General features: G+C 70.5%; 49 protein-coding genes (2 of these 49 cut by a window edge). 21 read left to right on the top strand and 28 right to left on the bottom strand.

Annotated features, from left to right (window positions below; translation table 11 throughout):
* The 15 genes from E5671_RS37300 to E5671_RS37235 all read right to left on the bottom strand — a co-directional run.
* Positions 1-96: the start of a sugar phosphate isomerase/epimerase family protein gene (locus E5671_RS37300; protein ID WP_160508426.1), read on the bottom strand. 897 nt of this gene lie to the left of the window's left edge; the window shows 96 of its 993 coding nt (coding positions 1-96); the start codon lies at positions 94-96; its stop codon lies off the left edge, out of view.
* Positions 93-1,196, bottom strand: coding sequence for an SCO3242 family prenyltransferase (locus E5671_RS37295; protein ID WP_237330884.1), 1,104 nt, complete (start codon positions 1,194-1,196; stop codon positions 93-95). Before E5671_RS37295 ends, E5671_RS37300 begins: the two co-directional genes overlap by 4 nt.
* An 86-nt stretch (positions 1,197-1,282) precedes the next feature.
* Positions 1,283-2,470: an inositol-3-phosphate synthase gene (locus E5671_RS37290; RefSeq protein WP_160508423.1), complete on the bottom strand. Its 1,188-nt coding sequence runs from the start codon at positions 2,468-2,470 to the stop codon at positions 1,283-1,285.
* 98 nt (positions 2,471-2,568) lie between these two features.
* Positions 2,569-3,948, bottom strand: coding sequence for a ThuA domain-containing protein (locus tag E5671_RS37285; RefSeq protein ID WP_160508421.1), 1,380 nt, complete (start codon positions 3,946-3,948; stop codon positions 2,569-2,571).
* Positions 3,949-3,961: 13 nt separating this feature from the next.
* Entirely contained in the window at positions 3,962-6,451 is a 2,490-nt protein-coding gene (locus tag E5671_RS37280; RefSeq protein ID WP_160508419.1) for a PQQ-dependent sugar dehydrogenase, read from the bottom strand.
* Positions 6,452-6,667: 216 nt separating this feature from the next.
* Positions 6,668-7,669 carry a sugar phosphate isomerase/epimerase family protein gene (locus E5671_RS37275; RefSeq protein WP_160508417.1) on the bottom strand — a complete coding sequence of 334 codons (1,002 nt, stop codon included), beginning with the start codon at positions 7,667-7,669 and terminating at the stop codon, positions 6,668-6,670.
* 12 nt (positions 7,670-7,681) lie between these two features.
* Positions 7,682-8,899, bottom strand: a complete 1,218-nt coding sequence (locus E5671_RS37270; protein WP_160508415.1) for a Gfo/Idh/MocA family protein — start codon at positions 8,897-8,899, stop codon at positions 7,682-7,684.
* Between the two features lie 48 nt (positions 8,900-8,947).
* On the bottom strand, positions 8,948-9,997 hold the full coding sequence (locus E5671_RS37265) for a substrate-binding domain-containing protein (protein WP_160508413.1): 1,050 nt from the start codon (positions 9,995-9,997) through the stop codon (positions 8,948-8,950).
* Positions 9,998-10,026: 29 nt separating this feature from the next.
* Positions 10,027-11,046, bottom strand: coding sequence for an ABC transporter permease (locus tag E5671_RS37260; protein WP_160508411.1), 1,020 nt, complete (start codon positions 11,044-11,046; stop codon positions 10,027-10,029).
* The gene (locus E5671_RS37255) at positions 11,043-12,560 is read right to left on the bottom strand and encodes a sugar ABC transporter ATP-binding protein (protein ID WP_160508410.1); all 1,518 of its coding nucleotides are present in this window, start codon (positions 12,558-12,560) and stop codon (positions 11,043-11,045) included. Before E5671_RS37255 ends, E5671_RS37260 begins: the two co-directional genes overlap by 4 nt.
* Positions 12,561-12,691: 131 nt before the next feature.
* A complete protein-coding gene (locus E5671_RS37250) occupies positions 12,692-13,873 on the bottom strand; it encodes an ROK family transcriptional regulator (RefSeq protein ID WP_160508408.1) in 1,182 nt (393 codons plus the stop codon).
* Positions 13,874-14,077: 204 nt separating this feature from the next.
* Positions 14,078-14,758, bottom strand: coding sequence for a GntR family transcriptional regulator (locus E5671_RS37245; protein ID WP_160508406.1), 681 nt, complete (start codon positions 14,756-14,758; stop codon positions 14,078-14,080).
* Positions 14,759-14,869: 111 nt separating this feature from the next.
* Positions 14,870-15,817, bottom strand: a complete 948-nt coding sequence (locus tag E5671_RS37240) for a beta-ketoacyl-ACP synthase III (RefSeq protein WP_160508405.1) — start codon at positions 15,815-15,817, stop codon at positions 14,870-14,872.
* Positions 15,818-15,939: 122 nt separating this feature from the next.
* On the bottom strand, positions 15,940-16,083 hold the full coding sequence (locus E5671_RS45585; protein WP_202121416.1) for an MFS transporter small subunit: 144 nt from the start codon (positions 16,081-16,083) through the stop codon (positions 15,940-15,942).
* On the bottom strand, positions 16,052-17,386 hold the full coding sequence (locus E5671_RS37235; protein WP_160508403.1) for an OFA family MFS transporter: 1,335 nt from the start codon (positions 17,384-17,386) through the stop codon (positions 16,052-16,054). The genes E5671_RS45585 and E5671_RS37235 overlap by 32 nt, the downstream gene beginning before the upstream one ends.
* Before the next feature lie 225 nt (positions 17,387-17,611).
* Between E5671_RS37235 and E5671_RS37230 the strand changes: the two genes are divergently transcribed.
* From E5671_RS37230 to E5671_RS37200, 7 genes are all read left to right on the top strand, one after another.
* A complete protein-coding gene (locus tag E5671_RS37230) occupies positions 17,612-18,589 on the top strand; it encodes a 2-dehydropantoate 2-reductase (RefSeq protein WP_160508401.1) in 978 nt (325 codons plus the stop codon).
* Positions 18,590-18,611: 22 nt separating this feature from the next.
* The gene (locus tag E5671_RS37225; protein WP_160508399.1) at positions 18,612-20,540 is read left to right on the top strand and encodes a molybdopterin oxidoreductase family protein; all 1,929 of its coding nucleotides are present in this window, start codon (positions 18,612-18,614) and stop codon (positions 20,538-20,540) included.
* Between the two features lie 13 nt (positions 20,541-20,553).
* Entirely contained in the window at positions 20,554-22,614 is a 2,061-nt protein-coding gene (locus E5671_RS37220; protein WP_160508397.1) for an NADH-ubiquinone oxidoreductase-F iron-sulfur binding region domain-containing protein, read from the top strand.
* Positions 22,611-23,471 (top strand): 2Fe-2S iron-sulfur cluster-binding protein, encoded by an 861-nt coding sequence (locus tag E5671_RS37215; RefSeq protein ID WP_160508395.1) that lies wholly within the window; start codon positions 22,611-22,613, stop codon positions 23,469-23,471. Before E5671_RS37220 ends, E5671_RS37215 begins: the two co-directional genes overlap by 4 nt.
* A 5-nt stretch (positions 23,472-23,476) precedes the next feature.
* A complete protein-coding gene (gene fdhD, locus E5671_RS37210) occupies positions 23,477-24,325 on the top strand; it encodes a formate dehydrogenase accessory sulfurtransferase FdhD (RefSeq protein WP_160508393.1) in 849 nt (282 codons plus the stop codon).
* Between the two features lie 241 nt (positions 24,326-24,566).
* Positions 24,567-26,465 (top strand): sialidase family protein, encoded by a 1,899-nt coding sequence (locus E5671_RS37205; RefSeq protein WP_160508391.1) that lies wholly within the window; start codon positions 24,567-24,569, stop codon positions 26,463-26,465.
* A gap of 10 nt (positions 26,466-26,475) precedes the next feature.
* Positions 26,476-27,735, top strand: coding sequence for a hypothetical protein (locus tag E5671_RS37200; RefSeq protein WP_336605958.1), 1,260 nt, complete (start codon positions 26,476-26,478; stop codon positions 27,733-27,735).
* Here the strand turns inward: E5671_RS37200 and E5671_RS37195 are convergent.
* Positions 27,671-28,684 (bottom strand): bile acid:sodium symporter family protein, encoded by a 1,014-nt coding sequence (locus tag E5671_RS37195; RefSeq protein WP_160510656.1) that lies wholly within the window; start codon positions 28,682-28,684, stop codon positions 27,671-27,673. The genes E5671_RS37200 and E5671_RS37195 overlap by 65 nt on opposite strands.
* A 143-nt stretch (positions 28,685-28,827) precedes the next feature.
* Between E5671_RS37195 and E5671_RS37190 the strand changes: the two genes are divergently transcribed.
* Positions 28,828-29,703, top strand: coding sequence for a LysR substrate-binding domain-containing protein (locus E5671_RS37190; protein WP_160508389.1), 876 nt, complete (start codon positions 28,828-28,830; stop codon positions 29,701-29,703).
* A gap of 6 nt (positions 29,704-29,709) precedes the next feature.
* Here E5671_RS37190 and E5671_RS37185 read toward each other — a convergent pair whose 3' ends face one another.
* A complete protein-coding gene (locus E5671_RS37185) occupies positions 29,710-30,717 on the bottom strand; it encodes an Lrp/AsnC family transcriptional regulator (RefSeq protein ID WP_237330318.1) in 1,008 nt (335 codons plus the stop codon).
* Positions 30,718-30,837: 120 nt separating this feature from the next.
* Between E5671_RS37185 and E5671_RS37180 the strand changes: the two genes are divergently transcribed.
* From E5671_RS37180 to E5671_RS37160, 5 genes are all read left to right on the top strand, one after another.
* Positions 30,838-32,340: an MFS transporter gene (locus tag E5671_RS37180; RefSeq protein WP_160508388.1), complete on the top strand. Its 1,503-nt coding sequence runs from the start codon at positions 30,838-30,840 to the stop codon at positions 32,338-32,340.
* A gap of 204 nt (positions 32,341-32,544) precedes the next feature.
* Positions 32,545-34,368, top strand: a complete 1,824-nt coding sequence (locus tag E5671_RS37175; RefSeq protein WP_160508386.1) for an AMP-dependent synthetase/ligase — start codon at positions 32,545-32,547, stop codon at positions 34,366-34,368.
* Between the two features lie 111 nt (positions 34,369-34,479).
* On the top strand, positions 34,480-35,748 hold the full coding sequence (locus E5671_RS37170) for an ABC transporter substrate-binding protein (protein WP_160508385.1): 1,269 nt from the start codon (positions 34,480-34,482) through the stop codon (positions 35,746-35,748).
* Positions 35,749-35,763: 15 nt separating this feature from the next.
* A complete protein-coding gene (locus tag E5671_RS37165; RefSeq protein ID WP_160508383.1) occupies positions 35,764-38,505 on the top strand; it encodes an ABC transporter permease subunit in 2,742 nt (913 codons plus the stop codon).
* Positions 38,502-39,278, top strand: coding sequence for an ABC transporter ATP-binding protein (locus E5671_RS37160; RefSeq protein WP_160508381.1), 777 nt, complete (start codon positions 38,502-38,504; stop codon positions 39,276-39,278). The genes E5671_RS37165 and E5671_RS37160 overlap by 4 nt, the downstream gene beginning before the upstream one ends.
* A 59-nt stretch (positions 39,279-39,337) precedes the next feature.
* On the opposite strand, the gene pqqE is transcribed toward E5671_RS37160, so the two are convergent.
* The 5 genes from pqqE to pqqA are packed head-to-tail and all read right to left on the bottom strand — an operon-like array spanning position 39,338 to position 42,452.
* The gene (gene pqqE, locus E5671_RS37155) at positions 39,338-40,456 is read right to left on the bottom strand and encodes a pyrroloquinoline quinone biosynthesis protein PqqE (RefSeq protein WP_160508379.1); all 1,119 of its coding nucleotides are present in this window, start codon (positions 40,454-40,456) and stop codon (positions 39,338-39,340) included.
* On the bottom strand, positions 40,453-40,725 hold the full coding sequence (gene pqqD, locus E5671_RS37150; RefSeq protein ID WP_160508377.1) for a pyrroloquinoline quinone biosynthesis peptide chaperone PqqD: 273 nt from the start codon (positions 40,723-40,725) through the stop codon (positions 40,453-40,455). The genes pqqE and pqqD overlap by 4 nt, the downstream gene beginning before the upstream one ends.
* Positions 40,725-41,417 (bottom strand): pyrroloquinoline-quinone synthase PqqC, encoded by a 693-nt coding sequence (gene pqqC / locus E5671_RS37145; protein ID WP_160508375.1) that lies wholly within the window; start codon positions 41,415-41,417, stop codon positions 40,725-40,727. The genes pqqD and pqqC overlap by 1 nt, the downstream gene beginning before the upstream one ends.
* The gene (pqqB, locus tag E5671_RS37140; protein ID WP_160508373.1) at positions 41,414-42,316 is read right to left on the bottom strand and encodes a pyrroloquinoline quinone biosynthesis protein PqqB; all 903 of its coding nucleotides are present in this window, start codon (positions 42,314-42,316) and stop codon (positions 41,414-41,416) included. Before pqqB ends, pqqC begins: the two co-directional genes overlap by 4 nt.
* Positions 42,317-42,326: 10 nt before the next feature.
* Positions 42,327-42,452, bottom strand: coding sequence for a pyrroloquinoline quinone precursor peptide PqqA (gene pqqA / locus E5671_RS37135; protein ID WP_160508371.1), 126 nt, complete (start codon positions 42,450-42,452; stop codon positions 42,327-42,329).
* A gap of 282 nt (positions 42,453-42,734) precedes the next feature.
* Between pqqA and E5671_RS37130 the strand changes: the two genes are divergently transcribed.
* On the top strand, positions 42,735-43,526 hold the full coding sequence (locus E5671_RS37130) for an aldo/keto reductase (protein WP_160510654.1): 792 nt from the start codon (positions 42,735-42,737) through the stop codon (positions 43,524-43,526).
* 119 nt (positions 43,527-43,645) lie between these two features.
* Here E5671_RS37130 and E5671_RS37125 read toward each other — a convergent pair whose 3' ends face one another.
* Together E5671_RS37125 and E5671_RS37120 are read right to left on the bottom strand one after the other, a co-directional pair.
* Positions 43,646-44,539, bottom strand: a complete 894-nt coding sequence (locus E5671_RS37125; protein WP_160508369.1) for a class I SAM-dependent methyltransferase — start codon at positions 44,537-44,539, stop codon at positions 43,646-43,648.
* Between the two features lie 118 nt (positions 44,540-44,657).
* On the bottom strand, positions 44,658-45,623 hold the full coding sequence (locus E5671_RS37120) for a helix-turn-helix transcriptional regulator (protein ID WP_160508367.1): 966 nt from the start codon (positions 45,621-45,623) through the stop codon (positions 44,658-44,660).
* Positions 45,624-45,722: 99 nt separating this feature from the next.
* On the opposite strand from E5671_RS37120, the gene E5671_RS37115 reads away from it, so the two are divergent.
* The gene (locus E5671_RS37115) at positions 45,723-46,226 is read left to right on the top strand and encodes a hypothetical protein (protein WP_160508365.1); all 504 of its coding nucleotides are present in this window, start codon (positions 45,723-45,725) and stop codon (positions 46,224-46,226) included.
* A 56-nt stretch (positions 46,227-46,282) separates the two neighbouring features.
* On the opposite strand, the gene E5671_RS37110 is transcribed toward E5671_RS37115, so the two are convergent.
* Positions 46,283-47,026 (bottom strand): class I SAM-dependent methyltransferase, encoded by a 744-nt coding sequence (locus E5671_RS37110; RefSeq protein WP_160508363.1) that lies wholly within the window; start codon positions 47,024-47,026, stop codon positions 46,283-46,285.
* A gap of 6 nt (positions 47,027-47,032) precedes the next feature.
* Positions 47,033-47,338 (bottom strand): 4a-hydroxytetrahydrobiopterin dehydratase, encoded by a 306-nt coding sequence (locus E5671_RS37105; protein WP_160508361.1) that lies wholly within the window; start codon positions 47,336-47,338, stop codon positions 47,033-47,035.
* Positions 47,339-47,482: 144 nt separating this feature from the next.
* Here E5671_RS37105 and E5671_RS37100 point away from each other — a divergent pair, with 144 nt between their 5' ends.
* Both E5671_RS37100 and E5671_RS37095 read left to right on the top strand, forming a co-directional pair.
* Positions 47,483-48,301, top strand: a complete 819-nt coding sequence (locus tag E5671_RS37100; RefSeq protein ID WP_160508359.1) for a helix-turn-helix domain-containing protein — start codon at positions 47,483-47,485, stop codon at positions 48,299-48,301.
* A 15-nt stretch (positions 48,302-48,316) separates the two neighbouring features.
* Complete coding sequence (locus E5671_RS37095; protein WP_160508358.1) at positions 48,317-48,703, top strand: winged helix-turn-helix transcriptional regulator; 387 nt, start codon at positions 48,317-48,319, stop codon at positions 48,701-48,703.
* On the opposite strand, the gene E5671_RS37090 is transcribed toward E5671_RS37095, so the two are convergent.
* The gene (locus tag E5671_RS37090; RefSeq protein WP_160508356.1) at positions 48,700-49,125 is read right to left on the bottom strand and encodes a hypothetical protein; all 426 of its coding nucleotides are present in this window, start codon (positions 49,123-49,125) and stop codon (positions 48,700-48,702) included. The two genes, E5671_RS37095 and E5671_RS37090, sit on opposite strands and share 4 nt — an antisense overlap.
* Positions 49,126-49,370: 245 nt before the next feature.
* Between E5671_RS37090 and E5671_RS37085 the strand changes: the two genes are divergently transcribed.
* From E5671_RS37085 to narI, 4 genes are read left to right on the top strand one after another with little or no spacing between them, the layout of a single operon-like run.
* Positions 49,371-53,063, top strand: coding sequence for a nitrate reductase subunit alpha (locus E5671_RS37085; protein ID WP_160508354.1), 3,693 nt, complete (start codon positions 49,371-49,373; stop codon positions 53,061-53,063).
* Between the two features lie 3 nt (positions 53,064-53,066).
* Positions 53,067-54,680: a nitrate reductase subunit beta gene (narH, locus tag E5671_RS37080; RefSeq protein WP_160508352.1), complete on the top strand. Its 1,614-nt coding sequence runs from the start codon at positions 53,067-53,069 to the stop codon at positions 54,678-54,680.
* Positions 54,677-55,246 (top strand): nitrate reductase molybdenum cofactor assembly chaperone, encoded by a 570-nt coding sequence (gene narJ, locus E5671_RS37075; protein ID WP_160508350.1) that lies wholly within the window; start codon positions 54,677-54,679, stop codon positions 55,244-55,246. The genes narH and narJ overlap by 4 nt, the downstream gene beginning before the upstream one ends.
* A complete protein-coding gene (gene narI, locus E5671_RS37070; RefSeq protein ID WP_160508348.1) occupies positions 55,246-55,968 on the top strand; it encodes a respiratory nitrate reductase subunit gamma in 723 nt (240 codons plus the stop codon). Before narJ ends, narI begins: the two co-directional genes overlap by 1 nt.
* A 73-nt stretch (positions 55,969-56,041) precedes the next feature.
* Here the strand turns inward: narI and dnaK are convergent, their stop codons facing one another.
* Positions 56,042-56,886: the final stretch of a molecular chaperone DnaK gene (gene dnaK, locus E5671_RS37065; protein ID WP_160508345.1), read on the bottom strand. It continues 1,027 nt past the right edge of the window; only the last 845 of its 1,872 coding nucleotides appear in the window; its start codon lies off the right edge, out of view; the stop codon is at positions 56,042-56,044.

The following is a 56,886-nucleotide window of genomic DNA, read 5'->3' as shown; positions in this document are numbered from 1 at the left end:
CGAAGCTCCCGCTCCGGCGGGGCCCGCGCTCCGTACCGCTGCATGAGCCTGCGGCTGCGCCTGCCGGGTGCTCGTCCCCTCTGTCGTCTCCGTCATGTGACGCTCACCTTCCGGCCGAACTTGCGGGCCGCCGGGGCCAGAGCGGCGGTCAGGAGAGCGGGCCCCAGGGCTCCCGCACGGGCGGAGAGCGCGGCCTGGAGCGGGATCATGGCGCGGATGCCGCCGCCCACGGCCCGCTGGGTGAGCTGGGGCGACGGATTGAGCGCGGCGTGGAAAAGGGGGCGCGCGGCGGTAGCTGCGTAGGTCGCGGCGAGCGCGGCCTGGACGGCACCGCGGGCTCCGCTGCGCCATGCGCTGCCGGGCCGCCCCGAGGCGAACCCGCCCGGCACCCCGCCGGTACGCAAGCGGCCCACCGCCCGACCCACCAGTCGGGCCCCCGTCTGCTCCGCCGAAGTGAAGCCCGGCAGACCACGGGTGGCTGCTTCGCCGCGGCCTGCCGGGAGTTGAGGGGCGGCGGCGCCGACGCCACCGCTTCGGGCAAGCAGTTGCGCGAGTCCGGCTGTCGCGACTAGTGCGGCCAGAGGGGCCGTCGTGGAGCCGCCCTGTGCCTCGCGGCGCGAGACCGCGGTCACCGCGAGGGTGTGGGCGCCCAGGACGAGGGCGGTGGGTACCGCCGCGCGGAGGCCGGGGCCGGTGAAGGGGCGGCGAGTGGTCGCGAGCTTCGCGGAGGCCGAGGAGCTGGAGTCCGCCGCCGTGGCCGCCGCTCCCAGGAGCAGGTCGAGGGCGCGGGCCGTGGCCATGGCTGCCGGGCCCGCCGGAGTGTGTTTCAGGCCCAGGTCATACGCCCACACCGTGGCCGCCAGCCCGGTCGCCACCGTCAGCGCGGGGCGGCCCGCGGCCGCGGCCAGAGCCAGGCCCCCTGCCGTCAGGGCCGCCGCCGCGCCCAGTGCGGCCGCCGGGGCGATGCGGCCGGAAGGCAACGGGCGGTGAGGCCGTTCGACCGCGTCCTCCTCCCGGTCCGCCCAGTCGTTGAGGGCCATGCCCGCTTCGTAGAGGGAGAGTGATGCGGCGATGGCCAGGAGGGTGCGGCGGTTGGGCCGAAGCCCTGCCGCCGCAGCGCCCGCGATGGCGTCGCCGGGGACGGTGAACAGGGCGGAGACACGCAGGAGTTCAGCCCAGTCGCGCCCAGTGCCCAGAGAAACATCACCCCGAGCGGCTGCACCCCCGCCACCCGCCCCCAAGCCACCCCGAGGGGTACCGCCGCCATCACGACTCCCGCCCCTCACACCCCCACCCCCCGCAACCGCACCCCAAACCCCACCAGCGCCTCGTACTGCTCGGCCAAGGCCGATGAAGCGCCGTCGTCCGGGTCCTTGAAGTAGAAGCCCAGCTCCCCCAGCGGCCCCGTAAGGCCCCTCTCGTGGGCGCGGGCCAGCAAGCGGGCCAGGTCCAGGATCAGAGGTGCCGCCAGGGCCGAGTCGCAGCCCTGCCAGGTTGTCTGCAGGACCATCCGCGCGCCGAGGAAGCCGTCGAACGCGATGTGGTCCCAGGCGGTCTTCCAGTCGCCGAGCGAGGGGACGTCGTCGATGTGGACCTCGCCCTCCGGGGCGGAGCCCAGCGTGTCGGCGAGCACCCGTTCCTTGCCCGCGTTCTTCGCCGCGGCCGCGGCCGGGTCCGCGAGGGCCGCGCCGTCGCCGCCGCCCAGGAGGTTCGTGCCGGACCAGGCGCGGACGGCCAGCGCACGCTGGGCGAACATCGGGCCGAGGACGGAGCGCAGGAGGGTCTGGCCAGTCTTGCCGTCCCGGCCCGCGTGAGGGAGCCCCGACGAAGCCGCCAGAGAAGCGAGCGCCGGGTGGTGCAGGCCCGCCGACGGGGTGAAGTTCACGTACGGGCAGTCCGCCCGCAGCGCCGCCGCCGCGTAGAGGGAGCTGGCGGGCAGCCTTTCCTCGCCCTCCGCCGGCAGCGGTTCCGTCGAAGCCACGTTCACCACCACCGCACGGGCGAGCCCCCGGCGGCGTACGAAATCGCGGAGGTCTGCGGCGAAGGACGCGATCAGTTCCTCGTCCGTCCTGGTGTCGGAGTCCCCGCGGCGCGGTCCGCCCATGCGGATCTCCGCGTCGGCCGCCGCCAGTTCCGCGTGCACCGCCGACGGGACGCCGTGCGGGAGCACGCCCCCGGCCGCCAGCTGCTCCGCCCGCTTGGGCAGCGGGCACTCCATCACGTCGTGGCCGCCGAAGACCAGCGAGGACAACGTTGGCAGACCACTGTCCGCGAAGGGCGGTGTCTCCGTGACCATGCCGGTCGGCGGGTGCAGACCGGCCGTCACCGCCGCGCACCCCGCGACAGCCGTCGTGGCGACCGAACCGCGCGCCCCGATGAGCCACACCCCGGTCAGCCCGCCACCCGAAGAACCGGATGAACGAGAAGAACCCGACGAACCCGAAGAACCCGACGAAGAAGAGTTGGACATGGCTGCCTCCTGTCGTGCACGCGCCGAACCCGCGGGAGTTGGGACGGCGAACGGAAAAGACGGCGGGCGGAGGTCCGGCGTCCTCCGCCCGCCGCCGTCTAGCGGCCCGCGCCGGACGCGGTGCGGGCCGGCAGGTCCTTCACCCGGATGTCGCGGAAGGAGACCTGGTCATCGGCACCGTGGTTCTGGATGCCGATGTGACCGTCCTTCAGGCTCCTCGCCGGATCCGTGTTGGTGAAGTCGTTGATCTTCACTCCGTTGAGATAGATCCGAAGGCGTTCGCCCTCGACCCGGAGCTCGTAGGTGTTCCACTCCCCCACCGGATTCAGCGCCTTGTCGCGCTTCTTCAGGTCGGCGGACTTGAAGCCGTAGACGGAGCCCGTGGTCTTCTCCGGGACGTCGGTGGCGTCGATCTGGATCTCGTAGCCGTTGTTCACGGCCGACCAGGGGTCGTCGGAGGCCGGGAAACCCACGAAGATCCCGGAGTTGTCGTCGCCGTCCATGCGCCAGTCCAGCTTCAGGGAGTAGGAGCCGAGCTCCTTCGCCCCGTCGTACCAGAGCATGCCCATGCCGCCGACGGTCGTCAGGGTTCCGTCGCCCTCGTTCAGCTCGAACGAGCCGGGGCCCGCCTGCTTCCAGGCGTCGAGCGACTTCGCCGTACCGTCGAAGATCGGCGTGTAGCCCTTCTCCGGACGGCAGTCGGCCTGCGCCGCTCCCGTCGCCCAGCGGATCCCGCCGAGCAGATGGGTGCGGTAGGCGGGGTCGGCGAACGACTCCTTGGTGTGGCCGCTGCCCGTGTAGAAGGAGCGGCCGCCCTGGTACTCCTGGCACCAGGCGATGGGATGGTCGCCCGACATGGAGCCGCCCGAGTAGGACGACTCGTCGAGCGAGGCGAGGACGTGGGCGCGGTCCCGGGGATTGGAGCGGTAGTTGTACCACTCGTCGGTCCGGTCCCAGATCCCCGGCAGATGCGCCGTGGACGGGTGCCCGTGGTCCTCGACCTGCACCTTCGCGGGCTGGATCGCGGGGTGCGACTGGAAGTACGCGCCCGCGAGCCCGCCGTAGAAGGGCCAGTCGTACTCGGTGTCGGCGGCGGCGTGCACGCCCACGTACCCGCCGCCCTTCTTGATGTAGCCCTCGAACGCCGCCTGTTGCTTGCCGTCGAGGACGTCACCCGTCGTCGAGAGCCAGATCACGGCGTCGTACCGCGCGAGGTTCTTGGCCGTGAAGGCTCCGGCGTCCTCGGTGGCGTCGACGGCGAAGCCGCCCGCCGCGCCGAGCTCCTTGATGGCCGCGATGCCGTCGGGGATCGAGTCGTGTCGGAAACCCGCGGTCTTGGAGAAGACAAGGACCTTCTCCCCCGCTGCCGAACCGGAAGACTCCGAAGACTCCGGCTCGGAGGCCGCGGGGCCCGACACACAGCCGATGAGCAGTGCGGCCGCGGCGCTCGCGGTGGCGATCCGTGCGGATGCGCGCATGGTGACCCCTTCCTCAGCTCGTGGTGAAGGTGAAGTCGTCGACGTCGTACAGGGCTCCGGTGCCCGTGCCCTTGAAGACCAGGAAGAGCGTCGTCGTCCTCTTGGGTGCCTTGCTGATGGCGGTGCTCACGTCCTTGTACGTCTCCCAGCCACCGGTCGGCGCGACCTTGGCCTTGCCCAGGAGGTTTCCGGTGGCCGATCCGCTGCGGACCTCCAGCGTGCCGCCGGCGCCGCCCGACGCGACGCGCGCGGTCAGCTTGGTGGCGTTGCCGAGGATGTAGGGCTTGAAGGCGATCCAGTCGCCGTTGTTGATGTCGCCGACCGTCTTTCCGCCGTGCGCCGGGGTGTGGTTCACCACGGAGACACCCTTGGAGTCGTTGTAGTGCTCGCCCTGGCGGTGCTTGGGCTGGACGACGTTCTGGTCGTGGGTGGTCAGCGCGGGCTGGCCGTTCGCGCCCTTGTCGGTGTATTCGGCGTCGAAGACCCCGAAGATGTTGGCGTTCGGGTCGTGCTCGCCGTCCGCGGACGTCTGGAGGGTGCCTTCGCAGCCGTTGGCCGAGGTCACCGGGTGGCCGTGGCTGTCATGGCCGAGGATGTGGGTGACCTTGACCTTCGTGCAGTCGATCGGTCCGTCTTCCCTGTCGGTCACCTTCACCTTGAAGGGAATCTTGTCGCCGAAGGTGAACAGCTGCCCGTCACCGGGGAGTTCAAGGGTCACCTTGGGCGCGGTGTTGCCGACGGTGACGTGCGCGCTGGCCGAACCGGTTCGCCCGGTGGAGTCCTTGACGGTCACGGTCGCGGTGTAGACGCCGTTCTTCTTGTACGTGTACGTGGGGTTCTGCTGGGTCGACTTGCCGCCGTCACCGAAGTCCCACGCGTAGGTCAGCGTGCCGCCGTCGGCGTCCGTGGCCTTCGCGGTGAACTTGGTCCTGAGCGGGGCCTGGCCGCTGGTCACGGAGGCGCTCGCCTCGACGACCGGTGAGTGGCCGTCGGTGGCGTTCTCGATGCGGAAGAGTCCGGAGTTCTCGTCGCCGCCGAACCAGGCCGTGCCGTAGTCGAGGACGTAGAGCGCGCCGTCGGGGCCGAACTCCATGTCCATGATCTGCGTGCCCGTCCACGGGAACGGGTTGATGGACTGGACCGTGCCGTCCGCCCCGTGTTCGATGCGCTTGATCCAGCGCCGTCCGAACTCACCGGCGAAGAAGTCGCCGTCGTACGCCTCCGGGAACTTCACCGGGGAGGTGTTCGCCGCGTCATAGCGGTAGACGGGGCCCGCCATCGGGGACTCGGATCCTGAGCCGAACTCGGGGACGGATCCGCCGTCGTACGGAATCCAGGCTTCCTGCGCGGCCGGCAGATCGGTCAGGCCGGTGTTGTGCCTGGAGTCGTTCTTGGGTGCGGCGCAGTCGAAGGCGGCGCCTGAGGTCTGCGTCGCGAAGTCGTAGTCCATGTAGGCGTCGTTCTTGCCGGTGCAGTACGGCCAGCCGAAGTTGCCCGGCTTGGTCACGCGGGCGAACTCGACCTGGCCGGCGGGGCCGCGCTTGGGGTCGGCGGCGCCCGCGTCGGGGCCGTAGTCGCCGACGTACACCGTGCCGGTGGGCTTGTCGACGCTCATGCGGAAGGGGTTGCGGAAGCCCATCGCGTAGATCTCGGGGCGGGTCTTCTCGGTGCCCGGCGCGAAGAGGTTGCCGGCCGGGACGGTGTACGAGCCGTCGTCGGCGACCTTGATGCGCAGGATCTTGCCGCGCAGGTCGTTGCTGTTGCCGGCGCTGCGGCGGGCGTCGAAGGCGGGGTTGCGGTCCGCGCGCTCGTCGATGGGCGTGAAGCCGTCCGAGGCGAAGGGGTTGGAGTCGTCGCCCGTCGAGAGGTAGAGGTTGCCGTCCTTGTCGAAGTCGATGTCGCCGCCGACGTGGCAGCAGATGCCGCGGCTGGCGGGGACGTCGAGGACCTTCTTCTCGCTGGCGTTGTCGAGAGTGCCGTCGGTCTTCAGGACAAAGCGGGAGAGGCGGTTGACGCCGTCGAACTTCTTGAAGTCCTCGGCCGTGCCGGTCTCCGGGGCGTCGCCGGCCGGGGTGTCGAGCGGGGGCGCGTAGTAGAGGTAGATCGCGCGGTTCTCGCTGAACTTTGGGTCGAGACCGATGCCTTGGAGGCCCTCTTCGTCGTGCGTGTAGACCGGTATCTTGCCCGCGATCTTGGTGTTGCCCGCGGCGTCCGTGAGGCGCAGCGTGCCGTCGCGGGAAGTGTGCAGGACCGAGCGGTCGGGCAGGACGGCGAGTGTCATGGGCTCGCCGGTCTCGGGCTCGCCCTTGGCGAGGGTGACTTGCTGGAAGTCCTCGGCCACCGGGGCCGCCGCGGCCTTGGCGGCCTGTTCCTGGGCGGCGCGGACGGCCTCCGGGTCGGCGGCGTTCGCGGTCGGGGCGGCGAGGGTCAGGGTGGCGCCGGCCAGCAGGGTGCCGGTGAAGAGCGCGAGGGTCTTGCGGAGTCTCAGGCGTTTCCTGTGCACGGGGTTCCTCCGGAAGGGGGACGGTCGTACGCGGGTGTGGTGCGAAGAGGGCGCTGGGCGCCGGGGTGCGCCGTCACCCCGGAAGGTTCATGTCCTGTACACATCAGGGACGGTAGCCACGTTTGTCCGGGACGGAAAGCCCTTGCACAGCAGTAGAGTTCAGCTTTTTCCTTGGGCAGGACAAAGTGGCTCCGCCCGACTGCCTGTCGTGGCTGCTCAGTTCCCGCCGAACGCCGCGTCGAACGACGCCGTAGGCGGCTCGAAGTCGTACGCCTTCAGGCGCTTCAGCGCCTCCGGCGCCCCCTGGAGGCGGTCCATTCCCGCGTCCTCCCACTCCACCGAGATCGGGCCTTCGTACGCGATCGAGCCGAGCATCCGGAACACGTCCTCCCAGGGGACGTCCCCGTGGCCCGCCGATACGAAGTCCCAGCCGCGGCGCGGGTCGCCCCACGGAAGGTGCGAGCCCAGGCGGCCGTTGCGGCCGTCCAGGCGGCGCCTCGCCTCCTTGCAGTCGACGTGGTAGATCCGGTCCCGGAAGTCGTAGAGGAAACCGACCGGGTCCAGGTCCTGCCACACGAAGTGCGAGGGGTCGAAGTTCAGGCCGAAGGCGGTGCGGTGGTCAACTGCCTCCAAGGCGCGGTGCGTTGTCCAGTAGTCGTACGCGATCTCCGAGGGATGCACCTCATGCGCGAAGCGCACGCCCTGTACGTCGAAGACGTCGAGGATCGGGTTCCACCGCTCGGCGAAGTCGTCGTAGCCGCGCTCGATCATCGACTCCGGCACGGGCGGGAACATCGCCACCAGATGCCAGATCGCCGAGCCCGTGAAGCCCACGACCGTGTCGACGCCGAATGCGGCCGCCGCGCGTGCCGTGTCCTTCATCTCACGGGCGGCCCGCTGCCGTACGCCCTCCGCGTCCCCGTCGCCCCAGATGCGGGCGGGCAGGATCGCCTGATGCCGCTCGTCGATGATCGCGTCACAGACGGCCTGCCCGACCAGGTGGTTGGAGATGGCCCAGCACTTGAGTCCGTACTTGTCGAGGAGCTGACGGCGCGAGTCCAGGTAGGAACGGTCGTTCAGCGCCTTGTCGACCTCGAAGTGGTCGCCCCAGCAGGCGAGTTCGAGACCGTCGTAGCCGAAGTCGCGGGCGAGGCGGCAGACCTCCTCCAGCGGCAGGTCGGCCCACTGGCCGGTGAACAGCGTGAAGTCGCGGGGCATGAACAGGCCTCCTCAGACCGTGACGGGGGTGGAAGCTATCGGGGTGTAGACCGAGTTCTTCGCCGCGCTCTCCTCCACCGCGGCGAGCACCCGCTGCACCGAGAGGCCCGCCTCGAAGGACGGTTCGGGCTGCTCACCCGTGGCGATGGCGTGCAGCAGATCGCGGGCCTGGTGCACGAACGTGTGCTCGTAACCGAGTCCGTGCCCCGGCGGCCACCAGGCCTCCAGGTACGGATGGCCGGGCTCGGTCACCAGGATGCGGCGGAAGCCCGATGACGTGGCGGGCTCCGTGTGGTCGTGGAAGGAGAGCTCGTTCAGGCGCTCCAGGTCGAAGGCCAACGAGCCGTCGGAGCCATTGAGTTCGAGCTTCAGGGCGTTCTTCCGGCCGGCGGCGAAGCGGGTCGCCTCGAAGGAGGCGAGGGCGCCCGACGGGAAGCGGCCGGTGAAGACCGCCGCGTCGTCCACCGTGACCTGGCCCGTCGCGGTGCCGCCTTCCGCCGTGAGCCCGCTGGACGCCCCGTCGGGCAACGGCCGCTCCCGTACGAACGTCTCCGTCAGCGCCGAGACACCCGCAACCGGCTCCCCCACCAGATACTGCGCGAGGTCCACGATGTGCGCGCCCAGGTCGCCGAGCGCGCCCGAACCCGCGCGGTCCTTGCGCAGCCGCCACGTCAGCGGGAAGCCGGGGTCGACCAGCCAGTCCTGGAGGTACGTGAGCCGGACGTGCCGCAGGCTGCCGATGCGGCCCTCGGCGACCATCTGCCGGGCGAGCGCGAGAGCCGGAACACGGCGGTAGTTGAAGCCGACCATCGCCATCTGCCCCCGGGAGCGGGCCCGTTCGGCGGCCTCGGCCATCGCCTCGGCCTCCTCGACGGTGTTCGCGAGGGGCTTCTCGCACAGCACGTGCTTGCCCGCGTCGAGCGCGGCGATCGCGATCTCCGCATGGCTGTCGCCGGGGGTGCAGATGTCGATGAGGTCGACGTCGTCACGGGCCACGAGAGCGCGCCAGTCGGTCTCCGCGGCGGCCCATCCGAGCCGGTCCGCCGCGGCGCGCACGGCGGCGCCGTCGCGTCCGCAGACCGCCGAGAGGACCGGCTGTACCGGCAGGTCGAAGACGCGTCCGACAGTGCGCCAGCCCTGGGAGTGAGCGGCGCCCATGAAGGCGTAGCCGACCATGCCCACCCCCAGCCGCCGCTTCCCTGTCCCGGCCTCGTGTTCCGTCTCACGCATGCGGTACTCCTCCTCGTAAACGCTCGGTGGGGGGTGCGGACGCGCGCATCACTTGAAGCCGGTGGACATGTACGTGCTGATGTTCTCCTTGTCGACCACGGCCGAGTAGAGCGTGATGAAGGCCGGGATCTCGAACTCCGCCATCCCGCTGACGCCCTTGCTCTGGCCCAGCGCGCGGGCGAGGTCGATGGCCGAGGCGGCCATCGACGGCGGGTAGAGGACGGTGGCCTTGAGCACGCTGTTATCGGACTCGATGGCCTGGAAGGCGGAGAGCGCGCCCGCGCCGCCGACCATCAGGAAGTCGTCGCGGCCCGCCTGCTTGATGGCGCGCAGGGCGCCCACGCCCTGGTCGTCGTCGTGGTTCCACAGGGCGTCGAAGTTCTTCTGGGCCTGGAGGAGCTGGGACATCTTCTGCTGTCCCGACTCGACGGTGAACTCGGCGGCCTGCCGGGCGACCTTCTCGATGTTCGAGTAGTTCTTCAGGGCGTCGTCGAAGCCCTTCGAGCGCTGCTTGGTCAGTTCGAGGTTGTCGAGTCCCGCGAGTTCGACGACCTTGGCGTTCTTCTTGTCCTTGAGCTTCTCGCCGATGTAGTGGCCGGCGCTGAGGCCCATGCCGTAGTTGTCGCCGCCGATCCAGCAGCGGTAGGCCTGCGGCGAGGCGAAGACCCGGTCGAGGTTGACGACGGGTATGCCCGCCCGCATGGCCTTCAGGCCGACCTGGGTGAGGGCCTTGCCGTCGGCCGGCAGGATCACCAGGACGTCGACCTTCTTGTTGATCAGCGTCTCGACCTGGCCGATCTGGGCGGCGGTGTCGTTCGAGCCCTCGGTGGACTCCAGCGTGACGTCCGAGTACTTCTTCGCCCGCTCCTTGGCGTTGTCGTTGATCGCGTTCAGCCAGCCGTGGTCGGCCTGCGGCCCCGCGAAGCCGATGGTGACCTTCTTGCCGGGCTTGTCGTCGGCGACCGGCTGGTCCTTGTCGTCCGAGCCCTCATCCTTGGGCTCGTTGCTGGTGCACCCGGTGATGAGGGCGCCGGTCGACAGGGCGGCGGCTCCGAAGAGCAGCCCTCTGCGGCTCGCGAATGGGGATGTCTCTGGCATGGCGGTGAACCCTTCTCCGGGTCTGCGGGTCAGTGAGTTGAGGACGTACGTCGCTGGACGAGCACCGCGGCGACGATGATCGCCCCCTTGGCGATCTGCTGGACGTCGCTCTGGAGGTTGTTCAGCGCGAAGATGTTCTGGATCGTGATGAAGATCAGTACGCCGAGCACGGAGCCGGTGATGGTGCCCCGGCCGCCGCTGAGCAGGGTGCCGCCGATGATCGCGGCGGCGATGGCGTCGAGCTCGTAGAGGTTGCCGTTGGTGTTCTGGCCCGACCCGGAGAGGATGATCAGCAGGAAGGCCGCGATGCCGCAGCAGAGGCCGGAGAGCAGGTAGAGATAAAGGCGTTGCCTGCGTACGTCGATGCCGGCGAGCCGCGCCGCTTCCGCGTTGCCGCCGACCGCGACCGAGCGCCGCCCGAAGGTGGTGCGGTTCAGGAGCAGCCAGCCGACGACGGTGACGGCCGCGAAGACGAGCACGAGCGGCGGGATGCCAAGAATGTAGGAGTCACGCTCGCCGAGCTTAAGCACCCCGTCCACGGTGACCATCTGCGTCTTGCCGTCGGTGATCTGCAGGGCGAGACCGCGGCCCGCGGCCAGCATCGCGAGCGTCGCGATGAACGGCACCATCCCGCCGTACGCGATGAGTACTCCGTTGACCAGACCGCAGGCCATGCCGACGATCACCGCGGTGAACAGGATGCCCGCGAAGCCGTACTCCTGGGTGGCGACCGTCGTCGCCCACACGGAGGCGAGCGCGACGATCGCGCCGACCGACAGGTCGATGCCGCCGGAGATGATCACGAACGTCATGCCGACCGTGACGACGCCGATAACGGACGCCTGGGTGAGGATCAGCTGGACGTTGTCGGTGTCCAGGAACGAGTCGGGCTGAGTGATGCCGCCGATCAGGACCAGCGCGGCGAGCACACCGAGCAGGGACAGCGTCCGCACGTCGGCTCGTGCGGAGAGTGTCCGCAACGGGCTTGCGCCGTCCGCCGGTTGACTCTTCGATGCGGCGGGCCGTGGCGGCGATGCGGGCTGCGTCATGACGCCGGGCTCCCTTCGAGAACGAGGTCGAGTACGCGGTGTTCGTCGAGGTCACGGGCGGGCGCCGTATGGACGACGCGGCCCTCGCGGAGGACCAGGACACGGTCGGCGAGGCCGAGGACTTCGGGCACTTCGCTGGAGACGAGCAGGACGGCGAGGCCGTCGTCGGCGAGCCTGCGGATCACGGCGTACAGCTCGGCGCGGGCGCCGACGTCCACGCCGCGGGTCGGCTCGTCGAGCAGCAGGACGCGGCAGCCGCGGAGCAGCCAGCGGGCCAGGACGGCCTTCTGCTGGTTGCCGCCGGAGAGCGTGCGCACGGGGGCGCCGGGATTGTCGGGGCGCAGGGACAGCTCGCGGGTCGCGGTCTGCGCGGCCTTCTTCTCGGCGCCCCGGTCGATCCAACCGCCGCGTGAGAAGCGGGACATGGACGAGACCGACACGTTGTTGGTGACGGACTCCAGCATCAGCAGGGCCTGCGCCTTGCGCTCCTCGGGGGCGAGCCCGAGCCCCGCGCGGACGGCGGCGCGGACACTTCCGGGCCTCAGCGGCTTGCCGTCCACGGCGACTTGACCGGAGGTCGGCTTGCGTGCGCCGTAGATGGTCTCCAGGATCTCGGAGCGCCCGGAGCCGACGAGCCCGGCGAGTCCGACGATCTCGCCGGGTCGCAGTTCGAGGTCGAGGGGTTCGAACTCGCCCTCGCGGGCGAGGCCCGTCACCTTCAGCACCGGTTCGGTGAGCGGTGGTTCGACGGGACGGTCGGGGAAGACGTACTCGACGTTGCGGCCCGTCATCAGCGCGACGACCTCGCGGGTCGGGGTCTCCTTCGCGGGGAGTCCGCCCGCCACCGCGCGGCCGTCCTTGAGGACGGTGACGCGGTCGCCGATGCGGCGGATCTCTTCGAGACGGTGGGAGATGTAGACGACGGCGACGCCGTCGGCCGTGAGGTCGCCGACGATGCGGAAGAGGTTGTCGACCTCGTCCGGGTCCAGGGCGGCGGACGGCTCGTCCATGACGATGAGGCGCACTTCGTGGGAGAGCGCGCGGGCCATCGACACGATCTGCTGCTGGGCGGCGGAGAGATCACCGACGAGCGTGCCCGGATCAATCTCACCGTGCCCAAGTCGCTTGAGCAGGGTGGCAGTTGACGCCTTGGCCTCGCGCCCCTTCACGACGAAACCCGCCGCCGTCGGCTCATGCCCGAGGTGGACGTTCTCGGCGACGGACAGGCCCTCCACCAGGTCGAGCTCCTGGTAGATGGTGGCGATGCCGAGGCGCATGGCGGCGATGGGCGACTTGAGCGTGGTGCGCTCGCCGCGCCAGGTGATCTCGCCGTCGTCGGGCTGGTGGGCCCCGGCGAGGACCTTGATGAGCGTGGACTTCCCGGCGCCGTTCTGGCCGAGGAGGCAGTGCACTTCGCCGGCCTGGACCTGGAGGTCGACGCCGTCGAGGGCGCGGACGCCGGGGAACGACTTGGTGATGCCGGACATGGTGAGCAGCGGTGGTTCTGGTGCCATGACGGTTCCCTTGGGCGGGTGCGGCCGACGATTTCGGGCAGGGCAGGGCAGAGCAGGGCGCTGTACTGGGTGAGGTGTGGTGTGGTGCGTGCGTGGCGTCGTACGGGGTCGTACGGGGTCGTACGTGCCGGTCAGGCCGGCGAGAACAGGTGGTCGCTGATGAGCCGGGCGCCGCCGATGACTCCGGCGGTGGGCCCCAACTCGCCCAGAACGATGGGGAGGTTGCCGGTCGCCAGGGGCAGCGACTGGCGGTAGACCTGGGTGCGGATGGCGGCGAGCAGTGTGTGGCCGAGGCCGGTCACCCCGCCGCCGATCACCACGAGGCCCGGGTTGAAGAAGCTGACGAGGCCCGCGATGACCTGGCCGGTGCGGTTGCCGCCCGCACGGATGAGGTCGAGCGCGGTGGAGTCCCCCGCGGCGGCCGCCGCGGAGACGTCGACGGCACTGAGCTTCCCGGCGGCTTCCAGGCGGGCCGCGAGCTCCTGGGAGAGCCCTTGCCCGGCGGCGTCCTCCGCGTCGCGGGCGAGCGCCGCGCCGCTGAAGTACGCCTCCAGGCAGCCTTTGTTGCCGCAGGCGCAGGGCCGCCCGTCCGGTTCGACCTGGATGTGGCCGATGTCGCCCGCGCTGCCGGTCACCCCTCGGTAGACCTCACCGCCGACGACGATCCCGCAGCCGATGCCCGTGCCGATCTTGACGCAGAGGAAGTCGCCCACGGAGCGCGCGACGCCCGCGTGCTGCTCCCCCATCGCCATCAGGTTCACGTCGTTGTCGACCATGACGGGGCAGCCCAGGTCCTGGCTGATGGCCTCCCGTACGGGGAAGCCGTCCCACCCCGGCATGATCGGCGGGGCGACCGGGACGCCTTCAGGGAAGCGGACGGGTCCCGGGACACCGATACCGGCGCCGTCGAACCCTTCCGCGAGCCCGGAGGCCTTCAACTTGGCCGCCATGGCGAGGACTTGCTCGAAGACGGCGACGGGGCCTTCGCGCACGTCCATGGGCTGGTTGATGTGGCCGAGGACCTCCAGCTCGGCATTGGTCACCGCTACGTCGACCGAGGTCGCGCCGATGTCCACGCCGAGGAAACGGAGGGCGGGGGCCAGGCGGATGTTGTGGGAGCGGCGGCCGCCGCGCGAGGCGGCGAGTCCGTCGGCGACCACGAGTCCGGTCTCCAGGAGCCGGTCCACCTCGACGGCCAGCTTCGACCGCGAGAGGTCGACCTGATCGCCCAGCTGGGCACGGGAGTTGGGCCCTCCGTCACGCAGCAGCCGCAGCAGTCGCGCCTGGTGCGCATTGGCGGGTCGAGCCGTCATACGTCTCACGCGCCCCTCCCCGCCTCATCGGGCAACTCACGACATCACGCCCGGCTTTCATTCATCTCGCCGGGCTTTCGAGGGGAACGTAGCAGCGCCTGCCGGGAGTGGGAAGAAGTTGCGCACGAATTACCCATGACTTTCTCCAGTCACAGGACAAAGGGAGGGACAGGTGTGTCCCGCGCATGACCTCAGAGGTGAGCGTCAGGCGTCGCGCTCGCGCCGGTGGTAGGTCTCGCGCGTGTGCTCCGTGTGCGCGCGCATGATCTCCGTGGCCCGGCCCTCGTCGCGATCGGCGATCGCCGCGATCAGCTGACGGTGCTCGATCCAGGACTGTTTGCCGCGCTGGCGGGCCACCGGTGTGTAGTACCAGCGCACGCGGCGGTCCACCTGCCCGGCGAGTTCGGCGAGGACGACATTGCCGGCGAGCTCCATGACCTTGGCGTGGAAGGCCGCGTTCGTGGCCACCACCAGGTCCACCTCGCCGTCCGCGACGGCCTTCTCCCCCTTGGCGCACAGCTCTTCCAGGGCCGTGATTCCGGCGGTACCCGTGTTGGCGGCGGCGAGCCGGGCGGCCTCCGCCTCCAGGAGCGTGCGGACCGTGAGCAGCTGGTCCGCCTCCTCCTCGGTCGGCTCGTGCACGAACGCGCCCTGCGCGGGCCGCAGATCGACCCAGCCCTCGGTGTTCAGCCGCTGCAAGGCCTCACGCACCGGCTGCCTCGACACCCCCAGGTGCCCGGCCAGTTCACTCTCCACGAGGTGCTGGCCCGGCTGCAGCGCGCGGGTCGTGATGAGCTCGAGCAGCGCTTCGTAGACCCGCTCACGGAGCGGTCCGGGCCGTTCGAGCTTGGGCACCGCCCCCTGCGGCAGTCCTGTGGACAACATCGCGGTCCCCTCCTCGACGATTGCCTTTTGTCTACAGTCTACTGAGCACAATGGCCAGCACCAGGGGGAGTCGGTCCCGTCACACCATGCGGGGACGGTGGTGGGGCCGTACTACGGGCAGCGGATGACCTGGCCCGCGTACGACAGGTTCCCGCCGAAGCCGAAGAGCAGCACCGGATCGCCGTGGACGATCTCGCCGCGCTCCACCAGCTTGGACAGGGCGAGCGGGATGCTGCCCGCCGAGGTGTTGCCGGAGTTCACGACATCGCGCGCGACGACGGCGTTGACCGCGCCGATCCGCTCGGCGAGCGGCTCGATGATGCGCAGGTTGGCCTGGTGCAGGACGACAGCGGCCAGGTCCTCCGGCGTGAGACCGGCCCTCTCGCAGGCCTTGCGGGCGAGGGGCGGCAGCTGTGTCGTCGCCCAGCGGTAGACGCTCTGACCCTCCTGCGCGAACCGCGGGGGCGTGCCCTCGATACGGACGGCGTTGCCCATCTCGGGCACCGAGCCCCAGAGCACGGGACCGATGCCGGGCACCTCGCCGGGACCGCACGCCTCGACGACCGCCGCGCCGGCACCGTCCCCGACCAGGACGCACGTGGTGCGGTCCGTCCAGTCGGCCACCTCGGACATCTTGTCCGCGCCGATCACGAGGGCGCGGGTGGCGCCCCCGGCCCGCACGGCGTGGTCGGCGGTGGCGAGCGCGTGCGTGAAGCCCGCGCAGACGACGTTGATGTCCATGGCGGCCGGTGACGGGATGCCGAGCCGGGCCGCCACCCGGGCCGCCATGTTCGGCGAGCGGTCGATCGCGGTGGAGGTGGCGACCAGGACGAGGTCTATGGCATCGGGCGCGAGACCCGCGGCGGCCACGGCCTTGGCGCCGGCCTGCGCTGCGAGCTCGTCGACCGGCTCGTCGGGTCCGGCGATGTGGCGGGTGCGGATGCCCACGCGGGAGCGGATCCACTCGTCGCTGGTGTCGACCATGCCCGCCAGGTCCTCGTTGGTGAGGATCTTGGCAGGCTGGTAGTGGCCGACGGCGGCGATGCGTGAGCCGTGCATGAACGGGTCCCCCTTGTTGCCGGAGATGCGGGACGGTCCAGTCTGCTCAGCGACTCACCAGTAACAGGACACGTAAAGCGACAGGAATCGGGCGTCGGCTTTGGCCACTTCTCATCATCGTGTCACCCGGTGAAGAGCTGGGTGGCCTTGTGCACGAGCTCATAAAGCCCATATCCGAGCGGAACCCCCACCCAGAGCCAGGCGGCGACGATCAGCGCCCTGCGGCGGGGCGGACTACTGGGCGGCGTGCTGGTCGGCGCCGTCATGGGCGGCCTCCCTCGGGGCGGGGATGTGGTGGCGGGCGTGGACGGGACGGACGAACTCGTTCGCCACGAAGCCGACGACCAGCAGTCCGATCATGATCGTCAGGGAGAGGCCGTAGAGCCCCGCTCCTCGCTTGCCCGCCTCTTCCTGGTGGTCGGCGACCCAGTTGACGATCAGCGGACCGAGCACACCGGCCGTCGACCAGGCGGTCAGAAGCCGCCCGTGGATCGCGCCGACCTGATAGGTCCCGAAGAGGTCCTTCAGATACGCGGGGATCGTCGCGAAGCCGCCTCCGTAGAAGGAGAGGATCACCAGCGCGCAGACGATGAAGAGCGGTTTCGATGTGTCCCCGAACTGGGCGATCAGCAGATACATCAGTGCGCCCACGCCCAGGTAGACGCGGTAGACGTTCTTGCGGCCGATCAGGTCGGACGTCGACGACCAGCCGATGCGTCCGGCCATGTTCGCCGCGGAGAGCAGGGCGACGAAGCCCGCGGCGGCGGCGGCCGAGACCGGTGTCGAGGTCTCGGAGAAGAAGTCGGTGATCATCGGCGCCGCCTTCTCCAGGATGCCGATGCCCGCGGTCACGTTCATGCAGAGCACGATCCACAGGCACCAGAACTGAGGCGTACGTACGGCGGCCCGCGCGGACACCTGCGGCCCGTCGAGCGCGCCGGGAGCGCCGGGCTTCCGCGCACCCTCCGTACGCGGCACCCGCACCAGGAGCACGCCGAGCGCCATGAAGACGGCGTACGTGAGGCCGTGCACGAGGAACGCGAGCGCGATGCCGCCGGAGTCCGCGCCGAAGGATTCCAGCATCTGCGCCGACCACGGCGACGCGATGAGCGCGCCGCCGCCGAAACCCATGATCGCGATGCCGGTCGCCATGCCGGGACGATCCGGGAACCACTTGATCAGGGTCGACACGGGCGAGATGTAGCCGATGCCGAGTCCGATGCCGCCGACGAAGCCGTAGCCGAAGACGATCAGCCAGTACTGACTGATCGCCGCGCCGAGGGCCGCGATCAGGAAGCCGGACGAGAAACAGACGAGCGCGACCGTCATCGCCCAGCGCGGACCGTTGCGCTCCACGAGCGTGCCGCCGAAGGCCGCCGAGAGGCCGAGCATCACGATGCCGAGCTGGAAGGGGAGCGCGCTCTGCGTGCCGCTGAGGTGGAGTGCCGATTCCAGTGGGGGCTTGAAGACGCTCCAGGCGTAGGCCTGGCCGATGGAGAGGTGCACGGACAGGGCGGCGGGCGGTACGAGCCAGCGGCTCCAGCCCGGGGGTGCGACGGGGGGCCTCATGATCCCGAACAGTAGGAAGCCGGAAGGGGAGTTGGGAAGAGGCGAGCGCGATTGGGTCGACGGTATGCAATGTGGCGCGCGACCCCTTGCTGGGCCAACTTCCATACTGTAGACAATATTCCATCGACAGTGATGGCATGCGACGGCGATCCTCGCGATGTCGATCCCATGCGATGTCGACCCAGAGCCTTCTTCGGATCCCTCAACCGAACGGAGCGCGCCACCGTGAAAGTCGCAGTCCTCGGCGCCGGTGCGATCGGCGCCTACGTCGGAGCCGCGCTGCACCGCGCCGGTGCCGACGTCCATCTCGTCGCCCGTGGACCGCATTTGGCGGCCATGAGGCAGCACGGAGTACGTGTCCTCAGCCCTCGCGGCGACTTCACCGCGCGGGCCCACGCCACCGACGACCCGGCCGACATCGGCCCCGTCGACTTCGTCTTCCTGGGCCTGAAGGCCAACTCGTACGCGGCGTGCGGGCCGCTGATCGAGCCGCTTCTGCACGACAAGACGGCGGTGATAGCCGCCCAGAACGGCATCCCCTGGTGGTACTTCCACCGGCACGGCGGCCCGCACGACGGCCACCGCGTCAGCAGCGTGGACCCTGACGGCGCGGTCAGTGCGGTGATCGCGCCCGAACGGGCCATCGGGTGTGTGGTGTACGCGGCGACGGAGCTCGAAGGGCCGGGAGTCGTCAGGCACTTGGAAGGCACCCGGTTCTCCATCGGGGAGCCCGACCGCTCGCGCTCCGAGCGCTGTCTCGCCTTCAGCGAGGCCATGCGGGCGGGCGGCCTGAAGTGCCCCGTCGAGCCCGAACTGCGCGGCGACATCTGGATCAAGCTGCTCGGCAACATCTCCTTCAACCCGATCAGCGCGCTCGCCCGCGCCACGATGCGCGAGATGTGCCTGCACGGCGGGACGCGCCGCGTCATCGAGATCATGATGAACGAGACGCTCACCGTCGCGGCGGCGCTCGGCTGCCGCCCCGACATCTCCGTCGAGCGGCGCCTGGCCGGCGCCGAGCGCGTGGGCGACCACCGCACCTCCACGCTCCAGGACCTGGAGCGCGGCAAACCCCTCGAACTCGACGTGCTGCTCGCGGCCGTCGTCGAACTCGCGGAGATCACCGGGGTCCCGGTGCCGACGCTCCGTACCGTCCACGCCATCTCGGATCTGCTGGCCGACCGTATGAGGAGCGCGGCATGAGCGAGAACATGAGGAGCGCGGCATGAGCAAGAAGCGGGACCGGGTGCCCACGACGTACACCCGGCTCACCCACCCCCTCGTCCGCGACTCGCGCGACGAGCCGTTCCGCCGGGCCACCTGGGACGAGGCGCTGACCCGTACGGCGGCGGGTCTCCAGGCGGCACGCGGCGCGTTCGGGTTGTTCTCCTGCGCCCGCGCGACCAACGAAATGAACTACGTGGCGCAGAAGTTCGCCCGCGTGGTGATGGGCACGAACAACGTCGACTCCTGCAACCGCACCTGTCACGCGCCCAGTGTCGCGGGCCTCTCCGCGGCCTTCGGCTCTGGCGGCGGCACGTCTTCTTATGAAGAGGTCGAACACACCGATCTGATCGTGATGTGGGGCTCCAACGCCCGCTTCGCGCACCCGATCTTCTTCCAGCACGTCCTGCGGGGGATCAGGAACGGCGCCCGTATGTACGCCGTCGACCCGCGCCGCACCGCGACCGCCGAGTGGGCGGAGAGCTGGCTCGGCCTGAACGTCGGCACGGACATCCCGATGGCGCACGCGATCGGCCGGGAGATCATCCACGCGGGCCTGGCCAACCAGGCGTTCATCGAGCGGGCGACGTCCGGCTTCGAGGAATACGCGGCGCTGGTCGAGCCATGGACCCTGACGCTCGCCGAGAAGGTGACGGGCGTGCCAGGCGCCGCCATCCAGGAGTTGGCGCACGCCTACGCGCGGGCCGAACGGGCGCAGCTGTGCTGGACCCTCGGCATCACCGAGCACCACAACGGCACGGACAACGTCCGCGCGCTGATCAACCTCTCGCTCCTGACCGGCCACGTGGGGCGCTTCGGCTCGGGCCTGCAGCCCCTGCGCGGGCAGAACAACGTGCAGGGCGGCGGCGACATGGGGGCGATCCCCAACCGCCTGCCCGGCTTCCAGGACATCCTCGACCCGGAGAGCCGGGTGAAGTTCGAGACGGCCTGGGACACGGTCATCCAGCCGCGGTACGGGCTGAATCTGACGGAGATGTTCGAGGCGATGGAGGAGGGCTCGCTCAAGGCCGTCTACTGCATCGGCGAGAACCCCGCGCAGTCGGAGGCGGACAGCGAGCAGGCGATGCGCCGGATGCGGGCCCTGGACTTCTTCGTGGTCCAGGACATCTTCCTCACCAAGACCGCCGAGCTGGCCGACGTCGTGCTGCCCGCGACCGCGGCCTGGGCGGAGACCGACGGCACGACGACCAACAGCGAGCGGCGCGTGCAGCGGGTGCGCAAGGCCGTGCGGCCGCCGGGCGAGGCGCGCGAGGACATCGACATCCTCTGCGACCTCGCCGAACGGTTCGGCCACGACTGGAAGTACGCGGACGCGCAGGCGGTGTGGGACGAGCTGCGGGCGGTGTCGCCGGACCACTGGGGCATGACGTACGACCGTCTGGAGTCCCTGCAAGGCATCCAGTGGCCCTGCCCTTCGGAGGACCGGGTCGAACCGACGTACCTGCACGGCCGGTTGTGGGAAGCGGACCCGGCGCGACGCGGCATGCTCGCGCCCTTCGGGCTCGTCGCACACGACCCGCCGGTCGACCTCACCGACGACTCCTACCCGATCCGGCTGACGACGGGGCGGCGGCTCGACTCCTACAACACCGGGGTGCAGAGCGGGAGTTTCGCCTCGCCCCTGCGGCGCGGCGAGTACGTCGAGCTGTGCCCGGAGGACGCGGAGCGGTACGGGGTCGTGGTCGGCGAGGAGGTCCGGGTGTCCTCGCGGCGCGGCACGGTGACGGCGCCCGTGTGGGTGGACCCCGGGCTCCGCCCCGGTCTGGCCTTCATGACCATGCACTTTCCCGACGAGGTCGACACCAACCAGCTCACGATCGAGGCCAATTGCCCGATCGCGGGCACGGCGGAGTTCAAGGCGTCGGCGATACGTATCGACAAGCTGACCGCGCCGGCGACGGTCGAGTGAGGTGAGGTGACGTATGGATCTGCACTTCGGTGACAGCAAGCCGACGGACGAGGAGCGAGCCGCCGTGGACGCGCTGCTCGGTCCGCCCGGGACCGCGTGGGAGGGGGCCGATGACCGCAGCGACACGGATCTGCGGTGGGCGCGGGGTGGCCGGGCGGCGCGGGAGCGGCGGGATGAGCTGTTGCCGGGGTTGCACGCGCTCAACGACCGTGTGGGGTGGGTGAGCGAGGGGGGCCTCGACTACCTCTGCCGGCGGCTGATGGTGCCGCCGGCGGAGGCGTACGGGGTGGCCACGTTCTACTCCATGTTCTCGGTGCGGCCGCGTCCCGCGACGGTGGTGCGGGTCTGCACGGACCTCGTCTGCGGGGCCTCGCTGTGCGGGGAGGTGGAGGCGCGACTGGACCCCGCGTCCGGGGTGGCCGTCGAGGCCTCGCCTTGCCTGGGGCTGTGCGAGCGGGCGCCGGCGGCGCTTGTGGTGCGGGCCGGTGTGCCTGCGGCGCATTTTTCCCCAACCCCGCCCCTTCCCGAAAACCCGCTGGCGCAGGGGCCTGGCGTCACAGCCAATCGCCTTGACGGCTCGTCCTCAAACGCCGGACGGGCTGAAACCCTCTCGCCCGGCCGTGGTCTTTCAGCCCGTCCGGCGTTTGAGGACGAACTCGGCGAAGCCGGTGATCAACGGCCACCAAGGCCCCCGCGCCAGAGCGGGTTTTCGGGAAGGGGCGGGGTTGGGGAGAAGACCTACGTCACCGCAACCCTCGCCCCCGCCGCACCCGAAACCCTCACCCAAGCCGCCCTGGCCCCAGAGACCGCCCCCGCAGAACCCCCCGCGGCCCTCTCCGTCACCCAAGCAGGCCAGGAAGGCCTCCTGCTGCTCAACAGGATCGGCAAGGTGGACCCCACCTCCCTCGACGACTACCGCGCCCACGGCGGCTACGCAGCCCTCCGCACCGCCTTCGCCATCGGCCCCGCCGAAGTAATCCGCGAAGTCACGGACGCCGGCCTCCTCGGCCGAGGAGGTGCCGCCTTCCCCACGGGAAGGAAGTGGCAGGCCACCGCCTCGCAGCCGGATCACCCCCACTACCTCGTCTGCAACGCCGACGAATCCGAGCCCGGCACCTTCAAGGACCGGGTGATCATGGAGGGCGACCCGTACTCGCTGATCGAGTCGATGACCATCGCGGGGTACGCGACAGGCGCCCACCTCGGTTACCTCTATCTCCGCGGCGAGTACCCCCGCGCCCTGGAGCGGCTCACCCACGCCATCGCGGAGGCACGCGCGCGTGGCCTTCTCGGGGACGACGTCCTCGGGCAGGGCTACGCCTTCGACATCGAGATACGAAGGGGCGCCGGCGCCTACATCTGCGGTGAGGAGACCGCCCTCTTCAACTCCATCGAGGGGTACAGAGGGGAGCCCAGGTCCAAGCCGCCCTTCCCCGTCGAGAAGGGGCTCTTCGGCAAGCCCACCGCCGAGAACAACGTCGAGACCCTCGTCAATGTGCTCCCCATCCTCACCATGGGCGCGCAGGCCTACGCCGCCATCGGTACGGAGAAGTCCACCGGGCCCAAGCTCTTCTGCGTCTCCGGGAGCGTCGAACGCCCCGGCATCTATGAGTTGCCCTTCGGCGCCACCCTCGGTGAGCTCCTCGCCCTCGCCGGGATACCGGACAACCTCCGCGCCGTCCTCCTGGGCGGCGCCGCCGGAGGCTTCGTACGGCCCGACGAGCTCGACATCCCGCTCACCTTCGAGGGGACCAGGGACGCGGGCACCACGCTCGGCTCCGGTGTCGTGCTCGCCCTGGACGACACCGTGCCGCTCCCCCGCATCCTGCTCCGTATCGCCGAGTTCTTCCGCGACGAGTCCTGCGGTCAGTGCGTGCCCTGCCGGGTCGGCACCGTCCGGCAGGAGGAGGCCCTGCACCGCATCGTCGAGCGGACCGGGGCCGACGCCGCCGGTGACATCGCGCTCCTGCGCGAGGTCGGGCGGACCATGCGGGACGCCTCCATCTGCGGGCTCGGCCAGACCGCGTGGAACGCCGTGGAATCCGCCATCGACCGCCTGGGGGCGTACAAGTGACCGCCGTACCGCTGGGAATCCCACGCCGTCTCGTCGAGTTCACGCTGGACGGGCAGAACGCCAGAGTGCCCGAGGGATCGACCATCCTGGACGCCTGCCGGGCCGCGGGCAAGGACGTCCCGACCCTCTGCGAGGGCGACACGCTCACCCCGAAGAACGCCTGCCGGGTGTGTGTCGTGGAGGTCGAGGGCGCCCGTACCCTCGCCCCGGCCTGCTCTCGCCGCGCCGAGCCGGGCATGACCGTCCTCACCGACACCGAGCGCACCCGGCACAGCCGGAAGGTCGTGCTCGAACTCCTCGCCTCGTCCGTCGACCTGTCGACAACCCCGAAGGTCGCGGGCTGGCTCAAGGAGTACGAGGCCAAGCCCGACCGCTTCGGCCCGGACGCAGCCCGGCTGAACGAGGAGCCCAGGGTCGACAACGACCTCTACGTACGCGACTACGACAAGTGCATCCTCTGCTACAAGTGCGTCGACGCCTGCGGTGACCAGTGGCAGAACACGTTCGCCATCTCCGTGGTGGGCCGCGGCTTCGACGCCCGGATCGCCGTCGAGCACGACGGACCGCTGACCGACTCCGCGTGCGTGTACTGCGGGAACTGCATCGAGGTCTGCCCGACCGGAGCCCTCAGCTTCAAGTCGGAGTTCGACATGCGGGCCGCGGGGACCTGGGACGAGGAGCGGCAGACCGAGACGACGACGGTGTGCGCGTACTGCGGAGTCGGCTGCAATCTGACCCTGCACGTGCAGGACAATGACATCGTGAAGGTCACCTCACCGCACGACAATCCGGTGACCCACGGCAACCTCTGCATCAAGGGCCGTTTCGGCTACCAGCACGTACAGAACCGGGACTGATCGACATGGGACGAGTCACGGAGCGCCGCCGCGTCATCCGCATCAGGGACGGGGCCGTCAGCGAGCGGCCCGACACCCTCGTCGCGGAGGAGCCGCTGGAGATCCGGCTCAACGGCAACCCCCTCGCCATCACCATGCGCACACCGGGCGACGACTTCGCGCTCGCGGCGGGGTTCCTCGTGAGCGAGGGGGTGCTCGGCTCGGCGGACGAGCTCCAGTCCATCGTCTACTGCGCCGGGGCGACGGCGGACGGCTCGAACACATACAACGTGGTCGACGTGAAGACCGCCCCGGGGCTCGTCCTGCCCGACATCACCCTTGAGCGCAACGTCTACACCACCTCGTCGTGCGGCCTGTGCGGCAAGGCGAGCCTGGACGCGGTCCGGACGACGGCGCGGTTCCCGATCTCCGACACTCCCCCGGTCCGGCTCGGGACCGAGCTGCTCGCGTGCCTCCCCGACCGGCTGCGCGCGGCACAGCGGGTCTTCGACCGGACCGGGGGCCTGCACGCGGCCGCGCTGTTCTCCGAGGACGGCGAGCTCCTCGACATACGGGAGGACGTGGGCCGCCACAACGCGGTCGACAAGCTCGTCGGGCGCGCCCTCCAGACCGGCAGGCTGCCCCTGTCGCGGGCGGTGCTCCTGGTCTCGGGACGCGCCTCGTTCGAGCTGGCGCAGAAGGCGGTGATGGCGGGCATTCCGATGCTCGCCGCGGTCTCCGCGCCGTCCTCCCTCGCCGTCGATCTGGCCGCCGAGACGGGCCTGACGCTGGTCGGCTTCCTGCGCGGCTCCTCCATGAACGTGTACGCGGGCGAGCACCGGATCGCCGTGCGGGCCGCGGCCTCCCAGGGCTGACCGGCCGCTCCCCGCTGCACGGCGGCGGGGCCCCGGCCGGCGGGGAGCGCCCCCTGCGCCGGCGGGGTCCCGGTCCCGCTCCCTTGGTGCCCTGAACGGGTTCCGGCCCCTGACCAGGCCGCGTCCATTCGTGCCACGCACGCTTCTTGTGGGGTGTCGAACCGTCCAAGTAGCGTCTGAGGCGCGAACGTTGGACGTGGGATGTCAGGATGTCCAGTCACCTTGAAGGGTGGGCCGCGCCATGCCATCAGCTCTCCATGTACGCCTCAGATCGCTCCGCACCGCCACGGCCGCCTTAGCCGTCGTCGCCTTGGGGGCACTGGTCCCCGGGCCCGCGGCGCAGGCGGCGCCGGACGCCCGTGCGGCGGGGTTCGAGCAGCAGGTGCTTTTCAAGGCCTCGCAGGACCCCGGGTACGCCTGCTACCGCATTCCCGCGGTGGTGAAGACGGTGAAGGGCACGCTCCTCGCCTTCGCCGAGGGGCGGGTGAACGACTGCAGCGACGCGGGCGACATAGACATCGTCGTCAAGCGGTCGCACGACGGCGGCCGCACGTGGAGCCCGCTCCAGGTCGTGAACGAGGGCGCGGGCGACACCCACGGAAATCCCGCGCCGATCGTGGACCGCAGGACCGGCCGCATCATTCTCGCGGAGACGTACAACACGGGCCGCACGGACGGACAGAACTGCGCCATACCGTGCGACCGCACCCCACACCTCCAGTACAGCGACGACGACGGCCGCAGCTGGTCGGCGCCGCGCGACCTGAGCGACCAGATCCTGCCGAAGGACTGGAACTCCTGGTACGCGACCGGGCCCGTGCACGGTCTCCAGCTGACCCGTGGCAAGCACGCGGGGCGGCTCGTCTTCACCGTCAACACCGAGACGTGGAACGGCAGTCGGGTCACCGCGAACCACGCGGCCCTGATCGTCAGCGACGACGGCGGCGACAACTGGCGGATCGGCGCCAAGGATTCGTACCCGATACCGGCCGACGGCACGTTCCGGCAGAAGCCGTCGGAGATGACCATCACGGAGCGCCCGGACGGGGCGGTCTACGTCAGCGGGCGCGAGCAGGACGGCACCGACCTCGGGCATCGCACCCACACGGTCAGCCGCGACGGGGGTGATTCCTTCGTCGCACCGTTCAAGGCCATTCCCGATCTCTACACGCCCCAAGTGCAGGGATCCACGCTCCAGTTCGGCAAGCGGATGCTGCTCGCCTGCCCCGGCGACCCCGACCGCCGCCGCACGATGCAGATCCGCTCGTCCTACGACGGCGGCCGCACCTGGGACAGCGTGGACCGCGGCACCACGGTCACCACGGACTGGTCCGGCTACTCGGACATGGTGCGGGCCGACAGCGAGCACGTGGGCCTGATGTACGAGGGCGGGGCGGTCGACGCGCGCGACGAGATCCGCTTCGCGCGCTTCACCGAGGACTGGCTGCAGCCGCGCCGCGGCCCGGACCCGACGGCCGGCGACCGCGCGCCGCGCGCGAAGGCGGCGGCCGTGCTCGGCGGGGCGTCCACCACCGAGGGCCGGTTCGGCAAGGCCATCGCCTTCGACGGCACGAACGACGCCGTACGCCTGCCCTTCCGCAGTCAACTCCCGCTCGGCAAGAAGGACTTCACGGCCTCCCTGTGGTTCCGTTACTCCGCGACCAGCGGTGAACAGCCGCTGCTCTGGATGGGCGGCATCGGCACCAACCAGCCGCAGGTGTGGCTGCGCGGCGAGCCCGCGAGCAACCGCCTCACGGGCCTGATCACCACGCGTGAAGGCACCGCTCCCCCGAAGTCCGCGTCCGTGCGCACCACGGGCGCCTACAACGACGGCCAGTGGCACCACATCGCGCTGCGCCGTGGCGGGGGCCAGTTGACGATGTCCGTCGACGGCACGCGGATCACCACCGCGGACGTGCCGGGCACGGTCACCCGCACTTCCGGGTACGGCTTCCACGTCGGCCAACGGGTCGACAGCCGCGCTCACTTCGCCGGAGCTATCGACGAAGTACGCGTCTTCGACCGTGCGTTGAGCGATGCCGAGCTGGCCTCCCTCGGCGGGGACGGCGCGTCCAAGGCCCCTGTGACGCGGGACACCGTCGCATGGCTCCCCATGGACCACATCCGCGGGAGCAACTAACGTCCCGCACGTGTCCGCCGACCAAGGTCAACGCCGTGGCTGGGGCGCGCGCAGGACGTGGCTCGTCCTGCTGCTCGCCCTGGCCTGCGCGGCCGTGCTGCTCACCGCCCTCCCGGACGACGACCGGGAGGGCGGCGACGCATGCCAGGCGCGCACCGTCTCGTCCTGGACCGCCGACGACAAGGTCACCGGGGCGTTCGCCCGCTACGGCGACGACACGGCGCGGGCGGACGACTGGACCGGCGGCGACGGCACGCATTCGGTGCGCCTGCCGGACGGGCGGCTGCTTTGGCTGTTCTCCGACACCTTCCTCGGCCAGGTGCATGCCCCGCCCAACCCTGCGGGCCAGCCCCACACCTGGCGCGACGCGACCGCGCCCATGGTGCGCAACTCGGCCGTGGTGATGTCGCGTTCGGGCACGTTGCAGCGCACCCTGCCAGCCCCGCTCTTCCCCGACCCGGCGCCGCAGCAGTGGCGCTGGCCGGTCGCCGCGAAGGTGGAGCCCCGCTCCCCCGGCTCGTCCGACAAGGTCGTACGCGTCCTGCTGTGGACCCGCGCCACCGGCACGGGCCCGTGGATCTACGGAGTGCCGACCGCCACGGAGGTCGCCACGCTCTCCCTGCCCGACCTGCGCGTCGAGGGCATCGTCAAGGTCTCCGACCAGAGTGCCGTGCGGGACCTCGACAAGCGCGTCCTGTACGGCACGACGACGGTCGACGACGGCGACTGGACGTACGTCTTCGGCGGCAACGACGGCAAGGCCGTCGCGCGCCCCGCATCGCACGCCTACGTGGCGCGCGTCCCCAAAGGCAGGCTTGCGGAGCCCGGCGCGTGGCGGTACTGGGACGGCGAGGACTGGACCGGGTCCGGGAAGCCGCGGTCCGTCCTCGGTGACGGTGAACGCAAGGGTGTGGGCAGCGCGTTCACGGTGGTGCGCGTGAAGGGGACGTACGTCCTGTTCACCATGGCCGCGGGCACCGAGGGCCTGACCACCGTGACCTCCTACTGGGCGTGCTCGCCCACCGGCCCCTGGCACGGTCCCGCGAAGGGTTTCGCGCCGCCTCTGCCGAAGGACGGCTCGGCCGAGCAGGACATGGCCGCGTACAACCCCCAGGCGCATCCCGCGCTCAGCGGGAACGGGCGGCTGCTGCTCAGTTACGACGTCAACTGGCTGGACGCGGCGCCCGCGAGCGCGCAGGCGAACGTCAGCCGGAACGTGTCCCTGTACCGACCGCGGTTCGTGTCTCTTCGCCTCGCGACGGCTCAGTGACGAAGTCCTGCGCGTCGCGCGAGCGGCGCTTGGCGATCACCGCGCAGACCATCAGCTGCATCTGGTGGAAGAGCATCAGCGGCAGCACGGCGAGCGAGGCATGCGCCCCGAACAGGACGCTCGCCATGGGCAGTCCGGCCGCGAGGGACTTCTTCGACCCGGCGAACTGGATGGCGATGCGGTCCTCGCGGCCGAAGCCCATCTTCTTGGCCCCGTACCAGGTGAGGGCGAGCATCACGGCGAGCAGCACCGCCTCCACGCCGAGCAGCGCGCCGAGGCGCAGCGGCGTCACCTGGTGCCAGATGCCCTGCACCATGCCCTCGCTGAACGCGGTGTAGACGACGAGCAGGATCGAGCCCCGGTCGACAAGGCTCAGCACCTTCTTGTGCCGTGCGATGAAGCCGCCGATCCACCGGCGCAGGACCTGACCGGCGAGGAACGGCACGAGGAGCTGGAGCACGATCTTCAGGACCGAGTCGGCGGAGAATCCGCCCCCGCTGCTGCCGAGCAGGGCGGCCGCGAGCAGCGGCGTGAGGACGATGCCGGCGAGCGAGGAGAAGGAGCCCGCGCAGATCGCCGCGGGCACGTTGCCGCGTGCCATGGAGGTGAAGGCGATCGACGACTGGATCGTGGACGGCACGAGCGTCAGGAAGAGGAACCCACTGTAGAGAGCGGGCGTCAGGACGTACGGAACGAGGCCCTTCGCCGCGAGCCCGAGCAGCGGGAAGACAAGGAACGTACAGGCGAGGACGGTGACATGGAGCCGCCAGTGCTTGAGCCCGTCCAGTGCCTCACGGGTGGAGAGCCGTGCTCCGTAGAGGAAGAACAGGAGCGCCACGGCCCCGGTCGACGCCCCGCCCGCGATGTCGGCGCCCACGCCGCGCGCGGGCAGCAGCGCGGCGATGCCCACTGTGCCGAGCAACGCCAGGATGTAGGGGTCGATCGGCATCCAGGTGGGCCAGCTCGGGCGTTTCACTTCGCTCCATCGGTTCGGTTCATGTCGTGCTCTCTCGATGATCCTCCTGATCACCGCGATCGGGAATCCCGGATACCGCTCTGACTGTCATCACGTTCCGCGATAACCTTGTGAGCATGTACGACCCCGCCCAGCTCCGTACGTTCCTCGCGGTGGCCCAGACGTTGAGCTTCACGCAGGCCGCCCGGCGTCTGGGTCTGCGGCAGTCCACGGTGAGCCAGCACGTGCGCCGCCTGGAGGACGCCACCGGGCGCCAGCTCTTCGCGCGCGACACACACTCGGTGGAGCTGACCGAGGACGGCGAGGCGATGCTCGGCTTCGCCCGGCGGATCCTGGAGGTGCACGAGCAGGCGACGGCGTTCTTCACCGGGACGCGGCTCGGCGGGCGGCTGCGGTTCGGCGCCTCGGAGGACTTCGTCCTGACCCGGCTCACCGACATCCTGGAGTCGTTCCGGCACGACCACCCGGACGTGGACCTGGAGCTGACGGTCGAGCTGTCCGGCACGCTGCACGAGAAGCTGGACGCGGGCAAGCTCGATCTGGTCCTGGCCAAGCGGCGCCCCGAGGACCCGCGCGGCGAGCTGGTCTGGCACGACGAGCTGGTCTGGATCGGCGCCGAACGGCTGCGCCTCGACCCCGAGAAGCCGGTGCCGCTCATCGTGTTCCCGCCGCCCGGCATCAGCCGCGCCCTCGCCCTCGAAGCCCTGGAGCGGCGCGGCCGCGCCTGGCGGATCGCCTGCACGAGCGGCAGCCTGAACGGCCTGGTGGCCGCCGCCCGCGCGGGCCTCGGCGTGATGGCGCACTCGCACGGCCTGATCCCGCCGGGCCTGGTCCGTGTCCCGGAGCGGGCGGGCCTTCCGGAGCTCGGCGCGGTCGACTTCGTACTCCTGCACGGGGAGCCGCGGGCATCGGCGCAGGGCGCGGCGGACGCGCTCGCGGCATCGATCCTCGCGGGCGGCGACCGGCTGCACCGGCGGCGTCAGCGGGCCTAGGGGTGGTCAGCGGGGATAGGGCCGGTACGTGAGCTGCTTGACGCGGCGCATGAACGGCGCCGTCTCGACGTGCTGGACGCCGTCGAGCTGCCCCAGCTTCCCGCTGAGGTAGGCGTAGAGCGCCGGAATGTCGCGGGCCACGGCCGTCGCCATGATGTTGGAGGGTCCTGCCACGGCGGTGGCGTGGGCGATCTCGGCGTGGGACGCGAGGGCCTTGCCCACCGAGTCCATGGCCCAGGGTGCGGTGGTGATCCAGAGCATCGCCGCGACGGGCAGTCCGATGAGGGTGTTGACGTACTCGATGTCGATGTAGATCGCGCCGGAGGCGAGGAGCGCGCCGAGGCGGCGCTTGACGGCCGACTCCGAACGCCCGGTGGCCCGCTGGAGCTCGGGGTAGGTCGCGCGGCCGTCCTGTTCGAGCGCGGCGACGAGCGGCTCGTCCTCCGGCTCGATCCGCTGCACCCCCGCATGTGCGGTGGACGCGGGCGGCACAGTGCGCAGGGCCGCGATCTGCTCATCGGCGAGCGGCCCGTGCTTGATCAGCCAGCCGTCCGGGCCGCCGAAGAAGCGGTGCAGCATCTGCTGGGCGCGGATGTCGACGATGTGCGGGGTGCGCGGCAGCTTGGCGAGCAGCAGCTCGTCCTGGTCGGTGCGGGTGCGCGGCCGGGTGCAGCAGACGACCTCGGTGCCGCCGGAGGTGAGGCCGATCCATGAGGTGTCGGGGCGGCGCGCCAGGGCGGTGGCGATGGCATCGGCGCCGTCGGGAGCGCAGCGCAGTCGCAGCATCCACTGCTCCTGGCCGAGCTTCTCGTGGTCCCGGACGGCGACGATCCGGAGGCTGCCGTCCGAGACCAGCCTGCGGTAACGGCGGGCGACGGTCTGGTCGGAGACCCCTAGGACGGCGGCGATCTTGCTGAAGGGCGCGCGGCCGTCGATCTCCAGGGCCTGGAGGAGTCTGGCGTCGAACGAGTCCTGCATGCCCGATGTGGGGGATTCCATTACTGCACTGCCCATCGGTGTCGAATTCCTTCGATCTTTCGTGACTGGTGACTTGGATCGTCCGGGCGAACTCCATCGTACGAGCCATACGAGGCACGTACACGCGTCGTACGAATCGCACAAGGAGAGTTGAAGATGCGTACATGGGGGCCGCTCACAGCGGTATGCCTGGGGACGTTCATGCTGCTGCTGGACGTGACCATCGTGGTCGTGGCACTGCCCGACATGGCGAGGGCGCTGAACGCCTCGCTGAGTGATCTGCAATGGGTGATCGACGGCTACGCCCTCGCGCTCGCCGCGCTGCTGCTCGGAGTCGGCGCCGCGGCGGACGTGCTCGGCCGGCGGCGGCTCAACGTCGTGGGCACCGCGCTCTTCGCGCTCGCCTCGCTCGGCTGCGGGCTCGCCACGAACGCGGAGGCCCTGGTGGCCGCCCGCGCGCTGCAAGGGCTCGGCGCCGCCGCGATGTTCGCTACGACGCTGCCGCTGCTCGGCGCGGCCTACCAGGGGCGGGACCGGTCGGTCGCGCTCGGCGTCTGGGGCGCGGTCAGCGGGGCCGCGGCGGCCCTTGGCCCGATCGTCGGCGGGCTGCTCGCCGAGGGGCCGGGCTGGCGGTGGATCTTCTTCGTGAACCTGCCGGTGAGCGTCGCGTCGATGTGGCTGACCCTGCGCGTGGTGCCGGAGTCGAAGGGCCTGGCGGGCCGCCGGGTCGACTGGGCGGGCACGGTGACGTTCGCGCTGTTCGCGGGCGCGCTGACGTACGGGGTGGTGCGGGCCGGTACCGAGGGCTGGACTTCGGCGCCCACCGTGGCGACCCTCGCGGTCGCGGTGCTCGCGCTCGCCGCCTTCGTGGCCGTCGAACGCCGCGTCGCGCACCCGCTGCTCGACCTGAGGCTGCTGCGCATGCCCGCCTTCACGGGCGTACTGGTCGGCGCGATCGGCTACAACGCGGCCGCCTTCGGCCTGATGCCCTACCTCTCGATCTGGCTGCAGACCGTGCTCGGCATGAGCCCGGTGACCGGCAGCCTCGTCATGGTGCCGCTTGCCGCGACCTCGTTCGTCGTGGCCGCGATCGGCGGGCGCCTGCTGCACGGGGTGCCGGCGCGCCTGACCATCGGCGTGGGCCTGCTCCTGATCGGCGCGGGCGGTGTCGCTCTCGCCGTGCTCGACGCCGGTTCGTCCTGGGGCTCGCTCGTCCCGGGGCTCACTCTCGCGGGCATCGGCACCGGCCTGGTCTCGCCCGCCCTGGGAGGCGCGGCCCTCGCGGCGGTGCCGCCGGCGAACGCGGGGATGGCGGGCGGCGCGGTCAACACGTTCCGGCAGCTCGGGTACGCGCTCGGCGTCGCCGTCTTCGGCACCGTGCTGACCTCGCGTATGCAGGACACGCTCGGCCATGACGCGGCTCACACCGTCGCGGGCGGCGGTGCGGCGGCCATGCGTGGCACGCTTGGCGATCATGCCGTGCGGTCGGCGTTCGCCTCGGGCCTCAACACGGCGGCGGTCGTCGCGGGCGTCGTGGGGCTGGTCGCGGGAGCGGCGGTCCTCGTCATGGTGCGGTCCGCGCGCAGGACGCCGGAGGCGCCGGAAGCTGTCGTTCCGGCGGCTGCGGAGCGAGTCTTGGAACGACAGCCACAGCCGTAACCGCCGCGTACAGATTCGGTGGAGATTACGCCACCGAAACTTACTCAACCGTAAGTATTCTGTCCCGCCTCTCCCCTTGTGGCCGCATTTAACCGGCTGACCAGCGTGGATGGTACGTACCGACGGGTCGGTCACCCCTCTCCCGCCCGGCAGCGCGGTGGGGTACCGTCACCGGCGCTGTGCGGAGCGCCACAAGGAGCATCATTGCGCGAGTTCACGAACCCTCCGTTGGCGTCGGCGCCGCTGGTGGGCGGCCTTGCCGACGTCGTGTTCGACCATGCCCTTGAGGATCCGCTCCACATCGCCTTCGGCCGCAAGACCGACGGCGTGTGGCGCGACGTCACGTCGGCGGAGTTCCGCGACCAGGTGATGGCACTCGCCAAGGGACTGCTCGCCCAGGGTGTGCGCTTCGGCGACCGCGTCGCCATCATGTGCCGCACCCGCTACGAGTGGACGCTCTTCGACTACGCGCTCTGGACGGTCGGCGCCCAGGTGGTGCCCGTCTACCCCACGTCATCCGCCGAGCAGGTCTTCTGGATGCTGCACGACGCGCAGGTGTCGGCCGCCATGGTCGAGCACGAGGACCACGCGATGACGATCGGCTCGGTGATCGACCGGCTGCCGCAGCTGCGCAGGCTGTGGCAGCTGGACGCCGACGCCGTGGACGAGCTGTACCGTGCGGGCCAGGACGTCGACGACGAGGTGGTCAACCGCCACCGCCGCGCCGTCACCCCCGACTCGATCGCCACGATCATCTACACCTCGGGCACCACGGGCCGCCCCAAGGGCTGTCTGATCTCCCACGCGAACTTCATGTTCGAGGCGGAGACGGTCATCCAGCGCTGGGAGCCGGTCTTCCACTCCCGGCGGGGCGACGAGGCGACGACGCTGCTCTTCCTGCCCCTCGCGCACGTCTTCGGGCGCATGGTGCAGGTCGCGGCGGTCCGCGGCCGGGTCAAGCTGGGCCACCAGCCGAGCCTGAACGCGGCGGCGCTCATCCCGGACCTGGCGGCGTTCCGCCCGTCCTTCATCCTGGCCGTGCCGTACATCTTCGAGAAGGTCTTCAACGCGGCGCGGCGCAAGGCCGAGAAGGACGGCAGGACGGGCCCCTTCGACAAGGCCGTGGAGTGCGCGGTGCGGTACGCCGACGCCATGGAGGCCAGGGCCTTCGGCACCGGTCCCGGGCCTTCGGCGGCCCTGCGCATGCAGCACTCGCTCTTCGAGAAGCTCGTCTACGCCAAGGTGCGCGACGCCATGGGCGGTCGCGTGCGCCACGCGATGTCCGGCGGCTCCGGGATGGACCGGCGGCTCGGCCTGTTCTTCGCGGGCGCGGGCGTCCAGATCTACGAGGGCTACGGCCTGACGGAGTCGACGGCCGCCGCGACCGCCAACCCGCCCGAGCGCACCCGCTACGGCACGGTCGGCCAGGCCATCCCCGGCACCACCGTGTACATCGCGGAGGACAGCGAGGTGTGGCTGAACGGCGGCAACGTCTTCCAGGGCTACCTCAACGACCCCAAGGCCACCGACGCGACCCTGCACGAGGGCTGGCTCGCCACCGGTGACCTCGGCGCGCTCGACGAGGACGGCTACCTCACGATCACCGGGCGCAAGAAGGAGATCCTGGTGACGTCCGGCGGCAAGAGCGTCTCGCCGGGGCAGCTGGAGGAGCGGGTGCGCGACCATCCGCTGGTCGCGCAGTGCATCGTGGTGGGCAACGACCGCCCGTACATCGCGGCGCTCGTCACGCTGGACGGCGAGGCCGTCGAGCACTGGTTGAACATGCGCCGCAAGCCGCCGATGTCGCCGACGGACCTGGTGCGTGACCCGGATCTGGAGACGGAGGTGCGGCGGGCCGTGGTGGCCGCCAACACCCTTGTCTCGCAGGCCGAGTCGATCCGTACGTTCCGGATACTGGCGCACCAGTTCTCCGAGGAGCACGGGTTGCTCACGCCCTCGCTGAAGCTCAAGCGCAAGGCGATCGAGACAGCTTACTCGGCGGAGGTCGAGGCCCTGTACCGGGCGTGAGGCGAGCCGAGCCGGTTTCTGACGGTTCATCAATTACCGCCGCGCCAGTTATTGACGGTTCATCAGGTCCCGCACAGAATCAGCCCCACTTCGACTTCAGGGGGCTGACCCGTGTCGCGATCGATCCGTATCCGCACCATCACCGCCACCGTGGCCGCACTGCTGCTCGCCACCGCCTGCAACTCCGCCTCCAACAGCAGTGATTCGAGCGGCGGCGACAAGGCAGGAGGCTCCGTACGCGGTGTGACCGCCGACTCCATCAAGGTCGGCGGCATCGTCTCCATGACGACCGCGAGCGGCTACAGCAAGAAGGACACCGACCTCGGCGCCAAGGCCCGCTTCGACCGCGTGAACGCCGAAGGCGGCGTACACGGAAGGAAGGTCGCCTACCTCGGCGCGGAGGACGACGGCCAGGACCCCGGCAAAAATCTCGCGGCGGCACGCAAACTCGTCCAGCAGGACAAGGTGTTCGCCATCTCGCCGATGAGCTCGGTCACCTTCTCCGGCTCCGACTTCCTCCAGAAGCAGAAGGTTCCGACGTTCGGCTGGGGCACCATCCCGCCCTTCTGCGGGCCGAGTTACATGTACGGATTCGGCGGCTGCATGGTCCCGATGCCCGGCGGCACCATCACGCAGAGCTGGCCCGAGGGCCTGAAGAAGGTGACGGACGGCTCGAAGGGCAAGTCCGTGGCCATCCTCGCCAACGACAACGACGCGGGCACCTTCGCCATCCGCACCTACAAGCAGAGCTTCGCGGCGGCCGGTTACAAGGTCACGTACGCCAAGTCGACCGTGCCCGCGACCTCCGTGCCGAGCGACTGGTCGGCGTACACGAAGGAGATCCTGCGCTCCGACGGCGGCAAGGCGCCGGACGTGGTCGTCTCCGTGATGCAGACCCCGTACAACATCGGCCTGTTCACCGCCGTCAAGCGCTCCGGCTTCAAGGGCGTGATCACGGACCCGACCGACTACGACCCCGGCCTGCTCGCCAAGAGCGCGACGAAGAAGGCGCTCGACGGCGTGCACATCCTGCTGTCCTTCCAGCCGTTCGAGCAGAACACCGCGGCGATGAAGCAGTTCAAGGCGGACATCAGGAAGACGGCGGGCAAGGACGTCCCGCTCAACATGCACATGATGACCGGCTACATGTCGGCGGACCTCTTCCTCGCCATCGCCGAGAAGGCCGGCAAGGACCTGACGGTCGACTCCTTCCAGCAGGCGGCGAACGGCTTCTCCGACAAGGACACGATGGTCGGCGACCGCAGCCTGCCCAAGGGCCAGAAGGAGTCGTTCGGCTGCGGCGCCCTCGTGCAGCTGAAGGGCGGGAAGTACTCGGTGTCGTCGCCCTTCACGTGCTACGAACCCATCCCCTTCAAGTAGGGGGGTACGACACCCATGTCGGACCTGCTGGGATTCGTGCTGAGCGGTCTCGTCTCCGGCGCCCTGTACGCGCTGCTCGCGACGGGCCTCGTCCTGTCCTACTCCGCCTCCGGCCTCTTCAACTTCGCGCACGGCGCCACCGCTTACCTCTGCGCACTCACCTTCTACGAACTCCACTCCGGCTTCGGCTGGCCTGCCGTACCGACGGCGCTCCTCCTCGTCTGCGTCGTGGCGCCCGCGCTCGGCTGGGGCCTCGACCGGATGATGTTCCGCAAGCTGGCGCGGGTGGGTGAGACCGCGCAGATCGTGGCGACGATCGGGCTGCTCGTCGCGCTGCCCGCGCTCGGGCTGTGGGTGGTGGAGCTCCTGGAGGACGCGGGGGCGTCCGTCAAACCGGCCGAGAACCAGTTCGGCCTGCCCGGCGTCGGGCCGAGCCCCGCCAAGAACTGGCAGCTCATGGACGGCGTCGGCATCGACTCCGACCAGCTGATCACGTGGGTCGCGACGGCCGTGGTCGCGATCGGCCTGTGGATCCTGATGCGGCACACACCGCTCGGGCTGCGGCTGCGGGCCGCGGTGGACAACCGCTCGCTCGTGGAGCTGCGGGGCATGAGCGCGGACCGGCTCTCCTCGGTGGCGTGGATGCTGTCGTCGGGGCTCGCGGGCCTGGCGGGTGTGCTGGCAACTCCCTTGCTGGGGTTGTCCTCGCACGACTTCACCCTCTTCCTGTTCGTGTCGGCCACGGCCGCGGTGCTCGGGCGCTTCATGTCGATCCCGCTGGCGTTCGCGGGCGGGCTCGGGCTCGGGGTGCTGCAGAATCTGGTCGCCGGGTACGCGGATTTCGCGGAGAACATCACCGGATTCCGCACGGCGGTTCCCTTCCTGATCCTCTTCGCCGGGCTTCTGCTCATGACGCGGCGGCAGCGTACGGCGGGCATGGCGGCGGTGGACGCGCCGCCGATCGACTATCTGGCGGGCCGGTCGTGGATGCGGCGCTGGGGGCCGTGGGCCCTCGGCGGCGTACTGCTCGCGCTGTCCTTCTACACGGTCACCACCCCCTTCTGGAGCGGCATCCTCGCGCAGGGCCTCGCGATCTCCCTGGTCTTCATCTCCTTCACCGTGGTGACCGGCCTCGGCGCGATGGTGTCCTTGGCGCAGGCGACGTTCGTGACGGGCGCGGCGCTCGTGGCGGGCCTGCTGATGAGCCATGGGTGGCCGTTCATCGCCGCGGCCCTGGTGGGGACGTGCGGGGCCGCGGTGCTCGGCGCCCTCGTCGCGCTGCCCGCGCTGCGTCTCGGCGGCCGGTCCCTGGCACTCGCCACCCTCGCCCTCGCCTTCCTCGCCGATCAAGTCCTGTTCCAGATGGGGTGGTTGCGAAACGGCGACACCGGGTGGGAGATCCCGCGCGCCGTCTTCGGCCCTGTCGATCTGAGCGACGACCGCGCGATGGGCGTGGCGATGGTCGTCCTCGTGGCGGTGGCCGTGGCCTCGCTGAGCGCGCTGCGGGGGTCGGCGACGGGGCGGGCGATGCTCGCGGTGCGGTCCGCCCCGGCGGCGGCGATGGCTTCCGGGGTCTCGGTGGTGCGGACGAAGCTGCTGCTCTTCACGTTGTCGGCGGGGCTCGCCGGGTTCGGCGGCGTGATGTACGCGTCGTTCAACACACGGATCACGGCTACGGACTTCACCGCGATGACGGGCCTTGTGTGGCTGGCCGTGGTGGTGGCCGCGGGGGTACGGAGGCCGCAGTTCGCGGTGGTGGCGGGGCTCGTCTTCGCGATCGTGCCGCACTTGGTCGCCGACTACGTGACGGAGTCGGTGCAGCTGCCGGTGATTCTGTTCGGTCTTGCGGGGCTGGCGTTGGCCAATGATCCGGATGGGTACTGCGCGGCGGTGTCGGTGCGGATGCATCGGCGGCGGGTGGCGGAGGTTTCAGCCCGTCCGGCGTTTGAGGACGAACTCGGCGAAGCCGGTGATCGACGGCCACCAGTGACGGCGGAGCCGGTTTCGGGAAGGGGCGGGCTCGGGGAAGAGACCCCGCCCTCCCTCGCCCTACGTGACGTCCACGCCGGATACGACGGCGCCCCCGTCCTCCACGGAGTGACCCTCACCGTCCACCCCGGCGAGATCGTCGCCCTGCTCGGACCCAACGGGGCAGGAAAGTCGACGACATGCCGGGTCGCGGCAGGTCTGATCGCCCCCACCCGGGGGCAGATCCACGTCGCCGGGGACGACGCCACGCACCGCGGCCCGGTCCACCGCTCCCGGGCGGGAGTCCTCCTCGCCCCCGAGGGCCGCGGCATCTTCCCCGCCCTCACCATCGAGGAGAACCTCACCCTGCACCTGCCGGAGGCGCACGCCCGCGACGCCGTCTACGACCGCTTCCCCGGTCTCGCCGCACGGCGAAAGGTCACCGCCGGCTCCCTCTCCGGAGGCGAACAGCAGATGCTCGCCCTCGCACCCCTCCTCCAGCGCCCACCCGAAGTGCTGATCGCGGACGAGCCGTCCCTCGGTCTCGCCCCCCGCGTGGTCGACGAGGTCTTCCGCCTGCTCGCCGAACTCCGCGACGCCGGAACGGGGTTGCTCCTGGTGGAGGAGAAGGCCGCCGAGATCCTCGGCATCGCCGACACCGTCGCCTATCTCGCACAGGGCCGGGTCTCCTGGTGCGGCCCGCGCTCCGAGGTCCGGGCGGACCAGCTGACCGAGGCCTACCTGGGCATAGCCGCGCAGGGCCGCACCGAAGGAGTGGGCCGGCCATGAGCGACCGTGTACTCGAAGCTTCCGGAATCGGCGTCCGCTTCGGCGGCGTTCACGCCCTCACCGGGGTGGACCTGAGCCTGCGCCCCGGGGAGGTCTGCGGCCTCATCGGGCCCAACGGGGCCGGAAAGACCACCCTGTTCGACGTCGTGTCCGGCATCCGCCGCCCCGACCAGGGGCGCGTCCTGCTCGACGGCGTCGACGTCACCCGCCGCTCACCCGTCTGGCGCGCCCGCCACGGCATGCGCCGCACCTTCCAGCGCCAGCAGCTCTTCGGGCAGCTCACGGTCGCCGACAACCTGCTCGTCGCGCAGGAGTGGCGTGGCGGCGGTGGCGGGTTCGCCGCCGATCTCCTTGCGGCGCCCACGCGACGTACGCATGAGAAGGACAGGCGCGCTCGCGCATCAACCGTGCTGCGTGAGTGCGGACTTGAGGCTCTGACCGACGACTACGCGGGCGCTCTCCCGGTCGGCCGGGCCCGCATGGTGGAACTGGCACGCGCGGTGGCGGACCCGCCCAGGGTGCTGCTCCTGGACGAGCCCGCCTCCGGTATGACGGCCGACGAGCGAGGCCAGCTGACGGCCGTCATCCGGCACCTCGCGGACGAGGAGAACTGTGCCGTGCTCCTCGTGGAGCACAACGTCGCCTTCGTGATGGAGCTCTGCGCCCGCGTGGTCGTCCTCGACCTCGGCAGAGTTCTGGCCGAGGGCACGGCGGCCGAGGTGCGCGCTGACCCGAGGGTGCGGGACGCGTACCTCGGGACCACCGCGGCCTAGGGCCGCCCGCTGGTACGCCGATGGCCTGACCCACGGGTCAGGCCTTGGGGTTGCGGTGCCTACGTCTTCGGGGATGCCCGGTAGGCGAAGTCACTCGCCCTGCCGCCCGCGCCGTCGACGAGGGCACGGACCGCCGCGTTGTCCTGCGAGCGGTGGCAGGCGGGGTCCGTGCGGGATGCGTCGCCGGTCAGGGCGTACGCCTGGCAGCGGCAGCCTCCGAAGTCCACGGTCCGCAGTTCGCAGCCGCGGCATGGCTCACGCATCCAGGCCTCGCCGCGGTAGCGGTTGAAGGCCTCCGACTCCCGCCAGATCCAGCCCAGTTGGTGGTTCCTGACGTTCGGCGCGTCGGGTCCGAGCAGCTCACCGGCGGCCGGGCACGGAAGTACCGTGCCGTCCGGGGCCACGGTCAGCGAGACGGCGCCCCAGCCGCCCATGCAGGGCTTCGCGATGCCGTCCACGTAGTCGGGCGCGACCCACACCAGCTCCATGCGTCCCGCGAGCCGCTCACGCCACCGCTCGACGCGCTCACGGGCCCGAGCGACCTGGGCGCGGTCCGGGAGCAGCGCGTCCCGGTTGCGCAGCGCCCAGCCGTAGAACTGCGTATTGGCCAGCTCGATCCGGTCGGCGCCCCAGGCGAGGCCCAACTCCACGATCCCGTCGAGTGCGTCGAGATTCGCGCGGTGCAGCACGGCGTTGAGACCGAGCGGAAGGTCCGCCGCACGCACGAGCCCGGCAGCGCGCTCCTTGGCGGTGAACGCCCTGGCGCCCGCGATGAGTTCGGCCTTCTCCCGGTCGGCGTGCTGCACGGAGAGCTGGACGCTGCGCAGGCCCGCGCGGACGAGGTCCGCGAGACGCTTCTCGTGCAGGCCGACACCGCTGGTCACGAGCTGGGTGTGGATACCGGCGGAGTCCGCCGCCGTGACGACCTCGGCCAGGTCGCGGCGCAGGAGGGGCTCACCTCCGGACAGATGCGTCTGTACGACACCGATGTCCGCGGCCTGACGCATGACGTCGCTCCACTGTCCGGCCGTCAACTCGCCTGCACAGGCGATGAGTTCGGTGGGATTGGAGCAGTAGGCGCACCGCAGCGGGCAGCCGTGCGTGAGCTCGGCGAGAAGGGCCCACGGCGGCTGCACGGAATGGCTCGGTGGTTTCGCGGGATGGAGGGGCTCCGTCACCGAAGCCACCCTTCCGCCCGCAGATCGGCGAGGAACCGGTTCACGTCCTCGGCCACGGAGGCGCCGGGGTGCTTGCGCTCCAACTCCTCCACGACCTCGGCGACTTCACGCTCGCCGTCGCACAGCTCCAGGATGCTCCCCGCGGAGCCGCGCAACACCACGACCCGCTCGGGCAGCACCAGCAGATCGACGCCGCGCACCCGGTCGTGGCGCAGGATCACCGAGCGCGTCAACGCGGGCCGCCAGTCGAGACGTACGCCCTCACTCATCAGCGCCCCGGCCCCCGGTCGACGGCGTCGAGCAGCGTCCACAGCACGTCGCACTTGAAGCCGAGCGCCGCGACGGCGCGCTCCTGCTCCTCGCGGGTGCGCGCCCATTCCAGGACCAGTCCGAGCGCTTCCTGCCCGTCGCGGCCGCCCTGTTCCACGCGGGTGCGGAAGTACGCGAGGCCCTCCGCGTCGATCCACGGGTAGTGCCGCTCGAACGCGTCGATCCTGGTCCGCATGAGATCCGGCGCGGACAGCTCGGTGAGCGACGCGGCGACGGCGTCGAGGACGGGCCGCAGGCGGCAGAAGTTGACGTAGCCGTCGACCGCGAGCCGCACGCCGGGCAGCACCCGCGAGGCGTCCAGGAGTTCGCCGCGCTCGATCCCCGCGGCTTCGCCGAGCCGCAGCCACCGCTCGATGCCGCCGTCCCCGTCCTTCTCCCCGTCGTGGTCCTGGATCCTGCGCACCCAGCCGCGGCGCAGCGACGGGTCGTCGAACTTGGCGAGGATCAGCGCGTCCTTGACCGGGATGTGGCGCTGGTAGTGGAAGCGGTTCACGATCCAGCGGCGCAACTCGTCGCGGGTGAGGGTGCCTTCATGCATGCGTACGTTGAAGGGGTGCCGGTCGTGATAGCGCTCGGCCGAGACGGCGCGCAGCCGCTCGGTGAACTCGCCGGGTGCCCAGGAAGCCGTCACAGCTCGATCACCATCCGTTCCGCCGCGACTTCGATTCCCCGCTCCGTGAGGAGCTTGTGCTGTTCGGCATGCGGGTCCCCGAGCGGGTTGGTGTTGTTGAGGTGGGTGTAGAGGCAGCGTCCCGGCAGCCGCGCGAGACGGTCTGCGCTGCCTCCGGGGCCGGTGATCGGCAGGTGGCCCATGCCGGTGGCGGTGCGGGTGGAGAAACCTGAGCGCAGGGGTTCCTCGTCGTCCCAGAAAGTGCCGTCGACGAAGACGCAGTCGGCGTCGTGCGCGGCTTCGTCGAACGCGTCGGACCACACGGCGAGGGCGGGGGCGTAGAGAAGGGTGCGCCCGGTGCCGGAGTCGTGCAGCCGAAGAGCGACAGACCAATAGCCGCTGCTGTCAGGAGAGTTGGCGGCGTACCGAGGCTTCTTGGCCGAAAGAGGGACGGCGCTCACGGTGATGCCGGACTCCCCGTCCAGAGGACGGCCCGCGCCACCGGGCAGCTCGCGCCACCGCACGGGCGTGTAGGGGCCGAGGACGGCGTCGAGCCCCAGCCTTTCGCGCACGGCGTCGAGGACGGGTGAGGTCCCCACGACATCGACGCCGTCGCGGGCTTCGCGCAGCCGGGCGATGCCGAGGGTGTGGTCGAGTTCGGCGTCGGTCAGGACGACGCCGGCGACGGGGGTCTGCCGGGCCCCGGGCCCGGGGTGGAGTTCCGTGGCCCCCTCGATCTGCTCGCCGATGTCGGGGGTGGCATTGACGACGTACCAGCGCCTCTCCCCCACTCGAACGGCGAGCGAGGCGTGCCGGCGGCGGCGCTCCGGGTGGGCGCGTGCCCCGGTGCACCCGGGACACGCGCAGTTCCACTGGGGAAGACCGCCGCCCGCCGCGGTGCCGAGCACCTGCAGCAGCATGGCGGCGGGACTACCGGTCGGCGCTGCGGTACGCGGTCACTTCGAGTGCGGTCTCCACGACCTCGTACTCGGGCGTCTGCCATGCGGTGACGGCTTCCGTCACTTCGGGTGTGGTGGGGTTCTGGTCTTCATTCATGTGCGTGTGCCTGCCTTCCTGGTGATGAGATTCGGGCGGGTGTGGTGGGGTGTTCACCAGGCGTTCACATGAGTGTTCTGCGTTCAGTGATGTGCAATAGAGTCGCGGCATGACGGAACGCGGTCAATGGTGCGGGCCGGAACACGCCCGGACTTCACCCGGGAGTGTTCAAGGAATGCAGCACCGCATCTGATCGTTGACCATGGGAGTACCACCCGACGACTTAAGGATCGAGAGCTCGTGAGCAAGGTCCCCCCGATCATCCTGAACAATGGCGTCGAGATGCCGCAGCTCGGTTTCGGCGTCTGGCAGGTCCCGGACGACGAGGCCGAGTCGGCCGTCGCGACGGCGCTGGAGGCCGGGTACCGCAGCATCGACACCGCTGCCATCTACGGCAACGAAGAGGGCACCGGCAAGGCCATCGCCACATCCGGCATCGCCCGCGAGGAGCTCTTCGTCACGACGAAGCTCTGGAACACCGACCAGGGCTACGACTCGACGCTCCGCGCCTTCGACGCGTCCCTGGAGAAGCTCGGTCTCGACTACGTGGACCTGTACCTGATCCACTGGCCGCTGCCGTCCAAGGGCCTCGCCGTGGACACGTACAAGGCCTTCGAGAAGATCCAGGCCGACGGCCGCGCGAAGTCCATCGGCGTCTCGAACTTCCTGCCCGAGCACCTGGAGCAGCTGCTGGCCGAGACGTCGGTCATCCCGGCGGTCAACCAGATCGAGCTCCACCCGCACCTCCAGCAGCGCGCCGCCCGCGAGTTCCACGCGGAACAGGGCATCGCCACGGAGGCCTGGTCCCCGCTCGGCCAGGGCAAGGGCCTCCTGGAGGTCCCGGCGATCATCGCGATCGCCCAGAAGCACGGCCGCACGCCGGCCCAGATCCTCCTGCGCTGGCACATCCAGCTGGGCAACGTAGTGATCCCCAAGTCCGTGACACCGTCCCGGATCAAGGAGAACATCGACGTCTTCGGCTTCGAGCTGGACCCGGAGGACATGGCGGCGATCAGCGCACTGAACGAGGACCGACGCCTGGGGCCGGATCCGGCCACGTTCGACGTGGTCTGAGGCCAGGCCGTGGTCTGAGACCAGCCTGGGGCGTCCCCGTCCGGTCCCGCCGGGCGGGGACGCCTCTCTGACTCAACAGGTCCTTCGGTACTCGGCAGTCCGCCCCGGCCACTGCCGCGCTACCCCTTGACCCCCACATGAACCGTCTGCGCCGACAGCAGGAACACGTCGGGCCTGTGGTGCAGGCTCTGGGTGTCCTTCTCGTCCAGGAGGCGGTCGACCGTGGCCAGGTCGTCGGGGTCGAGTGTGTCCTCGTGCATCTCCCGGCGGCGGGAGAGCTCCGAGATGATCTGGGCGCGGGCCGTGTCGGAGACGGGGGCAGGCAGGTCCAGGAGGAACGAGCGGGTGCCCGCGTGGCGCAGGCCCGCCTCGGTGAGGAGCGCGGGCCAGTCCTCCGTGACCGACTTCGCGCCCGGCAGCTCCGCGCGCATCCGCGTGAACCACTTCTCGTCCGCGAGGTCGAAGCGGGTCTGGAGGCCCGGCCGGCCGAAGCCGATGTCGCGGGGAAGGCTGCGCTGGTTCAGGCCGCCCTCCAGGAGCGCGATCGCGCCGCCCGGCGCCAGGCGATCCGCGAGGGCTGCCAGCGCCGCCTCCTGGTCGCCTACGTGGTGCAGGGCCCTGCCGATCCAGAGGAGGTCGGCGGGCGCCAACTCGCCGATTCCCTCCGGGAGTTCCGCGTGGAGCGTGCTCACCCTGTCCGCCAGGCCGTCGCGAGCCGCCCGCTCCCTCGCGCGCTCCAGGAGGGGCTCGGCCGGGTCCACCGCGATCACCTCGGCCTTGGGGAAGGCTTCCGCGAGGAGGAACGAGATGCTGCCCGAGCCGCTGCCCACGTCCGCGATCAGCTTCGGCTCCGGCTGCCAGGTGCGCAGCCACTCGGCGATCTCGCGGTTCTGCGGGGCTGCGAGCTCGGCGTTCCGCTCCAGCATCGGGCCCATGGTGGCCCAGTCGATGTCCTCGTGGCCATGGCCGTGCTTGTGGCCGTGGCCGTGCTTGTGGCCGTGGTCGTGAGCCATTGATTGCCGCCGCCTCTGTGTCCGGTGTGGGGTTCCTGGGGTCTTGTCCAGCCTGCGCGGATGCCTCCCTCCTGGCCAGTTCCCTTGCGGTTTCGGCAAACTCGATGGGCTGCGCCGGTCAGGCATAACGCCTGTACAGCTTCTCCGCCGTTGACGCCAACTCCGCTCGGAGTTCGGGGGGTTCGAGCACCTCGATGTCCGCGCCCAGGCGCAGGAACTCGTCGTGGGCGTGGCTGACGGATTCGATGGGCAGGACCGCGCGTATCCAGCCGTCTGGGTCGGCGCGGCCCGTCGCATCGGCGGCGCGCGCCGCGGGGCCCGTCAGACGGGGCAGGGCGTGCGGGGCCAGGCGCACCACCGCCTCGCCCTGGTGCAGCCACGCGTGGAAAGCCTCCTGGTACGACTCCCAGTACGCCGCCAGGCCGAAGTCCGCGGGGATGGTGAACTGCCCCTCGGTCAGCTCCAGTTGGAGGATCTGGTCGACCCGGTACGTGCGCGGCGGCCCTCCCGACCCCGTGGCCTCCGCGATCACGTACCAGCGGCCCGCCTTCAGGACCAGGCCGTACGGCCGCAGGATGCGCTCCACCTCGGTGGGGGCCCGCCAGCGGCGGTAGCGGACGTGCAGGACACGGCTGTTCCAGACCGCGTCGGCGACGGCGGTCAGGTGGGGTACGTCGTCGGCGCGCGCGTACCAGCCGGGCGCGTCCAGGTGGAAGCGGGCGCCGACCCGGTCGGCGTGCGGGCGCAGCTCCGCCGGGAGCGCGGCGCGCACCTTGAGCTGGGCGGCGGCGAGGACCGGGCCGAGGCCCAGCTCCGCGGCCGGGCCCGGCGCGCCCGCCAGGAAGAGCGCCTCCGCCTCCGGCGCGGTCAGGCCGGTGAGCCGGGTGCGGTAGCCGTCAAGGAGCCGGTAGCCGCCCGCGTGGCCCGCGTCCCCGTAGAGCGGGATCCCGGCGGTGTGCAGGGCTTCGACGTCCCGGTAGACCGTCCGGACCGACACTTCCAGCTCGTCGGCCAGCTGGGCGGCCGTCATCCTGCCCCTCGTCTGGAGCAGCAGGAGGATCGAGACGAGCCTGTCGGCCTTCATGGACGCCTCGTCCGAGCCCCGGCCGCGCATCTTCTGTACTTCACTGGCATCCACTTCACTGACACAGGATGTCAGTGAAGTCGGCCTAGCGTCCCTGACATGCCCTTTCAGGAGAAACTCCGGCACTCGCCGCCACCCATCGAAGTGGCGGGCCGCCGCGTCAAGCGCTATCACGTCACCGCCGACCCGGCCGGCATCGAGCCCGGCGTCGAGAAGGCGGCGTACGAGATCCTGCCCCGGCTCCTTCCCGAGCCGGACGGGACGCCGCCCGCGACGTTCGTCGTGCTGCACCGGGGCGGGGACAGCGGTGCCTACCTCAACGCGTACAGCTGGGTGTGGGACAACGTCCTGCACTGCCGCGTCGCCGTCGCGGGCCAGCCCGCGCTCGGCTGCCCCGACCGGGACCCGACGCACTTCCTGCTCCTCGACCGGCCGCTGATCGGCTGCGTCTGGGAGCTGCCGCCCCTGCTGCACGAACGCGACGCGTGGGTACGGCACTTGCTCGCACCCGAGCACACCACCGACGCCCCCGGCCCGACCGGCCTCGACGCGTACATCGCCGACATCCTGCCCGACGGCACCACAGGAGACCACCGCTCATGAGCAGGCCTTCTCCGTCGACGAGGGGAAGACCTGGCTGGTCAACTGGGCGATGCGGTTCACCCGACGGGCAGGCTCCGGAACGACTTGAGCGTGAACCGCGGGTCGGGGCGCGGCACTTCCTGGTCCGGCAGGGCCGCAAGACCCTCCGCGAGGCGTGCCGCCAGGGGGCCGTCGGGCGGGATGCGTGTGAACCATCCCCGGTGGAGGTCGTCGACCGTGGAGCGGGGCGTGCGGCCCTGGCCGTGGCCCCGGAACCGGGCCCCGCCGGCCGGTGTCAGGCCCTGCGCCGCCGCGTACGCCTCGACCGCCTGGGCACGGTCGACGGCGGGGCGGATCGGGCGCGGGGAGAGCACGGCGTCGATGTCGCTGCCCACGTCGTGCGCGGTGGCCTTGTCGACGGTCGTGACGAACACCCCGCCGGGCCGCAGCACCCGGGCGCACTCGGCGACGACGGCTGCCGCCTCCTCGGCGCCGGAGAGCAGATGGAGCAGCCACACCGTGCACACCGCGTCGAACGAGGCGTCGGGGAAGGGGAGCCGGCGGCTGTCGCCGAGGACGATGGCGCCCGGCAGCCTCCCCGACGCCATGCGCGCCATGTTGTGCGCCGAGTCCACTCCGGTCACCCGCAGGCCCGCCCCGGCAAGGCGCCGGGTGACCAGGCCCGTGCCGCAGGCGACGTCCAGGAGGGTGCGGGCGTCCGGCGGCAGCAGGCCGACGACCGCGGCGGCAGCGGCGTCGGCGCGCGGCTCACCGCCGCGCGAGGCGTCGTAGCGGTCGGCTTCCTTGCCGTAGTCCAGCATCCGCGCTCAGACCGCCCCGTGCCCGACCGCAAGCTCTTCGACCCGGCCCGCCAGCTCGAAGTCGAGCGCGGTGAGAGCGCCGCCCGCGCTGTGCGTGTTCACGGACAGGGAGACGGTGTTGTAGCCCAGCGTCAGCTCGGAGTGGTGGCCGAGCTCCTCCTGGATCTGCGCGATGTGGACGACCAACGCGGTCGCCGCGAAGTGCGAGCCGAGCTGGAAGGAGCGGGTGATCCGGTCGCCTTCCAGTGACCAGCCGGGCAGCTCCGCGAGCCGCTCCTCGACGTCCTTCTGTGACAGCGGTTCGACTGACATGGCCGCGCCCCTTCCCGTCCGTATGACGTGCGTACGGCGTGCGTATGGCGTACGCATGTACCCATCTCCCTCAGCCTGCCACACCGCCTCCCACAAGGCCCTGCTCAGCGCCACCGGACGGGAGCCTTGGATTACTGTCTTGGTATGACAACTGCCGTGTCCACCAAGGAAAGTACCGGCGTCGGCCCGCTCCTGCGCGGCTGGCGCGAGCGGCGCAAGGTGAGCCAGCTTGAGCTGGCCCTGCGTGCCGACTCGTCGGCCCGGCACATCAGCTTCATCGAGACCGGCAGGTCACGCCCGAGCGAGGAGATCGTGCTGCGCCTCGCCGAGCACCTCGACGTTCCCGTACGGGACCGCAACTCGCTGCTCCTGGCGGCCGGTTACGCGCCCCGCTTCCGGGAGACCTCGATGGACGACCCCTCGATGGGCGCCCTGCGGGAGGGCCTGGAGCAGCTCCTGCGCGGCTACGAGCCCTACCCCGCCCTGGTCGTCGACGCGACGTACGACGTGATCGCCGCGAACCGCGGCATCGCGATGTTCCTCGACGGCATCCCCGAGCGCCTCCTTCAGCCGCCGCTGAACGCCATGCGGCTCACGCTCCACCCCGAGGGCCTCGCCCCCAAGATCCGCAATCTGCGCGAGTGGCGTGGGCATCTGCTGCACCAGATGGAGCGGCAGATCGCGCTGCAGCGGTCGGACGCACTGCGTGCGGTGTACGAGGAGGTGGCGGCGTACCCGGTGGCGGATCCCGGTGTCGACGTGTTCGAGGCCGACGGGCCGCAGAGCGGCGTGCCCTACTTCGCGCTGCCCCTGCGCATCGAGCACGACGGGCACCTGCTCTCCTTCATCTCGTCGATCGCGACGTTCAACACCCCCATGGACGTGACGGTCGCCGAACTGGCCGTCGAGACGCTCCTGCCGGCCGATCCGGCGACGGTCAAGTACCTCCAGTCGGCGGCCTAGGGGCCGGGGCACCTCATGGGAAAGAAGCAGACCGACGGTCACGGCGACGACGCGGACCTGACGCGCGCCGACTCGCTGGCCCGTGAGATCTTCGCGGGCGTGGCCAACAAATGGGCGCTGCTGATCATCAACGCCCTGGCCGACCGGACCCTGCGCTTCACCGAGCTGCGGACCGCGGTGGACGGCATCAGCCACAAGATGCTCACCCAGACCCTGCGCGGCCTTGAGCGCGACGGCGTCGTGCACAGGACGGTGTACGCCACGGTGCCGCCGCGCGTCGAGTACCGCCTGACCGAGGCGGGCGAAGGGCTGCTCGCCACGGTCGACGGCATGTGCGCCTGGACGCACCGGTACCTCGCCGAGATCGAGGCCGCCCGCAGCCGCTTCGACGCGCGGCGCTAACCGCGCGGGGCCCGCAGCGCCCCGTACTGCAGCGCGGCGAAGCCGCCGACGGTCACGGCCTGGAGCGGGATCCACACCGCGCCCGCGGGGCTTGGCGAGAGCCAGGCGATCAGGGCGATGACGCTGAGCGCCGCCCAGACCGTGTTCGCCTCGATCACACCCCGGACGGCAAGCGTGGGCGGACTCGTGCGCGATGCGAGGAAGCCGACGCCCACGCCGTACAGCGTGAGGAAGACGCCCAGGGTGAGGAGGAGCCCCGCGTCGACGCCGAGGAAGCGGCCGAGCGGGCCCGAAGCGGCGGCGTACGCAAGGCCGTTCCCGGTGGTCACGACCGCGTCGAGGGCGAGGAAGCGGCGCAGCATCGTCTTCGGGTCGTTCGTGCGGGCCAGTGCGGTGAGCGGGTGTGCGGAGTACGTGGACATGACGGGTGGCCTCCAGGCAGCGAAGGAGAAGGACAGCGAAGGGAAAGGGAAGCCGGATCCGGTCCGGAGTGCGCCGGACCGGGTCCGGTGGGACCACCCTGCCGGGACCGCGGGCGGGGGTCGATTACCTCAGAGGTAAGCGCCGATGCCGCGAGCGTCCCCGCAACCCGTACGGCGGTCGCCGCCGTGTGCCCCCGCCACCCCGGACCTAGGTTCGTTGAAAGGCAGACCTAGGGAGCTCAAGGGTGACAGAGACGACCGAGCCCGGCGCCGCGCTGCTGCGTGCGGGCAAGTTCTTCCGCCGCGGCACCGCCGCCCCCGACCTGCACAGCATCGGACTCGTCGGCGGCCGGGACGCGGACGCCTTCTACCGGGACCGGTGGAGCCACGACAAGGTCGTGAACTCGACGCACGGCGTGAACTGCACGGGCTCCTGCCGCTGGAAGGTGTACGTCAAGGACGGCATCATCACCTGGGAGACCCAGCAGACCGACTACCCCTCCGTCGGCCCCGACCGCCCCGAGTACGAGCCGCGCGGTTGCCCCCGAGGCGCCGCGTTCTCCTGGTACACGTACTCGCCGACCCGCGTGCGCTACCCCTACCTGCGGGGCGTGCTCCTGGAGATGTACCGCGAGGCGAAGTCCCGGCTGCGGGACCCTGTCCTGGCCTGGGCGGACATCCAGAACGACCCCGAGCGGCGCAGGACGTACCAGCAGGCGCGCGGCAAGGGCGGGCTGGTGCGGGCCACCTGGGACGAGGCCGTCGAGATCATCGCCGCGGCGCACGTCCACACGATCAAGACGCACGGCCCCGACCGGGTCGCGGGCTTCTCCCCCATCCCCGCGATGTCGATGGTGTCGCACGCGGCGGGCGCCCGCTTCATGTCGCTGATCGGCGCGCCCATGCTCTCCTTCTACGACTGGTACGCGGACCTGCCGGTCGCCTCACCGCAGGTGTTCGGCGACCAGACCGACGTACCGGAGTCGGGTGACTGGTGGGACGCCGCGTATCTGATGATGTGGGGCTCGAACGTCCCCGTCACCCGCACCCCCGACGCGCACTGGATGGCCGAGGCGCGCTACCGCGGCCAGAAGGTCGTGGCCGTGTCGCCGGACTACGCGGACAACACGAAGTTCGCCGACGAGTGGCTGCACCCGCACCCCGGCACGGACGGAGCCCTCGCCATCGCGATGGGCCACGTCATCCTCAAGGAGTTCTTCGTCGACCGGCAGACGGACTTCTTCACCGACTACGTGCGCAAGTTCACCGATCTGCCCTTCCTGGTGACGCTGACCGAGCGCGACGGCGCGTACGTCCCTTCGAAGTTCCTGCGCGCCACCGACCTCGGTCAGAGCGGCGAGGGCGGCGACTGGAAGACGGCCGTCCTGGACGAGAACACCGGGCACCCGGCCGTCCCGAACGGCTCGCTCGGCTTCCGCTGGACCGACTCCGGCAAGGGCAAGTGGAATCTTGAGCTCGGCAACATCAAGCCGCAGCTCTCCCTGCACGGCTCCGACGTGGCCACGGGCGTCGAGGTGCTGCTCCCCCGCTTCGACACCGAGGGCGGCACGCACGGTCAGGGCCGTGGCGAGGTCGTGCGCCGCGGGGTGCCCGCCACGCGGCTCGGCGGCCAGGACGGGCCGCTCGTCACGACGGTCTTCGACCTGCTGCTCGCGCAGTACGGCGTCGGGCGCGAGGAGCTTCCGGGCGAGTGGCCTTCTTCGTACGAGGATGCCGACGCGCCCGGCACCCCTGCCTGGCAGGAGGCGCACACCTCGGTCCCGGCCGCGAAGGCGGTGAAGATCGCGCGGGAGTTCGCGAGGACCGCGGAGCAGTCGCGCGGCCGGTGCATGATCCTCATGGGGGCGGGGACCAACCACTGGTTCCACTCCGAGACGATCTACCGCGCCTTCCTGGCTCTGCTCCAGCTGACCGGCTGCCAGGGCCGCAACGGCGGCGGCTGGGCGCACTACGTCGGGCAGGAGAAGTGCCGCCCCGCGACCGGCTGGGCGACGCTGGCCAGCGCCAACGACTGGAGCAGGCCGCCGCGGCAGATGATCGGCGCCGCGTACTGGTTCCTGAACACCGATCAGTGGCGCTACGACAAGTTCGCGGCGGACGTGCTCGCATCGCCGCTCGGCGAGGGGCGGTTCGCCGGGATGACGGGCGCCGACTGCCTGGCGCTCTCGGCGCGCACCGGCTGGATGCCGTCCTATCCAACCTTCGACCGCAACTCCCTTGACCTGGGCGACACTTCGGGGGCTTCTGGTGATCCCGTCGCCAATGTCGTCGACGAGCTCAAGGCAGGCACCCTCAACTTCGCCTGCGAGGACCCGGACGCCCCGGAGAACTGGCCGCGCGTCCTGACCCTGTGGCGCGCCAATCTGCTCGGCTCGTCGGCGAAGGGCGCGGAGTACTTCACCAAGCATCTGCTGGGCACGCACTCCTCGCTGCGGGCGGAGGAGGCGGCGCCCGACGAGCGGCCCTCGACGGTGACATGGCGCGACCAGGCGCCCGAGGGCAAGCTCGATCTGCTCGTCTCGCTGGACTTCCGCCAGACGTCGTCGACGCTGCTCTCGGACGTGGTCCTGCCCGCGGCCACCTGGTACGAGAAGCACGACCTCTCCTCGACGGACATGCACCCCTACGTGCACTCCTTCACCCCCGCCGTCGACCCGCCCTGGCAGGCCCGCACCGACTTCGACACGTTCAAGGCGATCGCGGACCGGCTCAGCGAGCTGGCCGTGGACCATCTCGGCGTACGCAAGGACGTCGTCACCACCGCGCTCCAGCACGACACCCCCGGCGAGACCGCCCAGCCCGGCGGTGTCGTCCTGGACTGGCGCAAGGGCGAGTGCGAGGCGATCCCGGGCAAGACGATGCCGGGCCTGACGGTCGTCGAGCGCGACTACACGGCGATCGGCGCGAAGTTCGCGGCGCTCGGCCCGCTGGCGGAGAAGCTGGGCCTGCCCGCGAAGGGCATCGCCCTTCGGCCCGACCAGGAGGTCGACGAGCTGCGCGAGCGCAACGGCGTCGTACGCGGCGGCCCCGCCGACGGACGCCCCGCCCTGGACACGGCGGTGAAGGCGGCGAACACCATCCTCGCCCTGTCCGGCACGACGAACGGCCGCCTCGCCACGCAGGGCTTCCACACCCTGGAGGCGCGCACGGGCCAGGAGATGGCGCACCTGGCCGCCGAGCACGAGGGCAAGCGCATCACGTACGCCGACACGCAGGCGGCGCCCGTCCCCGTGATCACCTCGCCCGAGTGGTCGGGCAGCGAGTCCGGCGGGCGCCGCTACACGGCGTTCACGCTCAACACCGAGCACCTCAAGCCCTGGCACACGCTCACCGGGCGCCAGCACTTCTTCCTCGACCACGACTGGATCCACGAGCTGGGCGAGGCGATGCCCGTCTACCGGCCGCCCCTGGACATGAACCGCCTCTTCGGAGAGCCACGGCTCGGCCCGGACGGCGAGAAGGAGGTGACGGTCCGCTATCTCACCCCGCACAACAAATGGTCCATCCACTCCGAGTACCAGGACAACCTCTTCATGCTGTCGCTCTCCCGGGGCGGGCAGTGCGTCTGGATGTCACCGCAGGACGCGGACGCGATCGGCGTGAAGGACAACGACTGGATCGAGGCGGTGAACCGCAACGGCGTGGTGGTCGCGCGGGCGGTCGTCTCGCACCGGATGCCGGCCGGCACGGTCTACATGCACCACGCGCAGGAGCGCACGGTGAACGTCCCCAAGGCGGAGACCACCGGCAAGCGCGGCGGCATCCACAACTCCCTGACCCGCCTCATCCTCAAGCCGTCCCATCTCATCGGCGGCTACGCCCAGTTGTCGTGGGCCTTCAACTACCTGGGCCCGACGGGCAACCAGCGCGACGAGGTGACGGTCATCCGCCGCCGCTCGCAGAAGGTGGAGTACTGACACATGCGCGTCATGGCACAGATCGCGATGGTCATGAACCTCGACAAGTGCATCGGCTGCCACACCTGCTCCGTCACCTGCAAGCAGGCGTGGACCAACCGCGACGGCATGGAGTACGTCTGGTTCAACAACGTCGAGACCCGTCCGGGCCAGGGCTATCCGCGCCGCTACGAGGACCAGGAGAAGTGGCGCGGCGGCTGGGAGCTGAACAAGAAGGGCGCCCTGAAGCTCAAGAACGGCGGCCGGATCAAGGCCCTCCTGGAGATCTTCTCCAACCCCAAGCTGCCGGAGATCAAGGACTACTACGAGCCCTGGACGTACGAGTACAAGAACCTCACCGACGCCCCGCTCGGCGACGACTACCCCATCGCCGAACCGCGCTCGCTGATCAGCGGCAAGCCCATGAAGATCGAGTGGTCGTCGAACTGGGACGACAACCTGGGCGGCGCGACGGAGCACGGCGATCTCGACCCGATGGTGGCGAAGACCCGCGAAAAGGCCGCCGAGAAGGTGAAGTTCGCCTTCGAGCAGACCTTCATGTTCTATCTGCCGCGGATCTGCGAGCACTGCCTGAATCCGGCGTGTGTGGCGTCCTGTCCGTCCGGGGCGATGTACAAGCGCGAGGAGGACGGCATCGTCCTGGTCGACCAGGACAGCTGCCGGGGCTGGCGCAAGTGCGTGACGGGCTGCCCGTACAAGAAGGTGTACTTCAACCACCGCACCGGCAAGGCCGAGAAGTGCACGATGTGCTACCCGCGCCTGGAGGTGGGTCTGCCCACGGTCTGCTCGGAGACGTGCGTGGGGCGGCTGCGGTATCTGGGTGTGATCCTGTACGACGCCGACAAGGTGACGGAAGCGGCGTCGGTGCAGGACGACAAGGCGCTGTACGAGGCCCAGTTGGGGGTCTTCCTCGACCCGGAGGACCCCGAGGTGCGGCGTGAGGCCGAGCGGGCCGGGATCGCCCACGACTGGATCGAGGCGGCACGCCGCTCCCCCGTGCACGCACTGATCAGCACGTACAAGGTGGCGCTTCCGCTGCATCCGGAGTACCGGACGATGCCGATGGTCTGGTACATCCCCCCGCTCTCCCCGGTCGTGGACGCGCTGAGCGAGACCGGACACGACGGCGAGGACCTGGACAACCTCTTCGGCGCGATCGACACCCTGCGCATCCCGCTCGAATACCTCGCGGAGATCTTCACGGCCGGAGACGTGGGCCCCGTACGGGCCTCGCTGGAGAAGCTGGCGGCGATGCGGGCACACATGCGGGCCATCAACCTCGGGGAGCGGCAGGACAGTTCGGTCGCCGAGACCGTGGGCATGTCGGGCCGGGAGATCGAGGAGATGTACCGGCTCCTGGCCATCGCGAAGTACGAGGACCGCTACGTCATCCCCACCGCCGCGGTCGGTGACGCGCAGCGCCTTGAGGAGTCCGCGCTGCCGGACTCGTGCAGCCTCGACTACGAGGACGGTCCGGGCATGGGCGGCGACGGTCCCTTCGGTCAGGACTCGGGCCGCCAGCAGCTCCCCCTTGTGACCATCGAGAACTTCCACGCCCTGCGGGACCGGCAGACCGCCGACGAGCAGCCATCCGCCACCGAGAAGGACACCCTGTGAGCGACCACGCCGTGCTCTACCAGGCAGCCGCGCACTGTCTGTCCTATCCGGACGAGGAGTTCCGCGGGCTACTGCCGCAACTGGCGGCTGCCGCACCCGAGTTGGAGCGCTTCCTGACACACGCGGCGGAGACCGACGCGTCCGAACTGGCCGCGCACTACGTCCAGGTCTTCGACTTCAAGAACCGCCACAGCCTCTACCTGAGCTGGTGGCGCGACGGCGACACGCGGCGGCGCGGGATGGCCCTGGTCCGCTTCAAGGAGGTCTACCGGGAGCACGGCATGGAGTTCACCGGCGAGGAGCTGCCGGACTTCCTGCCCGCGGTCCTGGAGTTCTCGGCGCACGCGGGCCCTGTCCTCCTGGAGGAGAACCGCGCGGGCCTCGAACTGCTGCGGCTCGCCCTCACCGACTTCGGCACACCGTACGCACCCGTACTCGACGCCGTGTGCGCGACGCTGCCGGGGCCCTCGCCGAAGGACCGGGCCGAGGCTCAGGCGCTTGCCAGGTCGGGGCCCCCGCGGGAGGACGTCGGCCTTGAACCCTTCGCACTGATCGGGGAGCACTGATGAGAACGCTGCTGTGGGGCGTCATCCCGTACGTGGCCTTCGTCCTCCTGGTGGCGGGCCTCCTCTGGCGCTATCGCTACGACAAGTTCGGCTGGACGACGCGCTCTTCACAGGTGTACGAGTCGAAGCTGCTCAATGTCGCGTCGCCGATGTTCCACTACGGGATCCTCTTCGTCCTCGTCGGGCATCTGGTGGGGCTCTTCATCCCGGAGTCGTGGACGGAGAAGGTGGGCGTGAGCGAGCACACCTACCACCTGTTCTCGCTGTACGGGGGCACGGCGGCGGGCATCCTTCTGGTGCTCGGCATCCTGCTGCTGCTCTACCGGCGGCGCACGAACGCGCCGGTGTTCCGTGCGACGACCGCCAACGACAAGCTGATGTACCTCGTGCTGTTCGCGGCGATCGTGCTCGGCATGGTGGCCAAACTGACGCACGCGTCGGGTGAGGGCTACAACTACCGTGAGTCGATGGCGCCTTGGGCACGGAGCCTGTTCACTCTCCAGCCGGACACGGAGCTGATGGCGGGGGTGCCGGTCATGTACCAGATCCACGCGGTGGTCGGGATGGCGCTGTTCGCGCTGATTCCGTTCACGCGGCTCGTGCACATGTTCAGCGCGCCGGTGCAGTATCTCTTCCGGCCGTACGTGGTCTACCGCAGCAAGGACCCACGCAGGGTCGGCCCGCGTCCGGAGCGGCGGGGGTGGGAGAAGACGGGGTCGTGATCACCGGACGGGCTGATGACAGCCCGTCCGGCGTTTGAGGACGAACTCGGCGAAGCCGGTGATCGACGGTGCGCTACTCCCCGGCCCGCTTCTCCTGCTCCCCCGGCTTTTCCTCGTCCACGATTTCCGCGTCGACCACGCCTTCCTCGGCAGAGGGCCCCGGAGCTCCCGGTTCCTGTTGGGCGCCCTCGCCAGCACTCGCGTACATGGCCTGTCCCATCCGCTGACTGACAGCGGCCAGCTTCTCCGCGCCCACGCGCAGCGCCGCCGTGTCGTCGGCCCTGTTCTTCAGGAGGTCCTTCAACTCCGCTGCTGCCGCCTCCACTTCGGCCCGGGTCTCCGCGGGGACCCGCTCCTCGTTCTCCCGCAGGAACCGCTCCGTCTGGTAGACGAGCTGTTCCGCCTGGTTGCGGGCCTCGGCGGCGTCACGCCGTTTGCGGTCCTCCTCCGCGTGCTCCTCGGCCTCGCGCACCATGCGGTTGATGTCGTCCTTGGGCAGTGCGGAGCCGCCCGTGACCGTCATGCGCTGCTCGCGCCCCGTCGCCTCGTCCTTGGCGGAGACGTGCATGATGCCGTTGGCGTCGATGTCGAAGGTGACCTCGATCTTGGGCACGCCACGCGGCGCCGGGGGCAGCCCCGTCAGGTCGAAGACGCCCAGTTTCTTGTTGTACGCCGCGATCTCCCGCTCCCCCTGGAAGACCTGGATGCCGACCGACGGCTGGTTGTCCTCGGCGGTGGAGAAGGTCTCCGAACGCCGGGTGGGAATGGTGGTGTTGCGTTCGATGAGCTTGGTCATGATGCCGCCCTTGGTCTCGATCCCGAGGGACAGCGGCGTCACGTCCAGGAGCAGGACGTCCTTCACGTCACCCCTGATCACACCGGCCTGCAGCGCCGCGCCGAGGGCCACCACCTCGTCGG

It is taken from the genome of Streptomyces sp. BA2, from assembly GCF_009769735.1.
In the GTDB taxonomy this organism is placed as follows: Bacteria; Actinomycetota; Actinomycetes; order Streptomycetales; family Streptomycetaceae; genus Streptomyces.
Note: the sequence above shows the minus strand (reverse complement) of the source record. Positions and strands in the feature narration are given on the sequence as shown.

What these genes read in the sequence shown, in the direction of transcription:
- E5671_RS37290 (WP_160508423.1), bottom strand. Translation starts at nt 2,470, where the DNA reads ATGTCCAACTCTTCTTCGTCGGGTTCTTCGGGTTCGTCGGGTTCTTCT.
- E5671_RS37285 (WP_160508421.1), bottom strand. Translation starts at nt 3,948, where the DNA reads ATGCGCGCATCCGCACGGATCGCCACCGCGAGCGCCGCGGCCGCACTG.
- E5671_RS37275 (WP_160508417.1), bottom strand. Translation starts at nt 7,669, where the DNA reads ATGCCCCGCGACTTCACGCTGTTCACCGGCCAGTGGGCCGACCTGCCG.
- E5671_RS37270 (WP_160508415.1), bottom strand. Translation starts at nt 8,899, where the DNA reads ATGCGTGAGACGGAACACGAGGCCGGGACAGGGAAGCGGCGGCTGGGG.
- E5671_RS37265 (WP_160508413.1), bottom strand. Translation starts at nt 9,997, where the DNA reads ATGCCAGAGACATCCCCATTCGCGAGCCGCAGAGGGCTGCTCTTCGGA.
- E5671_RS37260 (WP_160508411.1), bottom strand. Translation starts at nt 11,046, where the DNA reads ATGACGCAGCCCGCATCGCCGCCACGGCCCGCCGCATCGAAGAGTCAA.
- E5671_RS37255 (WP_160508410.1), bottom strand. Translation starts at nt 12,560, where the DNA reads ATGGCACCAGAACCACCGCTGCTCACCATGTCCGGCATCACCAAGTCG.
- E5671_RS37250 (WP_160508408.1), bottom strand. Translation starts at nt 13,873, where the DNA reads ATGACGGCTCGACCCGCCAATGCGCACCAGGCGCGACTGCTGCGGCTG.
- E5671_RS37245 (WP_160508406.1), bottom strand. Translation starts at nt 14,758, where the DNA reads ATGTTGTCCACAGGACTGCCGCAGGGGGCGGTGCCCAAGCTCGAACGG.
- E5671_RS37240 (WP_160508405.1), bottom strand. Translation starts at nt 15,817, where the DNA reads ATGCACGGCTCACGCATCGCCGCCGTCGGCCACTACCAGCCTGCCAAG.
- E5671_RS45585 (WP_202121416.1), bottom strand. Translation starts at nt 16,083, where the DNA reads ATGACGGCGCCGACCAGCACGCCGCCCAGTAGTCCGCCCCGCCGCAGG.
- E5671_RS37235 (WP_160508403.1), bottom strand. Translation starts at nt 17,386, where the DNA reads ATGAGGCCCCCCGTCGCACCCCCGGGCTGGAGCCGCTGGCTCGTACCG.
- E5671_RS37225 (WP_160508399.1), top strand. Translation starts at nt 18,612, where the DNA reads ATGAGCAAGAAGCGGGACCGGGTGCCCACGACGTACACCCGGCTCACC.
- E5671_RS37220 (WP_160508397.1), top strand. Translation starts at nt 20,554, where the DNA reads ATGGATCTGCACTTCGGTGACAGCAAGCCGACGGACGAGGAGCGAGCC.
- fdhD (WP_160508393.1), top strand. Translation starts at nt 23,477, where the DNA reads ATGGGACGAGTCACGGAGCGCCGCCGCGTCATCCGCATCAGGGACGGG.
- E5671_RS37205 (WP_160508391.1), top strand. Translation starts at nt 24,567, where the DNA reads ATGCCATCAGCTCTCCATGTACGCCTCAGATCGCTCCGCACCGCCACG.
- E5671_RS37195 (WP_160510656.1), bottom strand. Translation starts at nt 28,684, where the DNA reads ATGCCGATCGACCCCTACATCCTGGCGTTGCTCGGCACAGTGGGCATC.
- E5671_RS37190 (WP_160508389.1), top strand. Translation starts at nt 28,828, where the DNA reads ATGTACGACCCCGCCCAGCTCCGTACGTTCCTCGCGGTGGCCCAGACG.
- E5671_RS37185 (WP_237330318.1), bottom strand. Translation starts at nt 30,717, where the DNA reads ATGGGCAGTGCAGTAATGGAATCCCCCACATCGGGCATGCAGGACTCG.
- E5671_RS37180 (WP_160508388.1), top strand. Translation starts at nt 30,838, where the DNA reads ATGCGTACATGGGGGCCGCTCACAGCGGTATGCCTGGGGACGTTCATG.
- E5671_RS37165 (WP_160508383.1), top strand. Translation starts at nt 35,764, where the DNA reads ATGTCGGACCTGCTGGGATTCGTGCTGAGCGGTCTCGTCTCCGGCGCC.
- E5671_RS37160 (WP_160508381.1), top strand. Translation starts at nt 38,502, where the DNA reads ATGAGCGACCGTGTACTCGAAGCTTCCGGAATCGGCGTCCGCTTCGGC.
- pqqD (WP_160508377.1), bottom strand. Translation starts at nt 40,725, where the DNA reads ATGAGTGAGGGCGTACGTCTCGACTGGCGGCCCGCGTTGACGCGCTCG.
- pqqB (WP_160508373.1), bottom strand. Translation starts at nt 42,316, where the DNA reads ATGCTGCTGCAGGTGCTCGGCACCGCGGCGGGCGGCGGTCTTCCCCAG.
- pqqA (WP_160508371.1), bottom strand. Translation starts at nt 42,452, where the DNA reads ATGAATGAAGACCAGAACCCCACCACACCCGAAGTGACGGAAGCCGTC.
- E5671_RS37130 (WP_160510654.1), top strand. Translation starts at nt 42,735, where the DNA reads ATGCCGCAGCTCGGTTTCGGCGTCTGGCAGGTCCCGGACGACGAGGCC.
- E5671_RS37125 (WP_160508369.1), bottom strand. Translation starts at nt 44,539, where the DNA reads ATGGCTCACGACCACGGCCACAAGCACGGCCACGGCCACAAGCACGGC.
- E5671_RS37120 (WP_160508367.1), bottom strand. Translation starts at nt 45,623, where the DNA reads ATGAAGGCCGACAGGCTCGTCTCGATCCTCCTGCTGCTCCAGACGAGG.
- E5671_RS37115 (WP_160508365.1), top strand. Translation starts at nt 45,723, where the DNA reads ATGCCCTTTCAGGAGAAACTCCGGCACTCGCCGCCACCCATCGAAGTG.
- E5671_RS37110 (WP_160508363.1), bottom strand. Translation starts at nt 47,026, where the DNA reads ATGCTGGACTACGGCAAGGAAGCCGACCGCTACGACGCCTCGCGCGGC.
- E5671_RS37105 (WP_160508361.1), bottom strand. Translation starts at nt 47,338, where the DNA reads ATGTCAGTCGAACCGCTGTCACAGAAGGACGTCGAGGAGCGGCTCGCG.
- E5671_RS37100 (WP_160508359.1), top strand. Translation starts at nt 47,483, where the DNA reads ATGACAACTGCCGTGTCCACCAAGGAAAGTACCGGCGTCGGCCCGCTC.
- E5671_RS37095 (WP_160508358.1), top strand. Translation starts at nt 48,317, where the DNA reads ATGGGAAAGAAGCAGACCGACGGTCACGGCGACGACGCGGACCTGACG.
- E5671_RS37090 (WP_160508356.1), bottom strand. Translation starts at nt 49,125, where the DNA reads ATGTCCACGTACTCCGCACACCCGCTCACCGCACTGGCCCGCACGAAC.
- narH (WP_160508352.1), top strand. Translation starts at nt 53,067, where the DNA reads ATGCGCGTCATGGCACAGATCGCGATGGTCATGAACCTCGACAAGTGC.
- narI (WP_160508348.1), top strand. Translation starts at nt 55,246, where the DNA reads ATGAGAACGCTGCTGTGGGGCGTCATCCCGTACGTGGCCTTCGTCCTC.